Source organism: Providencia sp. PROV003 (assembly GCF_045040775.1).
Lineage (GTDB): Bacteria > Pseudomonadota > Gammaproteobacteria > Enterobacterales > Enterobacteriaceae > Providencia > Providencia huashanensis.
Genome location: NZ_CP096369.1, coordinates 1326443 through 1384113, shown reverse-complemented (window position 1 = coordinate 1384113; position 57671 = coordinate 1326443). Strand labels below are relative to the sequence as shown.

Annotated in this window: 49 protein-coding genes (1 of these 49 cut by a window edge); 31 read left to right on the top strand and 18 right to left on the bottom strand. The window is 40.7% G+C overall.

Annotation, left to right across the window (positions count from 1 at the left end; translation table 11 throughout):
• Positions 1–701 carry the end of a fumarate hydratase gene (locus tag M1F14_RS06315; protein WP_042845480.1) on the top strand. 946 nt of this gene lie to the left of the window's left edge, so 701 of the gene's 1647 nt are visible here — the last part of the coding sequence; its start codon lies off the left edge, out of view; it ends in the stop codon at positions 699–701.
• A gap of 108 nt (positions 702–809) precedes the next feature.
• On the opposite strand, the gene M1F14_RS06310 is transcribed toward M1F14_RS06315, so the two are convergent.
• The 6 genes from M1F14_RS06310 to M1F14_RS06285 all read right to left on the bottom strand — a co-directional run bounded on the left by M1F14_RS06310 (position 810) and on the right by M1F14_RS06285 (position 6705).
• Complete coding sequence (locus M1F14_RS06310; protein WP_042845481.1) at positions 810–1775, bottom strand: fimbrial protein; 966 nt, start codon at positions 1773–1775, stop codon at positions 810–812.
• A 12-nt stretch (positions 1776–1787) separates the two neighbouring features.
• On the bottom strand, positions 1788–2264 hold the full coding sequence (locus M1F14_RS06305) for a fimbrial protein (protein ID WP_225833076.1): 477 nt from the start codon (positions 2262–2264) through the stop codon (positions 1788–1790).
• A gap of 85 nt (positions 2265–2349) precedes the next feature.
• Positions 2350–3078 (bottom strand): molecular chaperone, encoded by a 729-nt coding sequence (locus tag M1F14_RS06300; protein ID WP_042845483.1) that lies wholly within the window; start codon positions 3076–3078, stop codon positions 2350–2352.
• Between the two features lie 11 nt (positions 3079–3089).
• Entirely contained in the window at positions 3090–5585 is a 2496-nt protein-coding gene (locus tag M1F14_RS06295; protein WP_042845485.1) for a fimbria/pilus outer membrane usher protein, read from the bottom strand.
• Between the two features lie 82 nt (positions 5586–5667).
• On the bottom strand, positions 5668–6225 hold the full coding sequence (locus M1F14_RS06290) for a fimbrial protein (protein WP_042845487.1): 558 nt from the start codon (positions 6223–6225) through the stop codon (positions 5668–5670).
• 237 nt (positions 6226–6462) lie between these two features.
• Positions 6463–6705, bottom strand: coding sequence for a helix-turn-helix domain-containing protein (locus M1F14_RS06285; RefSeq protein ID WP_042845488.1), 243 nt, complete (start codon positions 6703–6705; stop codon positions 6463–6465).
• Between the two features lie 1275 nt (positions 6706–7980).
• On the opposite strand from M1F14_RS06285, the gene M1F14_RS06280 reads away from it, so the two are divergent.
• The 9 genes from M1F14_RS06280 (at position 7981) to M1F14_RS06240 (ending at position 16946) form a co-directional block, all read left to right on the top strand.
• Positions 7981–8991 carry a nitrilase family protein gene (locus M1F14_RS06280; protein WP_181468779.1) on the top strand — a complete coding sequence of 337 codons (1011 nt, stop codon included), beginning with the start codon at positions 7981–7983 and terminating at the stop codon, positions 8989–8991.
• 85 nt (positions 8992–9076) lie between these two features.
• Complete coding sequence (locus M1F14_RS06275) at positions 9077–9994, top strand: LysR family transcriptional regulator (RefSeq protein ID WP_042845491.1); 918 nt, start codon at positions 9077–9079, stop codon at positions 9992–9994.
• Positions 9995–10050: 56 nt separating this feature from the next.
• A complete protein-coding gene (locus M1F14_RS06270) occupies positions 10051–11049 on the top strand; it encodes a 3-oxoacyl-[acyl-carrier-protein] synthase III C-terminal domain-containing protein (RefSeq protein ID WP_042845492.1) in 999 nt (332 codons plus the stop codon).
• Positions 11046–12053 carry an NAD(P)-dependent oxidoreductase gene (locus tag M1F14_RS06265; RefSeq protein ID WP_129466669.1) on the top strand — a complete coding sequence of 336 codons (1008 nt, stop codon included), beginning with the start codon at positions 11046–11048 and terminating at the stop codon, positions 12051–12053. The genes M1F14_RS06270 and M1F14_RS06265 overlap by 4 nt, the downstream gene beginning before the upstream one ends.
• Positions 12047–12850: an MBL fold metallo-hydrolase gene (locus tag M1F14_RS06260; protein ID WP_042845493.1), complete on the top strand. Its 804-nt coding sequence runs from the start codon at positions 12047–12049 to the stop codon at positions 12848–12850. Before M1F14_RS06265 ends, M1F14_RS06260 begins: the two co-directional genes overlap by 7 nt.
• Before the next feature lie 8 nt (positions 12851–12858).
• Positions 12859–14124 (top strand): F390 synthetase-related protein, encoded by a 1266-nt coding sequence (locus M1F14_RS06255; RefSeq protein WP_129466670.1) that lies wholly within the window; start codon positions 12859–12861, stop codon positions 14122–14124.
• Positions 14121–14732, top strand: a complete 612-nt coding sequence (locus M1F14_RS06250; protein ID WP_131680118.1) for a phosphatase PAP2 family protein — start codon at positions 14121–14123, stop codon at positions 14730–14732. The genes M1F14_RS06255 and M1F14_RS06250 overlap by 4 nt, the downstream gene beginning before the upstream one ends.
• Positions 14729–15850, top strand: a complete 1122-nt coding sequence (locus tag M1F14_RS06245; protein WP_129466467.1) for a sterol desaturase family protein — start codon at positions 14729–14731, stop codon at positions 15848–15850. Before M1F14_RS06250 ends, M1F14_RS06245 begins: the two co-directional genes overlap by 4 nt.
• The gene (locus M1F14_RS06240; protein WP_048606001.1) at positions 15843–16946 is read left to right on the top strand and encodes an acyl-CoA desaturase; all 1104 of its coding nucleotides are present in this window, start codon (positions 15843–15845) and stop codon (positions 16944–16946) included. Before M1F14_RS06245 ends, M1F14_RS06240 begins: the two co-directional genes overlap by 8 nt.
• A gap of 38 nt (positions 16947–16984) precedes the next feature.
• On the opposite strand, the gene M1F14_RS06235 is transcribed toward M1F14_RS06240, so the two are convergent.
• On the bottom strand, positions 16985–18304 hold the full coding sequence (locus M1F14_RS06235; protein ID WP_042845498.1) for a polysaccharide deacetylase family protein: 1320 nt from the start codon (positions 18302–18304) through the stop codon (positions 16985–16987).
• 365 nt (positions 18305–18669) lie between these two features.
• Between M1F14_RS06235 and M1F14_RS06230 the strand changes: the two genes are divergently transcribed.
• The 3 genes from M1F14_RS06230 to M1F14_RS06220 all read left to right on the top strand — a co-directional run bounded on the left by M1F14_RS06230 (position 18670) and on the right by M1F14_RS06220 (position 22188).
• The gene (locus tag M1F14_RS06230) at positions 18670–19782 is read left to right on the top strand and encodes a mandelate racemase/muconate lactonizing enzyme family protein (protein ID WP_048605999.1); all 1113 of its coding nucleotides are present in this window, start codon (positions 18670–18672) and stop codon (positions 19780–19782) included.
• Positions 19783–19970: 188 nt separating this feature from the next.
• A complete protein-coding gene (locus M1F14_RS06225; RefSeq protein ID WP_042845500.1) occupies positions 19971–21281 on the top strand; it encodes an MFS transporter in 1311 nt (436 codons plus the stop codon).
• Between the two features lie 172 nt (positions 21282–21453).
• Positions 21454–22188: a Crp/Fnr family transcriptional regulator gene (locus M1F14_RS06220; RefSeq protein ID WP_048605997.1), complete on the top strand. Its 735-nt coding sequence runs from the start codon at positions 21454–21456 to the stop codon at positions 22186–22188.
• On the opposite strand, the gene exuR is transcribed toward M1F14_RS06220, so the two are convergent.
• A complete protein-coding gene (gene exuR, locus M1F14_RS06215) occupies positions 22189–22950 on the bottom strand; it encodes a transcriptional regulator ExuR (RefSeq protein WP_042845504.1) in 762 nt (253 codons plus the stop codon).
• 249 nt (positions 22951–23199) lie between these two features.
• Between exuR and M1F14_RS06210 the strand changes: the two genes are divergently transcribed.
• Positions 23200–24693, top strand: coding sequence for a UxaA family hydrolase (locus M1F14_RS06210; RefSeq protein WP_042845506.1), 1494 nt, complete (start codon positions 23200–23202; stop codon positions 24691–24693).
• A gap of 335 nt (positions 24694–25028) precedes the next feature.
• Here M1F14_RS06210 and araD read toward each other — a convergent pair whose 3' ends face one another.
• Positions 25029–25727 (bottom strand): L-ribulose-5-phosphate 4-epimerase, encoded by a 699-nt coding sequence (gene araD, locus M1F14_RS06205; RefSeq protein ID WP_042845508.1) that lies wholly within the window; start codon positions 25725–25727, stop codon positions 25029–25031.
• Positions 25728–26181: 454 nt separating this feature from the next.
• Here araD and M1F14_RS06200 point away from each other — a divergent pair, with 454 nt between their 5' ends.
• From M1F14_RS06200 to M1F14_RS06170, 7 genes are all read left to right on the top strand, one after another.
• Positions 26182–26994: a DeoR/GlpR family DNA-binding transcription regulator gene (locus M1F14_RS06200; RefSeq protein ID WP_042845509.1), complete on the top strand. Its 813-nt coding sequence runs from the start codon at positions 26182–26184 to the stop codon at positions 26992–26994.
• Between the two features lie 212 nt (positions 26995–27206).
• Positions 27207–28199 (top strand): substrate-binding domain-containing protein, encoded by a 993-nt coding sequence (locus M1F14_RS06195; RefSeq protein WP_042845921.1) that lies wholly within the window; start codon positions 27207–27209, stop codon positions 28197–28199.
• Positions 28200–28356: 157 nt separating this feature from the next.
• Entirely contained in the window at positions 28357–29874 is a 1518-nt protein-coding gene (locus M1F14_RS06190; RefSeq protein WP_042845511.1) for a sugar ABC transporter ATP-binding protein, read from the top strand.
• Positions 29867–30856: an ABC transporter permease gene (locus M1F14_RS06185; protein WP_048605995.1), complete on the top strand. Its 990-nt coding sequence runs from the start codon at positions 29867–29869 to the stop codon at positions 30854–30856. Before M1F14_RS06190 ends, M1F14_RS06185 begins: the two co-directional genes overlap by 8 nt.
• A 13-nt stretch (positions 30857–30869) precedes the next feature.
• Complete coding sequence (locus M1F14_RS06180) at positions 30870–31904, top strand: ABC transporter permease (protein WP_042845514.1); 1035 nt, start codon at positions 30870–30872, stop codon at positions 31902–31904.
• Between the two features lie 19 nt (positions 31905–31923).
• A complete protein-coding gene (locus M1F14_RS06175) occupies positions 31924–32787 on the top strand; it encodes an L-ribulose-5-phosphate 3-epimerase (RefSeq protein WP_042845516.1) in 864 nt (287 codons plus the stop codon).
• Positions 32788–32798: 11 nt separating this feature from the next.
• Complete coding sequence (locus M1F14_RS06170; protein ID WP_042845518.1) at positions 32799–34271, top strand: FGGY-family carbohydrate kinase; 1473 nt, start codon at positions 32799–32801, stop codon at positions 34269–34271.
• Positions 34272–34331: 60 nt separating this feature from the next.
• Here M1F14_RS06170 and M1F14_RS06165 read toward each other — a convergent pair whose 3' ends face one another.
• Positions 34332–35675: a phosphoethanolamine transferase gene (locus tag M1F14_RS06165; protein WP_048605993.1), complete on the bottom strand. Its 1344-nt coding sequence runs from the start codon at positions 35673–35675 to the stop codon at positions 34332–34334.
• 479 nt (positions 35676–36154) lie between these two features.
• Here M1F14_RS06165 and M1F14_RS06160 point away from each other — a divergent pair, with 479 nt between their 5' ends.
• Genes M1F14_RS06160 through M1F14_RS06145 form a run of 4 tightly spaced genes read left to right on the top strand, consistent with a single transcriptional unit; the run spans position 36155 to position 40172 of the window.
• A complete protein-coding gene (locus M1F14_RS06160) occupies positions 36155–36904 on the top strand; it encodes a sugar phosphate isomerase/epimerase (RefSeq protein ID WP_071548636.1) in 750 nt (249 codons plus the stop codon).
• 4 nt (positions 36905–36908) lie between these two features.
• On the top strand, positions 36909–37889 hold the full coding sequence (locus tag M1F14_RS06155) for a sugar kinase (protein ID WP_071548637.1): 981 nt from the start codon (positions 36909–36911) through the stop codon (positions 37887–37889).
• A gap of 13 nt (positions 37890–37902) precedes the next feature.
• Entirely contained in the window at positions 37903–39183 is a 1281-nt protein-coding gene (locus M1F14_RS06150) for an MFS transporter (RefSeq protein ID WP_042845524.1), read from the top strand.
• A gap of 11 nt (positions 39184–39194) precedes the next feature.
• Complete coding sequence (locus tag M1F14_RS06145) at positions 39195–40172, top strand: NAD(P)-dependent oxidoreductase (RefSeq protein ID WP_042845525.1); 978 nt, start codon at positions 39195–39197, stop codon at positions 40170–40172.
• Positions 40173–40179: 7 nt separating this feature from the next.
• On the opposite strand, the gene M1F14_RS06140 is transcribed toward M1F14_RS06145, so the two are convergent.
• Positions 40180–41202, bottom strand: a complete 1023-nt coding sequence (locus tag M1F14_RS06140) for a LacI family DNA-binding transcriptional regulator (RefSeq protein WP_042845923.1) — start codon at positions 41200–41202, stop codon at positions 40180–40182.
• A gap of 78 nt (positions 41203–41280) precedes the next feature.
• A complete protein-coding gene (dsdC, locus tag M1F14_RS06135) occupies positions 41281–42234 on the bottom strand; it encodes a DNA-binding transcriptional regulator DsdC (protein ID WP_181468780.1) in 954 nt (317 codons plus the stop codon).
• A 228-nt stretch (positions 42235–42462) separates the two neighbouring features.
• Here dsdC and dsdX point away from each other — a divergent pair, with 228 nt between their 5' ends.
• Positions 42463–43800, top strand: coding sequence for a D-serine transporter DsdX (dsdX, locus tag M1F14_RS06130; RefSeq protein WP_042845526.1), 1338 nt, complete (start codon positions 42463–42465; stop codon positions 43798–43800).
• Between the two features lie 12 nt (positions 43801–43812).
• The gene (locus M1F14_RS06125) at positions 43813–45147 is read left to right on the top strand and encodes a D-serine ammonia-lyase (protein WP_181468781.1); all 1335 of its coding nucleotides are present in this window, start codon (positions 43813–43815) and stop codon (positions 45145–45147) included.
• 53 nt (positions 45148–45200) lie between these two features.
• On the opposite strand, the gene M1F14_RS06120 is transcribed toward M1F14_RS06125, so the two are convergent.
• The 6 genes from M1F14_RS06120 to M1F14_RS06095 are packed head-to-tail and all read right to left on the bottom strand — an operon-like array spanning position 45201 to position 52199.
• On the bottom strand, positions 45201–46250 hold the full coding sequence (locus M1F14_RS06120) for an osmoprotectant NAGGN system M42 family peptidase (protein ID WP_048605980.1): 1050 nt from the start codon (positions 46248–46250) through the stop codon (positions 45201–45203).
• Positions 46251–46254: 4 nt separating this feature from the next.
• The gene (locus M1F14_RS06115) at positions 46255–47025 is read right to left on the bottom strand and encodes a FadR/GntR family transcriptional regulator (protein ID WP_042845532.1); all 771 of its coding nucleotides are present in this window, start codon (positions 47023–47025) and stop codon (positions 46255–46257) included.
• A gap of 31 nt (positions 47026–47056) precedes the next feature.
• On the bottom strand, positions 47057–47854 hold the full coding sequence (locus tag M1F14_RS06110; RefSeq protein ID WP_042845534.1) for an ABC transporter ATP-binding protein: 798 nt from the start codon (positions 47852–47854) through the stop codon (positions 47057–47059).
• Positions 47854–49647, bottom strand: coding sequence for a dipeptide/oligopeptide/nickel ABC transporter permease/ATP-binding protein (locus M1F14_RS06105; protein WP_042845535.1), 1794 nt, complete (start codon positions 49645–49647; stop codon positions 47854–47856). The genes M1F14_RS06110 and M1F14_RS06105 overlap by 1 nt, the downstream gene beginning before the upstream one ends.
• On the bottom strand, positions 49644–50591 hold the full coding sequence (locus M1F14_RS06100) for an ABC transporter permease (RefSeq protein ID WP_042845538.1): 948 nt from the start codon (positions 50589–50591) through the stop codon (positions 49644–49646). The genes M1F14_RS06105 and M1F14_RS06100 overlap by 4 nt, the downstream gene beginning before the upstream one ends.
• A 48-nt stretch (positions 50592–50639) precedes the next feature.
• Positions 50640–52199 carry an ABC transporter substrate-binding protein gene (locus M1F14_RS06095; protein ID WP_042845539.1) on the bottom strand — a complete coding sequence of 520 codons (1560 nt, stop codon included), beginning with the start codon at positions 52197–52199 and terminating at the stop codon, positions 50640–50642.
• 163 nt (positions 52200–52362) lie between these two features.
• Between M1F14_RS06095 and M1F14_RS06090 the strand changes: the two genes are divergently transcribed.
• The 4 genes from M1F14_RS06090 (at position 52363) to M1F14_RS06075 (ending at position 57618) form a co-directional block, all read left to right on the top strand.
• Complete coding sequence (locus tag M1F14_RS06090; RefSeq protein WP_048605979.1) at positions 52363–53025, top strand: DUF1028 domain-containing protein; 663 nt, start codon at positions 52363–52365, stop codon at positions 53023–53025.
• 864 nt (positions 53026–53889) lie between these two features.
• Positions 53890–55308 (top strand): FAD-binding oxidoreductase, encoded by a 1419-nt coding sequence (locus M1F14_RS06085; RefSeq protein WP_042845542.1) that lies wholly within the window; start codon positions 53890–53892, stop codon positions 55306–55308.
• Between the two features lie 121 nt (positions 55309–55429).
• Positions 55430–55933 carry a RidA family protein gene (locus M1F14_RS06080; RefSeq protein WP_042845544.1) on the top strand — a complete coding sequence of 168 codons (504 nt, stop codon included), beginning with the start codon at positions 55430–55432 and terminating at the stop codon, positions 55931–55933.
• Positions 55934–56151: 218 nt separating this feature from the next.
• Positions 56152–57618, top strand: a complete 1467-nt coding sequence (locus M1F14_RS06075; protein ID WP_181468782.1) for a hypothetical protein — start codon at positions 56152–56154, stop codon at positions 57616–57618.
• Positions 57619–57671: the final 53 nt, after the last annotated feature.

Here is a 57671-nt window from a genome sequence, read left to right as displayed (position 1 = left end):
TTTCATGCTCTGCTGACCGTAATATCAAGGCTAAGATCACTAAAGACGGTTTGTGGCTTGAAAAAATGGAACATAATCCAGCCCAATATATCCCTGAATCGATGCGTAACCAAACAGAAGGGAAAGTGGTTCATATCGACCTTAACCGTCCAATGAAAGATATTTTGGCCGAGCTAAGTAAACACCCTGTATCGACTCGAGTTTCCCTCAGTGGTCCACTCATTATTGCTCGTGATATTGCTCATACCAAGCTTAAAGAACGTTTAGATAACGGCGAAGAGTTACCGCAATACTTTAAAGACCATATGGTGTACTACGCAGGACCAGCGAAAAAACCAGAAGACATGGTCTCCGGTTCTTTAGGCCCAACAACAGGCAACCGCATGGACCCTTATGTAGATTTGTTTCAGTCCCATGGTGGTAGCATGTTGATGCTTGCAAAAGGTAATCGGACTCAATTAGTGACTGATGCGTGTAAAAAACATGGCGGTTTCTATTTAGGCAGTATCGGGGGCTCAGCTGCGATCCTCGCTCAAGAATATGTGAAAAGTTTAAATTGCCTTGAGTATCCAGAATTAGGAATGGAAGCGATTTGGAAAATGGAAGTTGAAGGGTTGCCAGCCTTTATTCTTGTGGATGACAAAGGAAATAATTTCTTTGAGCAAGTTCAAGATAAAAGCTGCCGTAAATGTGTTAAATAAGACTCTCTATACTAAGTAATGAATTACATTCACTTTCGTTAGTTTGTCTCTTTGTGCACCATAGAAAAAGAGCAGGTTCAAAGCCTGCTCTTTTCACATATATGCAAATTAATAGTAGTTAATACGAACAATAGTTGAGGCGTTAAATGCCCCTGTTTTCACTGAGCTAACTTTTTTAATCGACGCACTGTAGTCACGAGTTACAGATGTACTTCCTTGAGGCAAGCTCCCAAAAAATTGAAAGTAGTTAAATTTTATACGGTTACTTTTATCATCCATAATCGTTAGATTGGTTCCGTTTTTTAAATCAATCGCATATTCACCATTTAACGGATCGGTGGTTTCAAAATTAATATTCATGGAAAAATTATCGAGGCAGCCTCTTTTCACAGCTTGAACTTGAAAACTTTTTTTAAACTCTTTACCTTGGTTCAGCTCAGTGATCATCATCTGGCCAAAATCAATCTGCTGTGATTCAGGGTACACTTTTATATCAGCCCCACACTTGAGGAAGCGAATACCACGTAACCCAATAATAGAATACTTCAAGTTTTTTGCACCATTGGTATGATTTATCCCACCACTTCCATCAAACTGGAAAACCGTAAATTGGTTATCCCCTGTGTAGTTACCTGAAGGAGGAATAATACCCGTCACTTTGATATATAGTGTAAAAGTCACTGTTACCGTGACACTCTCTCCACGGCGAATAGGACGAGTCCCTAAGTTGACACGCTGCTCATTTTGTTCTAATTGTTGGCCTTGGTAATTCGCGCCTAGTAATAACCCCGCCCCAAGTTTTTGAGATTTCGGATTAAAATACATATGTACAACGTCAACAGCATTACCAAGTACATTGTCACAATAAACGGTCACAGTTAAAGGGTCGGACTGCCAAATAATAGAGCCTGCAATTGTATCAGCAGGAATAGCCAATTGACCTACAGGGACTGCCGGTTTTTCGACATCTCCTGTCCCCTTTTCCACACAATCTAATGCGAAGGTTTTTGGGCTAATAAAAACAAATAGAAATAAAATATAAAAACCATATTTTTGAATAAACTTGTGTATCATGATTTATACACCTTATATGTAAGTAATATTTAAGGTAATTTGCGTTTTAATATTACCCACTGTTAATTCATTTCTTGGTAGATAACTCTCTAGCATGGAATAAATCGTAATTTGCTGGTTATCATCAAAATAAATTGGATAACTGCGGTATTTACCATTGGGGACAATATTGCCATCTTTATCCATTAATCGAATCCCATAACCATTTAGAATAGTTTTGCCACCAAATAAATTACGGTCTGTACTGCTAGTTGGCTCTGAAATAAACATAAGCTGAACAACAGGGTCTCTATCATCACGGTCGCGTTTGGGAAAAATACAATCATCAAATTTTAATTTGATCTCATGCTTAGGGCTTCGATCCCCGATCTCATTAAAATAGTTCAGAGAAATTGGGCCAAGTTCAATATTTTGATCAATAGAGGAAAATGAGATTTTGCAAGGTAATGAAATAACATTCCCTGTAAAATTAAGATCTCCTCTCATCATGCTACTGTCTGCGTAAGAATGATTTCCAACCAAAGACAACATGAACAAACATATTGAAAAGTAACAATTTCTCATTTCTAAAATCCTATTGGCTCTCTTTTGACAATTGGCATGTCGAAGCAACACATCGGTAAGTCAACATCTTCATACCGCCGTAATCATCCATGTACCCTGTGTACAATTGAGTAAACCCTTCGCTCGGTACGACAACACGTTCTTTCGAAAGAGGTGCCACCATAACACTTTCAAAACCGGGGAAATTATTTCTATTGTTGTTACTTAAATAACCTAATGTCACATAATATTTTGTTGGGTTTTCAATGAGTAATTGATTACCTTTATGAGTATATTTCAATTCTTTTGCCCAAACCTTATCGCTATTATTTTCAATCTGAGGTGGACGATAAAACATTTTCAAACGGCTTTGAATCGCAATTTGCACGACATTTTCTTTATCAGCGACAGGCGGAATTTCACGTACATTTAAATAAAATAGCGACTCTCTATCTTGGGGAAGTAAATCAACACCTTCTGTTTTGATGATTTTAATTTGGTTTTTCGCATTTGGTTCAACCCGTTGCATAGGAGGGAGTACCGTAAAAGGCTCTGAAACCTTATTCCCTTTTTCATCTTCCATCCAAGACTGAGCTAAATATGGCATTGTTTTACTTTGATTATTAATAACCAAACTAATCGACTTATCTTTGCCCGGAAAAATAATTCGGGTACGGTCAATATTGATTGCTGCGGACGCAAATTGCATACCGACAAAAACGAGTGAAAGCCCTAAAGCTACTACATACTTTTTACTCATACATCATTCCTTTATTGGCAAGGGATCAGGACTTTCCCCTGATTTTTTTCGGCAATATTAGGTAAATTTAAACGACACTGATTCGCGCCACTGGCCCATTTAACAAAGTAGTTTTCTTCTGGGTTAACACCGGTCAAATAAGTCACCCCACTATCTGCGATGATGCCTACTTCCCTACCGGTATTCACTTCAATAACACTCGTCCCTAATGGTGGATAATTACCATTACTCAAGCGAATAACCGCTAAAATACGTTTCCCTTGATTTGCTTTTATTTTTTGATAACCAATCGAACCTTCGGTTAATGTTTTACCAATGATATTGTCATTAACATCAACATCATCTGGTAATGTATTCATATCAATATATACATCTGAATTGGAGAAACTGTTCAAACTTGTCGCCACTCCAATCCCGAAACGGTTTGTCACTGACTCGCCATTATTAATAGAAATACCAGCAACATTGTCACTATCAATCATGACTCGTGGCTCATTATTGGTTCCATTGCGGTGCATTGCTGCACCGTATTTCGTGGCTGTCATCGAACCATACCAACTACCACCAAATGCACGATAAGAATTAATATTTTCCGTCGCGTTGACGTTTAATACGCCGTAAGGAGATGAATGCTGATAGCTACCGCTAATATTTGGCTCTGCGCGTCCAAGTTCATGTTGAGAACCGCCAACACGCATACTCCAATAGTTGTTATTCACATTCTCGCTATAGTACGCAACAGACTGCCCAAAACTGTGGTCATTATCAGCATATTGCGCGTCATAACTGATGGAGCTACCGCCTTCTAATGGGATAGAAAATGATAAATAAATTTGGTTATCATCTGTCGTTTCATATTTAATTTTATTAAGTGACAATGTCCCAGAAATATTTTTAATCTGCCCAACACTAAACAATTTACTGAAACTCATCCCAAAGTTAGTTGTAGATTCACTATTCCAAAATTGATGATGTGATGCATTAAAATAAATAGTTAAATCTAATGGGCTGATATATTGATTAAAAGATGCCGTATACACGTTTTTATCGCGTCTAAAGTCCAGCGCTCCATTAGCTGCATCAATATATTGCGGCATGGTTAAAAATTCTTTTTCAGAGAACTTATAGCCAGCGAATGTCACTTGGGAATTCGTAGACTCAAAGCGCTTAGAATAATTTAAACGGTAGCTATTACCTGAATAAGAACCAAAATTATCTAAGTTTGCGTGTGTGCGAGTAATATCCAGTGAGATCGCACCAAACATATTCATATTTTGCCCAATACCAAGGTTTACAGCTTGGTAATTAGTATTATCAATAGTCGCTATTAAGCCCCCAAAAAGAGAGGTATTTCCAAATAACCCATAGGATATCTCACCCGCAATAAACCGCGGGTCGACTTTCTGCGAGCGGCCAAATGAATCGGACTGACCCACCGTAAATTTATACAGAAATTGCCCTTGGCGAGTTAAAAACGGCAATGATGCCGCAGTCACTTGATACGTCGTTTTTGACCCATCCTCTTCCTCGATAGTCACATCTAAGGTGCCTTGTACAGCTTCTGTAATATCTTGGATATTAAATGGCCCTGGAGCTACCCTTGCTTGCTTAATCACTCGCCCATTTTGTGAAACAATCACCATTGCATTTGTTTTTGCAATCCCTGTTACCTGTGGCGCATACCCACGCAAAGAAGGCGGTAACATGCGATTATCACTGAAAACAGAAGCACCAATAAAACGGAAACTATCAAATAGGTTTGTTTTTAAATAAGACTCCCCTAACAATACTTTCGCACCCATTTCTGGTAATGCACGAAAAGCATAAAGTTGGGTCCAATCGAAACGTTCGTTTGTTTTCCCTTGAGAACGATTATATTGATATTGATAGTCTGCACGAAAACGCCAAGCACCTAAATTGATACCAGTGGTACCATTACTACTGGCACTAAATGTTTCACTATTATTTTTAGGAGAGGAATAATTCGCAAATAGGTTATAGTCAAGAAAAGCCCCTGTAATGCCATTCTCCCATTGAGATGGTGGAACCCAATAAGGGTCGTCATACTCTAACCAAGCTTGAGGAATAGAAAATAAGATATTTTGATTCGCCTTGTCGAAGCGATATGTAATATCTAAATTTTTAGATAGTTCAACACACTGGCCATTATTATTTTGCAGAAGTTCTTCCTTAACCTTCTTTTTTAGTGCAAAAATATCTACCATTTCTGGTGTAATGCAGAGTGTTGAATTATCTTTACTCGTTTCAATAAACTTAATTAAGTGTTGACCAGATAACTTTCGGCCATTCAACGTAATATCTGTCAGATATTCACCGGCTGGAATAAAATCAGGGTTTGAGAACTGACTCAAGTCAATATTATCTCTGTCCTTTGCATCAATAATATTCATATTAAATTCCACAGCATTGGATATTTCTGAAATAGAAAATGCCAATACAATAGAAAATAATATTTTATTCATTTTAAAATGAGGCAATAAAGACATGGAGTTCCCTGCCAAAAAAATAAAAAGCAAATAACAAAGGAAAAATAACAGGCAAATACATGCCTGTTATTAAAAATATAAATTACAGGTAGTTTAAAGCGTAAGTTGCTTGAGAAATGATACTACCTGTTTCAACTTTGTCACCATTTGCTTCAACACGAGCACTGAATGCCAGTTTGTTTGGACCATCAGCTAATGGCATCTCAACACTTGTATCACCTACTTTCATTGTCGCACCATCAGCGTTGATTAAACGAACACCAACACCTTTAGAAGTACCTGTATTTGCTAATAATTCTTTAGCCGTAGTGTCTGGAGTACCTGTGAAAGTGACTTTAACTTTGCTAACCGCAGGGAAAACAACTTGGTCGTTAGAATCTTTAACTTCACCTAAGTCACAGTTTTCTAAAGCAATATTGTACTGAACGCTTTGGCTAAATTTATTACCGGTTTCTAATACTTTATTTGCAACTTGGCCGAGGTCTACATTGATTGTGCCATCACCAGGAAGTGAGCAAGGTGCATTGATAACTTTACCCGTAAAGTTAATAATACCGCTACCTTGGTCTACTGGTGCTGCATTTGCAATGCCAAATGAAGATGCGATAATTGTAGCTAATGCAATTTTGGTTAATTTCATTTATATTTTCCTATAAAAAGACGACAGATGTACCAATCACCTAATAATCAAGATAATTATTAAGTTGATATTTTTTTGCTAAGAGTGTAATAAAAAAGCAGGCATTTACTATATACAATAAATATAGTAATACACCGTTATTAAAAATAATTATTTTTATGAAATGTGAATTTATCTTAATACATCCATACTAATGGATGATTATTTTAGCATTTATAATTAGACTAATTTTAATATTTATATATGATTATTTTCTTTATTTATAAATACATCATCAATGAAAAAACAAATCATCTCCGTTTCCAGCGCATTAGCGAGAACATGTAAATTTTCGATATTAATGTTACACTCCCCCCTTTCATAGCGTGAAATTTGTTGCTGGCTAACACCAACAAGATTTGCCAATTCAAAACCAGAAAGCCCCAAGTGCTTTCTTCTTTTTCTAATTTCTTTTCCTACTATTCTATTAACGTTTGTCATCAACGATAGCCCAAGATAACCTAAAATATTAAACGGCTAAACTATATAACAGATCAAAAACCTTTAGTATAATAAAATTTGTACTTACAAATGCAAATTAAAATAGAACAAATTAATTAAAACTCGTAATTTGAGTTAATTATAAATTTCAATATATAAAAGTAAAACTGTTTCTAACGATCAATTTAATCAATTCAAGTCAGTAAAACCTATCAATATTTGTTCATTTAAATTTAGCTTTATCACTAAAAAGAAAATCACCTAAATAATACAACTTCACCTTATTATTCATATGATATTTATAATCCTAACACGTTGATTTAAGTAAAATTAGACTATATTACAACCCATGATGGTAATATATAAAAATGAGACTCAAGTAACCTTACTTGATAGTTTCAGATGATTTTTAGGTATTTAATAATATAGCCATTGATTAATAAGTATTTTTATATAAAAAAATTATAAATTAATTTATTTTTTACATTGTTTTAGTTTATTTTAAAAAAACCATTGTCAGTGGTATTTTTATTTTTATCATTTTTTATAATGGAATTGATAGTCAATTTTCCATACTCCCATTAAGAGTGCGAAAGATAAAAAATCAGAGAATAGGTTAAAACATCTATTTTTGACTCATAAAAACCGTGTAATTCTCATTTAGCGAGTAATACTATTATCAAATAGTTAAATACCCCATTTTTTAGATTTAATAAATTAATATTGAAAAAATAACCTTTAAATAACAATCGGTTATATTTATTTCCAAATGTAACAAAATAAGAAATATTATTGCCAAAAGAGCTATAAAAAAACAATTTAACAAAAATAAAACATAATAATTATCACCTTAGCTGGTAAAAAGTGCATAAAATCGATGTTTATTCTTGTAAGATATCTCTTAAACAGTAAAAACCATTCATAAAACACAGAATATGGCTGCTCCTCAATGCATTTTAGGGGAAATTCAGTGAGTCAATACTTAGAATAGCTATCACTTTCATCGTTTATTTATAAAATTCATAGCTTGGCAGAAAATATATTAGTCAATGGGTTAAACTAAGATCAATAACGCTATAAAGATATCAACACCAAGAAAAGTCTTTTTTTGAATACTATACGAAATAATATATTTAAAAATATTTATTTATCGATATATATATTTGATAACAACTAAGGACACCCTTCCGATAACAAATAGTAATTGAACAAGAAAATAACTCATTATTTTTTGTGCGAATAACCTGCTTTGATCTCCTTAACCAAGGAGATTCTATGCAAACACAATCATTACTTCGCGTTGCAACAGTGCAATTCCAACATAAACCTGGCGACAAAGCTTATAACCTAGAGCGTATTCACCATTTCATTACCCAAGCCGCAAAACAAAAAGTAAAAATACTTGTTTTGCCTGAAATGTGCATAACTGGTTACTGGCATGTTCCTAAACTAGCTGCTCCTGCCGTTTATGCGCTCAGTGAAACACTACACGATAGCCCATCATTGTCCCTAATCCGCCAGCGGGCTAAAGAATTAGATATGCTCATCGGTGTCGGGTTAATTGAAAGAGGCTTAGATGGGCAATGCTACAATACTTGGGTTGCCTGCATGCCGGATGGGCAATACCATGCTCATCGAAAATTACATGCCTTTGAACACCCCGTTATCCATAGTGGAGATAGCTATACGGTATTCGATACCCCATGGGGGGTTAAAGCGGGGATCTTAATTTGCTGGGATAATAATTTGATAGAAAACCCGCGGATCAACGCACTGCTAGGTGCTGATATTATTCTTGCTCCCCATCAAACAGGAGGAACTCATTCAAGTAGCCCATATGGAATGAAACCACTCGACCTGAACCTTTGGGAAAATAGGCAAAATAACCCACAAGCATTATTTGATGCATTTCAAGGGGAACATGGGCGTGGATGGCTGATGCGCTGGCTACCAGCTAGAGCCCATGATAACGGTGTGTTTTACCTATTCAGTAATGGCGTAGGTTTAGATGATGATGAAATTCGTACTGGAAATGCGATGATAATTGACCCTTATGGGCGGATTATCAACGAAAGCTTAGCCATTGACGATGATATGGTCATTGCGGATCTTGACCTCAACTTACTGCCAACATCAAGTGGTCGACGTTGGCTAACGGGAAGACGGCCAGAACTTTACCGAATGATCAATGAAACAATAGGCAATGAAACGGATATTCGTCGTGTTCGTTTTGCTTGCCAGACACCACCTTCAGTGCCTAACCCAAGTAAAAGCACTAAACCATAAGACCGGAAACTCTATAGTATCTTATTAATAAGGTGGATATTATAGAGTTAATACATTTCAACTAAGAGGTGTGCAGCAAACCATAATGGATACTCGGCTTCTTCGTGCATTTATTACCCTCGCTGATACGGCAAACTATCGTGAAGCCGCGTCACGCCTCTGTATTAGCCAACCGGCTTTAACAAAGCAAATAAAATTATTAGAAAACCAATTAGGTATAATATTATTTCAGCGTGGTCGCCACGGTGCTGTACTCACCGAATCGGGCCAAGCATTATTACCTTATGCAAAACAAGCTATTAGCCAAATAATGGAGTTGCTTAACCAAGCTATCGCTCTTGGAGAAAAACCACCATTGTCCTTAAATGTCGGCTTTGGGATTTCAACTTTTCAGGAAGCTTCTTTTTTTGTTGCACGGCTTCGTGAAAAATTACCTAATATTGCGATTCAACTAGATGATATGCCCTCCCATGAAATGGAAAAACAGCTTCAAGAACATCAACTGCATATTGCCTTTACTCGCCACCTTGATACAGCCGCTACAAAAACACTTACAAGCCAGAAATTAAAACAGGAAGTACTCGCTCTTGCTATAGCCCAAGGTCATCAGAAGAAAAGCACAATAAATGACTACTTAGCGCAATATCCATTACTCACATTGCGGGCTCAACGCGGTTTAGGTCTATATCAGCAAATTCAGCGCTACCTGCAATCTGAGGGGGTTAAAATTACCCCATTGCAGGAAGCTAATGATATTCAGACTCTTATTGCATTGGTTGCCGCTAAAGTAGGCGTAAGCCTTGTTCCATACAGTGCGAGGCATATTAGCCGGGAAGATATCTGCTTTATTCCTATTCAACATCACAAGCAAGCCCAATGGCAAATTGACGTTGTTTGGCAATCGTCATTACCTAAAGCATGGCAAACAGTTATTTACGCGCTAATTGACGAGGTTCATAAAGAGTTTACCGATAACAATAACTCCGTAATTCCTATATATTAAATGGTAGAACTCTGATATTTATTACCCCCATCTTTGTTAGATAGGCACTACTTTATATGTCTGGTAATAGCTTAATCACCCCACTTAAAATCATAGCTTCTGGTGTAGCACTGCCTAAGAATAAAATTTTTTCTTCAATGCTTGATGAAAAACTCAATAAATCGATAGGGTTTGTTGAAAAACATTCAGGCATTGAATACCGCTATCATGCCAGTAATACTGATTCGCAAGCCGAGCTGGCAGCTCAGGCGATCCAAAACACACTGGACGCTAGTCATATCAATCCTCAAAGTATTGATATGCTAATAAATGCCTCTGCTATCCCTGTTCAGGCGTTACCCTGCTCTGCAGCGCATATCCTGGAGCAATCAAACTTAAGGGAAGGCATTGCATGCTTTGATGTCAATGCCAGTTGTATTAGTTTTATTACCGCATTACAAGTTGCCGCGGGCTTACTCGCAACCAGTGCTTATCAGCGAATTGCTATCGTCTCTGCAGATATTGCTTCACGGGGAATTGATTGGCAGGACAAGGAATCATCATTGATTTTTGGGGATGGTGCAGCTTGTGTGATCGTTGAAAAAGGCGATGGAACTAGCGGTATTATTTCTTATACCCATACAACTTATACTGCTGGCATTGATTTTTGTGAAATCCGAGCTGGCGGTACAAGGCGTAATCCGCGTTCAGGTATGACTGAGGATGATTTCCTTTTCCATATGCAAGGTAAAAAACTATTCCGCTTAGCCTCCTCTTTAATTGAAGACTTTATGCAACAGGTTTTTCATGAATCAGGCTTACAACTCAAGCAAATAGAGACAGTTATTCCACACCAAGCTAGTCATTTATCGTTAGAGCATATGCGCCAACGTGTCGGGGTAACAACAGACCAATTGATTGATATCTATCGATATCGTGGTAACCAAGTCGCAGCATCTATCCCCTCAGCATTACATGAGGCGATTATTAGCGGTCGGTTTTATGAAAAGCAAAGTGCAATGTTAATCGGAACAGCAGCAGGATTAGCACTATGTGCAATGGTACTTATCCCGTGAAAATATTAGTCACCGGCGCAACCAGTGGGCTAGGACGCAATGCTAGCGAATATTTACTGCAAAGGGGTATTGAAGTCATTGCTTGTGGTCGTAATCAACAAGCAGGTCAACAACTGAGCCAAATGGGTGCTAAATTTATTTCAGTAGAATTGGCCGATTTAACCCAGCAAGATGCCAAAAAACTAATGGCCGGCTGTGATGCAATATGGCACTGTGCCGCACTTTCTTCGCCTTGGGGAAAGCGCCAAGACTTTGAAAAAACAAATATACATGCGACTCAAACCTTAGCAACTGCCGCTGGTGAAGCTAACGTTTCGCGCTTTATTCATATTTCTACCCCTGCAATTTATTTCAATTTCACACACCAGCAAGATATTAGTGAATCGACGGTTAATACCCATTTTGCCAATCAATATGCAAGAACAAAATATTTAGCAGAAACCGTTATCGAACAGTGTGTGAGCCAGTTTCCAACAACACGCTACACTATTTTACGTCCAAGGGGGTTATTTGGACCTCATGACCGTGTACTTTTACCGAGGTTATTAGCACAAATAAAATCACGCCAAGGTAAATTGATATTACCTAATGGGGGAAATAACCATTTCGACCTCACTTATGTGGGAAATGTTGTTCACAGTATGCAATTAGCGACTGTTAAAAATGGACTTAAAAGTGGAGCTGCCTACAATATCACCAATCAACAGCCTCAAGCGCTAAAGCAAACGCTTCAACAATTGTTTAGTGAATTGAATTTAAAGTGTGAAATTCGTTCTGCGCCTTACCCGTTACTGTATGGTCTGGCAACTCTTTTAGAAGCGATTGGCTATATAACAGGAAAAGAACCCTTACTGACGCGTTATAGCCTTGGAGCCGCCTATTTCACCATGACGCTTGATAACCAAAAAGCACAACAAGAACTCGGTTATTACCCTTTATATACGATGCAACAAGGGGTCAAATTAACGGCGAAATGGTTAAAACAGCAGGAGAATTTATGTTAACCATCCACCAGTATGAAGTGGGGTATTGCACACACCCAGGTTGCGTCGCCCTTAAAGGTGCGAGCTTTAAATCCTGTAAATTTCCTGCCAGAGCATGGTTAATTAACGATGAAAACCAACGTTGGTTATTTGATACTGGTTATGCGACGCATTTTTATGATCATACTCGCCACGGAATTATGCGGTTATATCGAGCCATTACCCCAGTTTACTTCGACAGTAAACAGGCATTAGTTAATCAACTGGCTGATGATGGAATAAAACCCGCAGATATTAATGCCGTTATTTTGTCTCACTTTCATGGTGACCATATCGCAGGGCTACGTGACTTCCCTGAGATCCCCATTATTTGCTCTGGTGATGGGTGGGCAAAAACACGTCACTTAACCGGTTTTGCCGCCTTAAAAAATGCCTTTGTCAGCGGGTTATTACCCGATGATTTTGAACAACGCACTGTGTTTTATGAAGGGTTTGAGCGTGTTTCTTTGCCTCATGAATTGCAAATATTAGGCGAAGGTTACGCCGTAAATAAGCAAAAGACCTTATTAATTGTACCGCTTCCTGGTCATGCAGCAGGTCACATTGGTTTATGCGTTTTAACGAATACAGGTTGGGTGCTCCTTGCGGGGGATGCCGCGTGGTCACCAACCAACTATAAACAATTACGTGGGCCAATGGCGATTGCTAATATCATCATGGATGATAAGCAAGCGTATTATGAAACGCTGAATAAATTACATGAAATTGATAAGCAAAATATTGTCATCCAACTTTGTCACGAGGGTGAATTGCAGTGATCTTTTCCATGCTTTGGCACTATTGGCGAGCACGCCATCTAAAATTTGAAAACCGTGAACAACTTGAAGCCTATCAGCAAAAGCGCTTAACACAATTCAAGCAAAAAACATTGGCTAATAGCCGCTATTTTTCCCCGTATATTCATCAACCACTCCATGATTTTCCCATCATGAATAAACACATCATGATGAGTCATTTTGATACGATGAATACCGCAGGGCTTTCTCGCCAAACATTACTCGATTGTGCACAAAAAAGTGAGCAATCTCGCGATTTTGCCCCTAAAGTAGGGAAATATAGTGTTGGGTTATCCTCTGGGACATCAGGTCGCCGCGGCCTTTTTGTTGTTAGCCCTGAGGAGCAAAATATCTGGTCTGGCAGTATGTTAGCCAAAATGTTACCGAGTGGGCTGTTCAACGGTGAGCGTATTGCGTTATTTCTTAGAGCCAATAATAACCTGTATGAAAGCGTCAATAACCGCTGGATATCCCTGCGTTTTTATGACCTTTTCGCGGATTTTCAACAACAATTAATCGAACTAGAAAGATATCAACCTTCTATTATTGTTGCCCCAGCTCAAGTGCTGTGCGCTATTGCCCAAGCGATTAGCCGCCAACAAATTCAATTAAAAGTACAAAAAGTCATTTCAGTGGCGGAAGTGCTTGAACAACATGATAAACAAAAATTACAGAACTGCTTCCCGAGTGTTGGTGAGGTCTACCAAGCCACTGAAGGTTTTTTAGGCTGTACTTGTTCGCATGGAACTCTACATTTAAATGAAGCCTTTATTCATATTGAACCTAACTGGATCGATGATGAACGATTCTCTCCGATTATCACTGATTTCACGCGGAAAACTCAGCCGATTGTCCGTTATCAACTCGATGATGTTTTAGTTGTGAAAAAAACACCTTGCCCCTGCGGTTCCCCTGAATTAGCGATTGAACGTATCGAAGGCCGTTGTGATGACTTACTCCAACTCCCCGACCAAAAAGGGAATACGGTGACTATCTTTGCAGACCCCTGCGCCCGAGTCATTGCCAATAGCATTCCCCTTACCGCTGACTTTCGGTTGACCCAGCAAGGCCAGTTATTAATTTTACAAGCGGAATGTACACAGCTTGAATTAAATGATTGCCAACAGCAACTCGAAAACTATTTCACTCGTCAGCAAGTCGATATCACTCAGTTACGTTGGCAATTATCATCTGAGCCAATTCAACAAGCTCTCTCTATTAAAAAACGCCGGATTATTCGAAAGGAAGAGCAATGAATATTAAAACGTTATTCATTAGGGCGTTATATTGTTTAATCGGCTGGGGAACAGTCGGCATTGTGTATAGTTATACTGGTCAAAATACAGATAATGTCCATCTACTGGCTCCAAGTGCGGTTGATAGCGCGGTGCCGTTCTCCCCTAGTGCGGTTTGGTTTTATCTATCCTTCTTTTTGTTTATCCCATTAGGCTATTTTTGCAGCCCAATAGAACGAACTCGGTCATTAATGTTTGCTATGCAATTATGTGCCTTAGTCTCTGGCGCTGTTTATTTACTGTATCCAACCACAATGCAATATTACGATTATGATTTAACCTCATTTTCGGCTCACGCTTTATCCGCTTTAATCAAGATTGATAGCCCTCAAAATTTATTACCTTCTCTACATGTCTCATTGACTCTTGTCGTACTGAATGCATTATGGTCGGTAAAATATAAATTTCGAACACTGTTGTACTTTTTATGGGCCGCAGCCATTTGTGTGTCTGTGTTGGTACTAAAACGCCACTTATTTATTGATGTTATCACTGGAGCAGTAACCGCTTGTGGAGCGCTGTTGGTTGTCCACATGGCAAAATACGGCTTAGAGAGAAAACGCTCATGAATGAATTAACCTTTCCGATTATTTTTATGTTAGCGGTCGTCATTGCTGAAGGCTTAGTGATCGCCAAAACACAAAAGGGGTCGGTAAGTTGGCAGGAATTGGTTTTTAACCTGAACTCTGGTCATATTATGTTGTGGCTATTTAGAGGGTTAGAGCTTTTTTGTTATGGCTTTGTCGTTACACACTACTCATTCAACCTTGTTGAAAACTGGCCAACAGCTTTAATTTGGATATTTGCTATTTTAGCGTGGGACTTTGGCTTTTACTGGCTGCATCGCTTACACCATACTTACCGCCTATTATGGGCAGTACATGTAGTACATCACCAAGGAGAACACTACAACCTATCATTAGGTGTACGTAATTCATGGTATTCATCTCTAACCTCAATCCCATTTTTTATGTTATTGGCTCTTATCGGGGTGCCTTTAGAAGTCTTTATTACTGTTTCCATTTTGCACTATACCATCCAATTTTTTAACCATAGCGCGTTGATCCCACGCCTTGGTTGGTTAGAAAAGTTTATGGTGACACCACAGCATCACCGAGTTCATCATGTAAAGGAAGGGCACTACTCAAACCGTAATTTTGCAGGTAGTTTTATTTTTTGGGATAAGCTATTTGGCACTTTTTCCAAGCTACCAGAAACAGAGCACCATTTTGGTATCAAGGGTGCACCAGCATCCGAGAACCCATTTATTGATAGCAATTTACCTTTTTGGAAAATTATTAATCGCCGCCGGCAGACAACCCAAAAACCATCACCGTTATTTCGCACCAACCAATTTGCTCTTGTGATAGGAACACTTCTGCTATTTATATTAGTAATTGGTTATGTCTACCTATACGGCTACGGTTATCAAGGTACAACACAGCAACAAGTCATTTTATTTGTTTTATTAGCACTGGGAACTATTGCCCTATCAGGGATATCAGATGGCCGTAAAAGTGGCTTAATAAGCTGGTTTTTTATAGCCTGCTTATTACTTATTTGTATTCTATTTATTTGGCAATGGACAAGCCCATTTTGGATAATTTCGACCAGTGCGCTGTGGTTACATAGTTTGCTGATGCTCATTGGCATTGGTCGTAAACCAGTGCAGGTGCTCAATGTCTAATGAGCCACTAAGACCATTAGGTTATCAACATCGCCATGATCAGGCTTTTCAAAAAGCATTAAACAATGCTGCTATGCAGTATTTAAAAGACCGTTCAGATCACCGTTTTGCAGATCTACGCTTCTATTTAAAAAGCCTAGTTTTAGTATTGTGCTGTTTCGGCAGTTACATCGTAGCCTTGTGCGCGAATGCGCAATGGGCTTTTTTCACTTTTTATCCGCTCTTTATCTGTTTTGCCCTGTTGTTGGCGATTAATTTGGTCCACGATGCCTCCCATAATGCGATTTTTAAACATGGGAAAGCCAACTATTGGCTTAATTTCTGGGTCACTATCCCACTTGGCCTAGACCCTGAGTGTTGGCGTGTTAGACACATTATTTTTCATCACGCCCACACGAATATTCGTCACTATGACCTAGATATTGAAGAAAATTTTGTGCTACGGCAGACCCCATACCAACGCTGGTACCCTTTTATGCGGGCGCAACATCTGTACTGGCCCTTGGTTGCAGCCATGACATTTCCGGCGTTGATCTGGTTTTTTGATTGGTTAGATAGGTTTCACTTCACGAGAGTCGCCCCACATATGCGCCATCAAGGGCAGAAAGGGCTTAGTACCTTTTTATTGGCAAAATTTCTCCATCTGTTTATCGCTATTATTATCCCTATCTTAGTTGTTAGTGATATCAGCTTAGGTACATTGCTGCTCACTTATTTGCTTAGCCAAATGTTTGCATCACTCATATTTGTTGTTTTGATACTCGGCACACACTGGGCAAAGGCAACCTTCTACACCCCACCCCAAGAAGGTAATATGCCCCACGGGTTTTATACACATACATTTTCAACCACTTATGATTGGCATACCACGCCTCGTTGGCTCACCTATTGGCTAGGTGGTTTAAACTTGCACTTAACTCATCATTTGTTTCCCAACTGGAATCACCGCCACTACCCTGCCCTTGCAAAGATCATCGAACAAACGGCAAAGCAGTTCTCAATGGAATATCACTGTATCAATGCCAAGGAACTGTTTATCTACCAGCAGCGGTTCTTAAAGGAAATGGGAACTGGCAAACAAGCCGATATGCACTGAATACCGATAAAAAGGAATTCAGTGCATTAAACGGGATATCACCTGTCGATAATAATATTTTGATTAACCACATTCTGTTCGCTATTCCCAACCATCTGAGAAAATTTGTCGAGGGGATCGGTACGAAATGCATACAAGCGTTTTAAGGCATATGGGTTATCCCCTAGCTTCACTTTCCCTTGAATTGTCGTCAAAGCTAGGTGTAAGCCCGCTTCTTTTGCGGCATCCATTGCAGATTGGTTATAGCCACCAAAGGGGTAGGCTAAATAGCGCTGCTCTGGCTCAAAATGGCTAAGTAGCCTCATTGAGCGTTTAAAATCCAACATGGCCGTGTGTTGTTTACGGCTAAAAATAATCGGTGAGTTATGGTTATCCAAACGATGTAAAAAGTGCGTGTGTGATTGAATATTAAATACATCTTGGCTATCTTTTATTTCTTGTTTGCTCATAAACTGTAACGAATCTGCAGACCACTTTTCTGGATGAGTTTTGACCCTTGAAGAAATAACAAACAAAGTTGCTTGCTGATGATTTTGCCTTAAAATCGGTAACGCATAACGGTATACGGATTTCAAACCATCATCGAAAGTCAATACCACGGCTTTGCCGGGCAAGTTAGCTGATTTATTCAAATAATCTTCCACATCCTGCAAAGAAAGGGTTTGATAACCCGCTTGCTTGAGGTAATTCATTTGTTCACTGAATGCTTCCACTGAAGTGGCTGTCGATGTTTCACGAAACAGTTTATTTTCACTATCTTGTAAAATATGGTGATAAGTTAAGATTGGAATACCTTTATCCAACGCAACATCATCCAGATGAACATACCCTAGTCTGTCACCTAAGCGAATTGTCAGCCAAGCTGTCTTTGTACCTATTTTATCGGTTTTTATCATTCTAGCGACGACCGGATAACGTAAGTTTGCCCATAAAGAGGCAATTTGCCGGCCACTGCTATCAGCTGATTGATAAACAGGCGTTTTTTGCCGTGTGATTAGATAATCATAAACGGGTTTTTGTAAGTCATTTAACCTATCAATATCTGGAATATAACGAGGGGGTTTATTCGCAAGTGCTGTTGCCTTTACAAACGCATAATCATTACCAAATTGCATCGCGCTATAATCCCCTGAAGAGTTATAAGCATAGAACCCATGATTATGGTTAAGTTCAGCCACCGCACGCATTTCACCCGCGACCCTTGAAAAAATAATTTCTGTTTTTTGGGTTTGGATTAGTTTAGGGGGAATATCGGCTAACCGCCAATCCTGCGTATTATGCTCAACAACTGTGGCTAAAGATGGGGAAATAGAATTTATGAATAAGACTAAAAATAAAACAAGTAATTGTTTACACATTTTTTATCCATTACCAACAAAGTTTGCATTAATTATTCTAAACCTACTGAAGAATTAACCCTATACCCCATGAAAAATTTTTATTGAGAGGTCGCCCCCCTGTTACCTCTCTTTCTTTATCAAGCAGCTAACCCCCCCTTACAGCTTAGCCCCAATACTCATTTTAATCAGTGTTTATTTCTTACAAAAGTTATTATACCAATTAGGTGGTTTAACCTTGATGTATCATACAAAATAAAGAGATCTAGCTCATGTTTATCAGTAAAAAACGTTTTCAAGGTACGATCTGTAAATCATTTGACAGTTAATTCCATTTCCCACTGTTAGATTGGCAATCAACCACCTTTCAACACCTGGGAATAACAATGAAAATAAAAGAAATTAGTACCTTTATCATGCACGTTCCGGTCACTAATGATCTAATTGGTGATTCGACGCATAGCATTACCCATTGGGGAATGCCGGGTGTCATGATCAAAACTGAATGTGGGTTAGTCGGTTATGGTCATACAGGAACACATGCGGATATCACTACAGATCGTTTAATTACCACCATCATTGAAGATGTTTTTGGCCCCATGCTGCTGGGTGAAGACCCAACTGAAGTACGTTATTTACATCGTAAGCTCACTCGTAGTTCGACCAATATTTGGGTAGGCCGTGGTGGCTTGATGCAAATGGCTATCTCTGCCATTGATATTGCCTTGTGGGATCTCAAAGCGAAAGCTGCCGATCAGCCACTATGGCAACTGTTTGGCGGTTCAAAACACAATAAAGTGAACGCTTATAATACTGACTGCGGTTGGCTGGTTCGTAGCCAAGACGATCTCGTTGATGATTGTAAAAAAATGATCTTCGAAGAAGGTTTTAAAGCGATCAAAATGAAAATTGGCAAGCCAGATCCACGTGAAGATTTACAAAGAATCGAAGCCGTTCGCCATGCAATTGGCGATGATATTGACCTAATGGTCGATGCTAACGGTAAATGGGATATCAGCATCGCCAAACAATATGGCCACCGTTTAAATGATTTCAACATTAAATGGTTTGAAGAGCCACTGTGGCACGATGACGTGGCAAGTCACAAGCAGCTAGCAGCTTATATGGATACACCAATCGCGTTAGGTGAATTACTGTATCACAATGATTCATTTAAAGAATTTGTCCTTGCTGGCGCGGTTGATTACCTACAACCAGATGCAACCCGTTGTGGTGGTTTAACTGCAGTATGGGAAATTGCGGATTTAGGTATGGCATTTAACTTACCAGTAACACCGCACCATGGCGATATGATGCAAGCACAATTGCACTTAGTCATGGCACATCCAGCCTGTTCATTACTGGAATTTATTCCATGGACATTGGATTGCTTTGTTGACCCAGTTGAAGTCATTGATGGTGTTTATACCACCCCAACGGCTCCGGGAGCCGGTACGACGTTAAAACCGGAAGCATTGGCTAAATTTAACGTGAAATAATAATAATTCCCTTTTTCGCTATTTCATCACTAACACCACGAGAAAGGGAAATAAATAACAAGAATTATTCATTTTAAGTTACTTATTCATTAGCTCTATACTCTACCCTGCTGATAACTCAGCGGTGGGCTAAACACGTAATAAAAATGAATAGATAACATCATTACCTTACAAAACTGGGGTGAACCATGTCCACCAATACTGATCATTTATCATCGGCTACCAGCAAAGCAATACGAAAAATAATACCCATGGTGGTATTAATGTTCATATTAGCGTATTTAGACCGTTCAAATATCGGTTTTGCAAAGCAAGAATTTCAATTAACAACAGGGTTAAGTGACGCCGCCTATGCATTCGGTGCAGGGATCTTTTTTATTGGTTATGCACTATTTGAAGTACCAAGCAATATCTTACTGTACCGTATAGGTGCACGTGTATGGCTATCACGCATTATGGTCACATGGGGGTTAGTTTCAGCGGCAATGATGTTCGCTCACGATGAAACTACCTTTATTGTCTTGCGTTTCTTATTAGGCGTGAGTGAAGCGGGCTTCTTTCCAGGGGTTATTCTGTATTTAACTTTCTGGTTCCCACAAAATATTCGTGCCCGTGTCACTGGCTATTTTTTATTTGGTGCACCATTAGCCTTTATTATTGGAGGACCATTATCCGGTTCATTACTCGCACTAGAAGGCTCATCATTCGCATTCGGTTTATATGGCTGGCAGTTAATGTTTGTTGTCGAGGGGTTACTCGCCTCTCTCGTCGGGATTTGGGTATTTTTCTACCTTGATGACCGTCCAGAAAAAGCAAAATGGCTGACAGCAGAAGAAAAAAGTGCGCTTTCCGCTAAATTAGCCACAGAAGAAAATGCCAAAGCAGGGCATAGTCCAAAAGGCGCTTTAAGTGCGCTATTAGATATGCGAGTTCTCTATTTATGCTTAATTTGGTTCACTGTTCAAGTATGTGGTTACGGTATTTATTTCTTCCTGCCAACCCAAATCGGGACGCTATTAGGCAGTAAAGTTGGAATATTAGTCGGCTTCGTGACGGCAATTCCACCTCTGTGTGCGGCTATCGCAGTTTACTATGTCCCGCGCATTTCTGAACGCCTAAAAGAGCGTCGTAAAGTGGCTGCGATTACCTTTATGTTAGGGGCTGCGGGGATTGCTGTATCCGGCTTGTTCGATAGCATTCCAGTCATTGCCATTATTGCACTGTGTGTGGCAGCAGCAGGTCACTTAGCGATGCAACCTCTGTACTGGAGCTTCCCATCGGCTTACTTAGGTGGAACCGCTGCCGCATCCGGTATTGCCTTAATTAACTCCGTGGGCAACTTAGGCGGTTTTGTGGCACCAAACTTAAGAGTCTGGGCAGAAACGACGTTTGAATCTGCGCGAGCTGGGTTGTACTTTATCGCGCTCGTTGCCTTTATTGGCGGCCTTTTAATACTGACATTAAAACGATTAGGTATTGAAAAACGATTCGAAGATTAAATCTTTGTTCCCGGGCCACCATCGGTGGCTCGTTTTTACTTAATTAATGGCAACATTAGCTTTCATTTATTACACAAAGAGGTTTAATCAAATATTGCGGTGGTTCAGGATTGAACATACCCCTACCAAATGTCATGATAAAGTCAGCTTATTTCATGCAGGGAGCATTCAGATGAACATTGCAGTACAAAATAGCCAGTTAGTTTTGCCCCATGCAAACATTATTGAAATTTTACAAACCAATAGCTGGTTTAATAACTTACCTGACTATTTGATTAGTATATTAATGGAATGCGCAACGCTACGTTTTTATAACGATGGCGAAATGGTTCACTACCAAGGCGACCCAGCTAGAGGGCTATACGCCGTCATTCAAGGCTCCGTTAAAGTGAGTTCCATCTCTACCGATGGGCGTGAATGTGTATTCCGCTATCTTTCCCCCGGGAACTGGTTTGGCGAAATTGCCATGTTAGATAAATCCGCCCGTACTCACGATGCAAAAGCGATTAGCCCAACAATTTTGTTGACGATTTCACCAAAAGACTTAGCTACAATCTTAGAGAAATACCCTGTTTTTTATCAATCATTGAATATCTTACTGTGTAAGGTCATTCGCAACGCTTTTACCATTATCAATGACAGCGCTTTATTGTCAGTTTCTGCTCGGTTAGCTAAACGGCTGCTTAGCTTAGCCGAAGGGTACGGAGAACCCCATGAGAAAGGCATCCAACTTAGCCTATACCTAACACAAGATGACCTAGCAACGATCATTAATACCACTCGACAAACCATCAATAAGCGCTTGGTTGCTTGGGAAAAATTAGGTTGGATCGATGCAAAATACGGGAAAATTATCTTAGTGAATCTTCCCGCATTAAAGCAAATCTCTGAAGATGATGAGGAATAACTAATCGTTATGATCGACGGTTGGGCTATCCGCAAAAAAGTAACGATCCATGGTAAATTCGAAGTCATCACTAGTGGCATTAAACAACATTTTTTTAGTGTTTTCCAAGTGTTGCCACATTGCTTGCCTTGCCCCCTTTGCATCACGGCGTGCAAGTGCCTGTAAAATTTGGTCATGTTCATCACACCAACTTTCAATCGACCTATTATCAATGTGCTCATGAAGTTTTAACCAGTATGGGTTACGCAAGCGCTGGCTCCACATCTGCTCAACAATAATTACCATGGCGCTGTTATGAGTCGATGCTGCAATTTGCATATGGAATGCTAAATCCCACGTTGAATCACGAAAGCGGTCTTCTTTCCGTGCATTTTTTTGTATATCAACCAGTTTTAAAATATCTTCTTTAGTTGCTTGAGTCGCGGCAAACTCTGCAATATGGCTTTCAATCAATTGCCTTGCTTGTAGTAATTCAAATGGGCCACAACGACTAAACTCGAGCCCGCTGTCCGTATTAACCGAGTTGTTAGACCGATTACTAATAACATGTATACCTGAGCCTTTGCGAACATCCACATAACCTTCGACTTCTAACATAATAATGGCTTCACGGATCACCGTACGGCTGACATTCATTTCGTCTGCAAGTAAGCGTTCTGCGGGGAGTTTTGTCCCTATTGGGTACGCATCATTTTCAATTCTATCTTTAACTAAAGCGGCAACTTGCTGATATAAGCGTGGTTCACTCTCTTGTGAGCTCATCATTTTCTCCTTTCGCAATACAACCCTGTGTAACCAGCATCTAAACGCTCTAAGTATAACGAAATTTACCATGTCTGGGTGAAATAGAAAATGTTAAGAAAAGAAATTACAGTTAAATTGGTATAACACCTTTAAAAGATATAAACCAAATAGTATAATGCCTGAAATTTAGTCAATAAAATGATTGATCACACCTTGATATGATTGGTTGATCCCATTACATCCGATTTCCAGCCCAGAGAACTAAACATGATAAAAGATATAATTAAAATACATGCCAATGACAATGTCGCTGTTACGCTAACTGATAGGCAAGTAGGAGAAACTATCACTATTGATAACCACTCCGTCACCCTAAAACAGGATGTCGCCCGCGGTCATAAAATCGCATTAGTGCCGATTGAAAAAGATCACAATATCTTAAAATACGGTTCCCCAATTGGTCATGCAACCACTGCAATTAGTGCTGGTGAGCATGTGCATACTCATAATATTGCAACAAATTTAAGTGCATTAAATGACTATGAATATGACCCAGAATGTAACCTAATTGCGGCAACTCTCCCTGACCCTGAAGTACAAATTTATCGCCGCAATAACGGTGACATTGCTGTCCGTAATGAAATTTGGGTGATCCCAACGGTTGGATGCGTCAATGCCCTTGCAAGAAAAATGATCGAACGCTTCAATAAACAGCACAATGAAGCGACTGATATTGACGGGGTCTATCTTTACAACCATACCTTAGGCTGCTCTCAATTAGGCGATGACCACTTAACCACCCGTACTATTTTGCAAGATATGGTAAAACACCCTAATGCAGGGGGCGTTCTGGTGATTGGGTTGGGATGTGAAAATAACCAAGTGGCTGAGTTTAAAGCAACATTAGGTGATTTCGATACTGATCGCGTTAAATTTATGGTATGTCAACAATTGGAAGATGAAATTGAAGCGGGCGTTGAACACCTTAATGAACTTTATCAATTAGTTAGACAAGATAAACGTGTGTCAGGCAAGCTTAGTGAAGTGAAATTTGGCCTTGAGTGTGGTGGCTCTGATGGGTTATCAGGGATCACCGCCAACCCACTATTAGGCTGTTTTTCTGATTTCCTTGTCAGCCATAATGGAACGACTGTTTTAACCGAAGTGCCAGAAATGTTTGGTGCTGAGCAGATTTTAATGAACCATTGTCATGACCAACAAACCTTCGAAAAAACAGTAAATATGATCAATGACTTCAAACAATATTTTATTGCTCATGATCAACCTATCTATGAGAACCCCTCTCCGGGTAATAAAGCAGGCGGTATCTCTACGCTAGAAGAAAAATCCCTTGGTTGTACTCAAAAAGCGGGAACCAGCCAAGTAATGGATGTATTAAAATACGGTGAGCGCCTAACAAAACCGGGCTTTAACTTATTAAGTGCTCCAGGTAACGATGCGATTGCAACCAGTGCATTAGGTGCCGCAGGCTGCCATATAGTGCTATTTACTACGGGTCGTGGAACTCCTTATGGTGGGTTTGTACCAACATTAAAAATTGCCACTAATAATGAACTGGCCGCCAAAAAACCCCATTGGATTGATTTTAATGCAGGTGCCTTATTAACCGGTAAATCCATGGATCAGTTATTGGCTGACTTTATTCAACATGTGGTTAAGGTCGTAAATGGAGAGCAAACCAAAAATGAAGTGAATGACTTCCGCGAATTAGCCATTTTTAAAATGGGCGTCACACTTTAGAATAAACTGCCCCTATTGTTTTCGCTATTAGGAAACAATAAGGGCGCTTCTAACCTATTCTATTATCTTAATTTCATTTCCTTATAGATAATAATTAATTACCGCCTACTTTCTATTTTAGGATATGGGTATATAAACATTATGTTTAAACTTTAATGAACAGTTTTATGATGGTATCTCTTTAAGGGGTATTATTTTAATAACAGTAATAGCCACACTGAATTTCTTTGTGGTTATTTGTATAATAACTCCTTCCTTGACTATAATAAAAATCAAGAAATAGTATTTGTTATTTTTAATCAATTTATTATGTCAATTACACTACATTTAATTCTTTACTTTTGCCCATAATAGGCATTTTTACCATGCTTACGTAAATAATGTTTATCTAACAGTTCTTGCTGCATTGCCCCTACAGCAGGCTGTAATTGACGAGTAAATAAATTCATATAAGCGATTTCTTCTAAGACAACCGCATTATGCACCGCATTATCAGGGTTTGTCCCCCATGCAAATGGGCCGTGACTGTTAACTAATACTGCGGGAACATCTTTGGCTGTGATACCTTTTTCTTTAAATGTTTCAATGATGACATTACCCGTTTCCCTTTCGTAATCCCCAGCAATTTCATTTTCTGTCATTAAACGCGTGCACGGAATTTCACCATAGAAATAATCTGCATGTGTGGTGCCTAATGCACTTAATGGCTGCCCCGCTTGTGCCCAAATAGTGGCATGACGCGAATGAGTATGCACGATACCGCCAATTTCAGGGAATGCCTTGTAAAGTGCCAGATGGGTATCTGTATCAGAAGATGGTCGAAAATTACCTTCAACAACTTTTCCCGTTTCCAGTGAGACAACCACCATATCTTCTGCTTTCATGGTTTCATAATCCACACCGGATGGCTTAATTACCATTAACCCTGCTTGGCGATCAATGCCACTGACATTTCCCCAAGTAAAGGTCACTAGGTTATGTTTTGGTAATGCGAGGTTTGCTTCAAAGACTTGTTGCTTCAATTGTTCTAACATAATAATCCCCTAGCTATAAAATTTGCTTTAATATCAACAACAAAAATTTATTCTCTGGGTATATTTTGTGTGTTGATAACCTGTCTCTACCTATTAAGGTAAACAGATTTTGCTGATTTAAAAAGCGGTCACATTTACAAACTCGCAACAAACCACAGTCAATCGGTCATAATCGGTCACAATCGGTCACATTAAGTCAATATCGAGGCGTGGAAATATGACCGAGTTAGCCCATTTTTTTTTGTTTCTTATGAGTAACACAGAAAGATACTGCAAATAATGCGCCATGCATCACAACTAAAATGTAACGATTACATATTGCTTTCAAATATAGCTATACAAGATCACTTTAAACGGCTTTGTTTTTTTCAAGAATGGAATACTTGAATCTAATCACGACAAAAAAAAAGCAACACAGGCAGAATAAATATCGTGGAAAAAATAGGAGTTAAACATGTTACAAGCCGAACGCCATAAATTAATTTGTTCTCATGTTTCACAAAATGGTTCGGCGTTAGTGCGTGAATTAGCTCAGTTATGTCTTGTTTCCCAAGAAACAATCCGGCGTGATTTAACAGTACTAGAGCGAGAAAACCGAATTATTCGTAGCTTCGGCGGTGCCGTTGCCATTGACCAAGAAGAAATGCCAATGGTCAATGTAATACCTTCTTCGGTCAAACTCAGTCAAATGGTCGATGGTGCAGAATCCTTTCGCAAAAGAACCGAAGAACACCCTGATGCGAAAATGAAAATTTCTAAGGCTGCACTGAAGTTTATCCAACCCGGCGACTGTATTATGCTAGATAACAGCAGTACTTGCTGGTTTTTAGCACGACAAATACCTGATATCGATATTACTGTTGTCACTAATTCGGTCAAAATTATCCAAGCACTGGCTTGCCGTGATCGTGTACGAGTGATTGGGATTGGTGGTGAATACTCAGAACGTCATGATGATTTTCATGGCCCTATTGCAGAAAGTATTATTCGTAGCTTTCAGATAAAAACCTTATTTTTATCATGCCAAGGTTTTAATATTGAGAATGGTATTCGTGATGGTAGCGAAATAAATTCAAAGCTGAAAAATATTATGTTGCAAGTTTCAGAGAATAAAGTTTTACTCGCCGACAACAGTAAACTCGGAAAATATGCTTTTAGCCAAGTTTGTACCTTTGAGGATATTAACGTACTCATTACTAACAAGCTTAATGATACTAATTTTCAAAAACAATTCCCGAATTTAAATATTATCGAGTGTGATAAGTAATTTATTAAAATATAAAAAGTCCGTAACCGTGATGTAAGTAAAATAATAATCATTCATTTATTTTCTGTATTAAAAAGTGCAGGGATATTATGTACCCATAATTCCTTAGCGCTTAATTATAGGCATACCTAAATGAGATAATAACATTGACCCTATGTTGATGAGAGATCTCGATTTAGTATCCATCTACACTAAGGAATACAACTATGAACATGAAAAAATTAGTTTTACCTTGTTTAATGAGCGTTGCACTGTTTTCCAATGTCGCAATGGCCGAATCACAAAAAGCACAAAAGCCATTCACGATGGGCGTAGTCGTTAAAGTCGGTGGTATTCCTTGGTTTAACGTTATGGAACAAGGGATCACCGAAGAAGGTAAAAAACTGGGCGTTAACGCATTCCAAGTTGGCCCTACAACGGCTGATCCAGCAGAACAAGTTCGTGCCATCGAAGATTTAATCGCCAAAAAAGTGGATGTCATTGGTGTCGTTCCTAACGATGCAAAAGTACTTGAGCCTGTATTAAAACGCGCTCAAGAAGCTGGTATTAAAGTCATTACTCACGAATCTCCAAATCAAACCAACGCAGACTGGGACTTTGAATTACTTGATACCCAAAGCATGGGAGCTAACCATATGAAAGATATGGCAGCTTGTATGGGTGAAGAAGGTAAATACGCCATGTTCGTCGGCAGTTTAACGGTCCCTCTTGTTAATGAGTGGGCGGATGCTGCCATTGCTTATCAAAAAGCCAATTACCCAAAAATGCAAATGGTAGATGACCGTTTTGGCGTTGCAGAATCCGTTGATGATTCAATGCGTACCGCTAATGACCTGTTATCTAAGCACAAAGACTTAAAAGGCATTATGTCATTTGGCTCGCAAGGCCCTATCGGTGCAGGTCGTGCTATTGATAAGCGCCGCAAAAATGATACCACCTGTGTATTCGGCACCTTTACCCCAGGCCAAGGCATTAAGTTACTAGAAAAAGGCGCTATTGATGGTGGCTACATTTCTAATCCTAAAGTTGCAGGACAAGTCTTCGTTCAAGTTGCGACTGCAATGATGAACGGTGAAGAAATTAAAGATGGCGTTTCAATCGGTGATATGGGTGAAATTAAAGTCAGTGGCAATACCATTTTAAGTGATAACCCTGTCAATCTGAATATCGAAAACACCAAAAAATTGGTTGAAGTCGGCCTGTAATTCTTCACTAGCAAAATAACATTTAAAACAAAAATACAATATTAATTAGCATTTTGAATTTACTGTTTTGTATAGCGCGAGTTGTAGCCAACAACGCAACAGCTTGCGCTATGACAAACAAGCCAACACCAATTTATTTGCAGTAGGAATTATACCTATGACAACCACCTCAAAAGCTGACAAATCCGACCCACTCATCACCTTACGAGACCTTTCCAAAAGCTTTGGGGGGCATCGTGCATTACGCAATATTGATTTGACGCTAAACAAAGGTGAGGTGCACTGTTTAGCAGGCACCAATGGGTGTGGAAAAAGTACCCTGATCAAAACTATCAGCGGTGTGTACGCTCCTGATAATGGCAGTAAAATCGAGATTGATGGCAAAAGTTACCACCGGTTAACACCCGATAAAGCTCGTGAATTAGGCGTACAGGTTATCTATCAAGACTTATCGCTATTCCCTAACTTAACGGTGGCTGAAAATATCGCTTTTGAGCTGAACCTCAAAGGGTATTTTGGTTGGTTCCAAAAAAAGAAATTGCGCGAAAAAGCGTTAGAAATACTCAATGAACTCGCTTTTTCCATTAACCCAGATACGCCAGTTCAATTTTTACCCATTGCTCAGCGCCAACAAGTCGCTATCTGCCGTGCCTTAGTCGCGGATGCTCGCCTAGTAATTATGGATGAGCCAACGGCGTCCCTCACTCGAACCGAAGTAAATCAATTACTATCGACAGTGAACTACTTAAAAAACAAAGGGATCACCGTCGTTTTTGTCAGTCATCGACTTGAAGAAGTCAAGGAAATATCTGACCGCATTACGGTGATCCGTGATGGGCAAAAAATTGGCACATGGCCTGCTGAAGGCTTAACCACCCGCAAAATTACCGAACTCATGACCGGTTTAGACATCGTTCATGAACGCAAACCCCCAAACAATGCGGAAGATAGACGTACGGTTCTAGAAGTTAAAAACTTCAGCCGCTCAGGCCAATATCAAGATATTTCGTTGAGTTTAAAACGCGGTGAGGTATTAGGTTTATGTGGTTTGCTCGGTTCCGGCCGTACTGAACTAGCGCTCTCTTTATTTGGTATTACTCACCCCGATAATGGTGAGTTACGTATTGAAGGTAAACCCGTTAAGCTGAAGAACAATACCGAAGCGATTAAACACGGTATTGGCTATGTATCCGAAGACCGCCTAACGTTAGGTGCGATATTACAGCAATCTATCGCCGATAATATGGTCATTTCCATTCTTGATCGTTTAAAAACCCCATTGCATTTGATTGATGAAAAACAATGTCAAGACATTGTCCAAGAGTGGATTGCTGACTTAGATATTAAAGTAACTGACCCCAATAACCCCCTTTCCACGCTATCTGGCGGTAACCAACAAAAAGTGGTTCTTGCTAAATGGATTTTAACTCGCCCAAAAGTATTGATTTTAGACTCCCCAACTGTGGGTGTCGATATTGGTGCAAAAGACAGTATTTATAAATTAATTCACCGTTTATCTGGTGTGGGTATTTCAATTCTTCTAATTACCGATGAAGCCTCCGAAGCTTATTATAACTGCGACAGAATTTTACATATGAAACAAGGAACTATCGTCAAAGAAATCATGACAGATTCCATCAATGAGCAACAGTTGGAGGAAATCATCAATGGCTAATTGGCAAAAACTTCGACCACAATCAGTTGAAGGTTGGTTAATTTGGGTCATTATCATTATGGTGGTTTTCTTTACTGCTATGAGCCCACAATTTCTGACTATTCAAAACTTACTCGACCTAAGTGAAAGCTATGCAGTGACAGGTGTCTTTGCTTTAGGGTTATTTGTCGTCTTAGTCACTGGTGGGATAGATATTTCTTTTGCGGCCGTAGCTTCCGTCGTTCAATACGTCATAGCAACATGGTTATTACAAGGAATTATTGCTAGCCCAGCCCTGAGTATCACATTGGCGATTGTCATTGGTATCGCTTTTGGTTTAATCAATGCAATATTAATTTACTCCCTCAATGTGGTTTCCATCATTATCACCATCAGCATGCAATCATTGTTATTTGGCATGCTGATGTGGTTAACAAATGGCCATAGTATTTATGATTTACCCGATTGGTGGGTAGACCCTGTGACTATCTTGCCGTTCGAAGTCGATGGGGAATACTACCAAGTTGGCCTACCTCTTTTAGTGATGCTTGGTATTGCCTTCCTGACTTGGATTTTAATGAATAAAACCCATATTGGCCGCCAGTTATATGCGGTTGGGGGCAGCCAAGAGTCTGCGACTCGTATTGGTATTCGAGTTTCCGTCATTTATTTGTTCGCTTATGGCTATCTAGGTGCAATGGCAGCCATTGGTGGCATGCTGCAAACTTACCGAATGAGTGAAGTGGTACCCAGTGCCCTCGTAGGAGGAGAACTCGATGTACTTGCTGCGGCGGTGTTAGGAGGGGCAAGTTTGTCGGGGGGACGCGGTACGGTGATCGGTACGCTCATGGGGGTTTTCCTGATCGGTATCTTAAAGAATGGCCTCAACTTGATTGGCGTCTCTAACTATTTCGTCAATATCGTCATCGGCATGGTTATCCTCATTGCGATTTGTATTACTCACTACAAAAAACGCAAAGAGACGGACGTAGGTTTTGTTTAACAGGAATATCACCATGAAAAAACACGCTTTTTTTAAAATTGATGGCTCTGTTATCGGACTGCTTTCAATCTTCTTATTGGCGATTGCTGCATTCAGCATCGCTATGCCGGGGCATTTTTTTACGCAAAATACTTTTTTAAGTATTACCTTCCAATTACCTGAGCTAGGTTTACTCACTTTTGCCATGTTTGTCCCGATGTTAAGCGGTGGTTTAAACCTTGCGATTATCAGCACCGCTAACTTAACGGGCTTATTTATGGCGTGGGTCTTTATTAATTACCTACCCGTGGAGGCAGGAACTGGTACGCAATTAATGTGGTTATTATTGGCATTAGTCGGTGCAACGGTCATCGCGGTAATTATTGGCACACTCACAGGGCTAATGATTTCCCATATCGGTGCCCACCCAATTCTAGTCACACTTGGTACGATGACCATTATCAGTGGTATTGGGGTTTACCTTACTAAAGGTGCCGCACTCAGCGGTATGCCACCGATTGTACGTGCTATTGGTGCTGACACTGTATTTGGTGTCCCTATTGCTATGATTATCTTTATTGTCACCGCTATCTTGTTAGCCCTATTTTTAGGTTGTACACGCTTAGGGAAAAATATTTACATGAGTGGCAGTAATATCAATGCCACATGGTTCAGCGGTATTCGTACAGACCGCGTAATGATCGCCATCTATACCATTTCTAGCCTTCTGTGCGTACTTGCAGGCCTCATTATGATGGCACGCTTTAACTCTGCACGTATGGGCTATGGTGACTCTTATTTATTACTCACCATCCTTGCCATTGTATTAGGTGGGACTAACCCATTTGGCGGAGTTGGGAAAGTTAGCCGTGTATTCTGCGCTTTATTAGTTTTACAAGTCATCGCAACGGGTTTAAGCCTACTGGGAGTCAGCCTGCACTTTAACCTTGCGGTTTGGGGGATCACCCTAATTTTGGCACTGGCGTTCAAATTCTTCAAAGAAAGATGGAGTGCTAAACGAGCCATGACCCGCAACCAGCGCCTTAATAAAACATCACCACAAAGTTAAATTTTTCAGGGAGAACACCATGCGCAAGCATCCAATTGGAATTTATGAAAAAGCATTACCTAAAGATAGCAGTTGGTTAGAGAAATTAGCGTTAGCTAAAGCCGCTGGATTTGATTTTGTTGAAATGTCAGTGGATGAAACCGACGAACGCCTTGCACGCTTGGACTGGAACCAAGCTGAGCGCCTAGACATTGTCAAAGCCATCCAGCAAACTGGCGTGCGTATTCCAACAATGTGTTTATCTGGTCACCGCCGTTTCCCTTTCGGTAGCCACGATGAAGCAACTCGCATGATGGCTTATTCCTTGATGGAAAAAGCCATCAAATTAGCGCAAGACCTTGGGATCCGGACTATCCAACTTGCAGGTTACGATGTCTATTATGAAGAGCAAGATGCACAGACCATTGCCCATTTTGAAAAAGGGATGCAATGGGTCAGTGAAGTTGCCGCAGCGGCTCAGGTAATGTGTGCCGTAGAGATCATGGATACGCCATTTATGAATTCCATCACTAAGTGGCAAGCCCTATCTGACAAAATTCGCTCTCCATGGTTTTCTGTTTACCCTGACGTGGGTAACTTGACCGCATGGGGGAATAATGTCGAACAGGAATTCACACAAGGTATTGAGCACGTCACGGCTATTCACTTGAAAGATACCTACGCAGTAACAGAAACCTGCCAAGGCCAATTCCGTGATGTCCCTTTTGGGGAAGGTTGTGTCGATTTTGTGAATTTATTCAAACTATTAAAGCGTTTAAATTATCGCGGTACCTTTTTGATTGAAATGTGGACAGAAAAAGCAGAAGAACCATTGATTGAAATCATTAAGGCTCGCCATTGGATAGAAGATAAAATGCAACAAGCTGGTTGGTACAACGCTTAAAGGAGCCCACAATGAATGCATTTTTTATGGGTGTCGACCTTGGTGGTACTGTTATTAAAGCGGGAGTCTACACACCTGAAGGCCAAGAAATTGTTGTTGCAGAGCACCCTTTCCCCACTGAGAGCCCTGAAGCAGGGTTTAGTGAACGAAATATGGATGTGCTATGGGAAGCAGCCTGTAGCGTGATCCGCGAAGCGATTAAAAATAGCCGCTTGAATGCTTCACAAATTTCGGGCGTTAGCTTTTCTTCGCACGGTAAGGGCCTCTATTTACTCGATAAACACGGCAAACCCGTTAGAAATGGGATTGTATCTTCGGATTCCCGCGCTCAGGCCATTGTTGATGAATGGCATAAAAATGGCACGGCAGACAAAGCCTATCCGCTGAGTTTACAGCAGCTCTGGGCTTCTCACCCTGTCGCATTACTACGCTGGTTAAAAGAAAACGAACCCGATAACTACCGGAGTACAGGTCATGTTTTAATGGTACATGACTATATTCGCTATCGCCTTACTGACCAAATTGCCTGTGAAGAAACTAATATTTCAGGTAGCCAGTTATTTAACCAAACTAAATCAAGTTACGACCCTAGCTTATGCAAACTATTTGGTATTGACGAGGTCAATGACAAATTAGCACCAGTGATCAATTCAGCCCAACTTGCGGGGACTGTAACGCATAAAGCAGCAGCAGAATGTGGCCTGACAGAAGGGACGCCTGTCTTTGGTGGTTTCTTCGATGTTGTCGGTGCAGCCTTGGCTTCGGGCGTCAATCAAAAAGATAAACTGAGTGCAGTTGCTGGGACATGGACAATCTCCACCCGTGTTTTTGATGAAATTATCCCATCAGATTACCCGTATGTTTGGAGCAAATACTGTATTCCAGGTACTTATTTTGTCCATGAAGGAAGCCCAACGTCAGCCAGTAACCTCGCATGGTTTACGCGCCATTTCTTCAATCAACGCTTACAGGACTATGAGGTACTTAACCATTGCGTAGCCGAAGGGGCAACAAGGCAAAATGATATCCTATTTTTCCCTTGGCTATATGGCTCTAATTACCATAGTAACCTGCATGGCGGCCTATTAGGTTTAAGTTCTCACCATACAGATGCAGATATTGTTTACGCGATTTACCAAGGTATTGTGTTCTCTCACTTGCTGCATCAAGACCGCATTGTTGGGCTCGATAATACCACTGAGTCCATTCGCTTTACGGGTGGCCCAACCCACTCCCCATTGTGGATGCAAATGTTCTGTGATGCGAGTAATTTACCGTTAGATGTCGTCAACATACAACAGTCTGGCTGCCAAGCGGCAGCGCTGTGTGCTGCCGTTGGAACAGGTTATTATTCCGGCTTCGATGTCGCCATTTCAGCCAGTACAGCGAAAATGACAACTTACCAACCCAATGCCGTTGGGCATCAGCAATTACGCGATAAATTTGCTCGTTTTAAATCCGTGGCGGATGCTCTGAGCCGCTAATTAAGGTTTTATATCGATAAAAAGGCAGTGCTGACATTAGGCCCTGTCTTTTTTGTTTAGTTAATCCGCAATAATTTTTGTATTAACGGTTACAGGGGAAAGTACTGTGTCCTGCGGTAAGCTATCGTATTTTACAAATTCATCTCGTGGAAAAACAAATACATCAATATCTTTTTCTGGTGTGATGGTATCCGCTACAATGCTTTTATCTGGGGATGTCAGGTTAGTTTCAACCCCTAACCAAGACGCGAAGTAATCAAATAAATTCCATTCACTCAAGGTCTCATCACGGAACTCACGTTGAGTATCATCAGAGTTCATAACCACTAATGGAATTTGATACGCTCCTTTGACTAATTGGCCATGGCGCAAATACAAGTTCCCTTCTTTAATGAATCCGTTATATTCCGCCTCTAGAGCAGCCACGTGTTGCTTATTCGCTTTCACCAAACCTTGCCCATGGTCGGCAAAATAAAGAATGGAGAAAGGATGTTCGCCATTTTTATTATTTTCTTGCAAGGTTTTATAAATATCGCCAATAAAATCATCGCTCAGTTTGATGGCAGAAACATAACAATTCACCAAACTTCCCCAGCCTGTATCGAATTGTTCTGGATTAATGTTGTAGTTATTTTTAACTAGCTCGCAAGCTCCTTTTGGCCAGCCGTCATGGTGAGGTCCCCACATATGGACAAAAATGACTTTTTCTTTATCTGAAGGGTTATTTAATGCAGCTTTAAATGCAGGTAACATTTTAAAATCATTGGTCAGCTTATTTACGCTATCATCAACGACAAATTTTTCTTGAACAAATAGGTTATCAAACCCTGTTTTATTGTCTCTTACAGGTAAAAAATAGTCAGCTTTTAAGAAATAGTTAGTAAACCCTATCTCATCATCCCCAAAACTACCGTTGTTACCAATATAATAAGTTTCATAGCCCGCTTTATTGGCTAAATCGACAATCGAATTATTATTGTAGTAAGGCTTTTCATGATGCTCTGTAATGGTATTTAAATCATTCTTCGCTAAAGCGCGGGTTAATGTGGGCACCGTATTGGACGCTGCACTGATAAAGTTGTTAAAGAAACGTCCATTCACGGAAGATAAAAATGGCGTATTTTCCAATGGGTAGCCATACGTATTCATGTAATTTTTATTGGTACTTTCGCCAATAATCACCACTTTGATTTTATATTTAGGGTCATTTTTTTTGGTGATCTGAATATCGCTAGCCGTTTCCACCCCAAAACATAAGTCCGCATTGGTTTTTGCGCCTTGTATTAATTCTGGAGTACAGGCTTTCTTATACACACCTGTGTTTTCACTGTTATTCGCTTGAGCCAACGAAACGCTGGCTAACAAAAGTGCACTATAAAGTGCAGTCATTTTAATTACTTTCATGTTCAGAACCTCATCTTCATAACTTATTATTTTTTGAGTTGCTGTGGTGTAGTCAGGGCAGAGCTTGTGAAATCAGTTAATAATTGAACTGAAATTTCACTCAAATATTAATATATTGAAATAATATTTCATTGAAAGACTATAAATAAGAAATTGGGATACAGATAACAATAATAAAACACGAGAATTCACACAGTTATCTCATACTTCCCTATAATTTCTTATCCGTGAAAAATAAATGTATTTAAAAACAAAGTGTTATATCAATATATTTTCATCAGATACAGCTTAAAAAACGTTACATCCTTTACATAATGAACTGTGATAGGGATCAGTTATTAAGCATTCATCGGAGTTTGATTAGTGATGTGGCTCTTATTTTTATCTTTCATTGCTAGAAAACAAAATGGAACCGGTTCCATAATGATTTATTCTCAGAAAGACTAAAACCATTACCTAAAATAAGGCAGAGGAAAATCATGAGCAAAGATATTATTGTTGTCACTGCTGCCTATAGCACACAGGCAGTAAAACAGCTGGGTGGGCAGCAAGCTTTGCTGAATATTATTCAAGGGGCTAGCGCTGATGGCGTAGAGATCCGCCAAGAGCTTTTGCTGCCTAATGATAGGCTAGCTGACATTAGCAATCAGCTGAAATCAAGGCAATTAACCGCTGTCTATTCCGTTCCTGATACCCTATTTCAGCAACGTGAACCTATCATAATCAGCAAATTACAAGGTTATTTCGACGAAGCCAAACAACTTAATGCACGTTTCTTAAAACTGTCACTCGGTGAACCACCTGAAAATTATGACTTGTCTGAAGTCATTAACGTTATCAATCGATATACAACACAACTCGTGATTGAGAATGACCAGACGGAAGCAGGTGGTCATATTGCCCCATTAGAGCGCTTTTTTAGGGGTGTTGCAGCACAAAACATCCCCATTAAGATGGCTTTCGATATGGCCAACTGGTACTGGCAACACGAAGATCCTCTCAAAGCCGCCCACATATTTACTAAGCAAGTGGCCTATATTCACGTCAAGGCCTGTCAGTTACGTACTGATAAGCATGTGGCGGTCGCCCTTGATGACAGTGATGGTTCATGGGAAGAAGTGCTACAGATTTTGCCTAATAATGTACCACGTGGCATTGAGTTTCCACTAGAAGGTCACGATTTACGTGCCATTACTGAACACTATGTTTCGCTATTAAAAGGGGTTTAATATCATGAAAAATCAATTAGATGTGGTGACCCTTGGTGAAGCTATGATGATGTTTGTGGCAACACAAACAGGGACATTGCACGAGGTAGAAAGTTTTATTCGTCGTGCGGCAGGAGCAGAGCTAAACGTAGCCATCGGCCTCGCTCGTCTTGGTTTAAAAAGTGGTTGGATTAGCCGTCTTGGTAATGACTCCTTCGGTCGCTTTATTCAATCGACTTTACATAAAGAATTGGTGGATACTCAATGTGTTACTATTGATGCAAATTACCCAACTGGTTTTCAGTTAAAATCTAAAGCTCAAAATGGAACCGATCCCATCGTGGAATATTTCCGTAAGGGGTCAGCAGCAAGTCATTTAGACCTAACTGATTTTAATGAAGACTATTTTCTATCTGCTCGCCATTTACATTTAAGCGGAGTCGCTGCTGCGCTTTCTACCACCAGCTATCAACTGTCACTATACGCAGCAAAGTGGATGCGAAATGCAGGGAAAAGCCTATCATTTGATCCAAATTTACGCCCTTCACTCTGGCAAAATGAACAACAGATGGTCACCCAGCTAAACCAATTAGCATTCCAAGCAAACTGGGTATTACCCGGTTTAAAAGAAGGCAAGATTTTAACTGGTTTCGATAAACCTGAAGCCATTGCTGACTTTTATCTCGCCCATGGTGTCGATGCTGTGATCATTAAAACAGGTGAACAAGGGGCTTACTATAAAACAGCAACTAATCAACAAGGGGTTGTCGATGCAGTAGTTGTCAAAAATGTGGTTGATACCGTCGGCGCAGGTGATGGCTTCGCGGTCGGGGTGATCAGCGCATTATTAGAAGGGCAATCCCTCCCTCAAGCCATTAAACGAGGTAATTTTATTGGTGCTAGGGCTATCCAAGTCATTGGTGATAGCGAAGGCTTGCCTACTAAGGTGCAATTACAGCAAGAAATGGCTTTATTATCCTCACCTACCGTCAACGCGGCATGCTAAGAAGGAATATATTATGACAATCAATACTCCGGCAATGTCACGTTGGTGGCGCATTATGCCAATCGTGTTTATCACATACAGCCTTGCTTACTTAGATAGAGCCAACTATAGCTTTGCCGCTGCCGCAGGGATCAACGCAGATTTAGGTATTTCCAAAGGGATGTCATCCCTGTTGGGCTCGTTGTTTTTCTTAGGGTACTTTTTCTTCCAAATCCCTGGGGCTATCTATGCCGAAAAACGTAGCGTTCGCAAACTGGTTTTTGCCTGTATTTTCTTATGGGGAATATTCGCTAGCTTGACGGGAATGGTAAGCAATATTCCCATGTTAGTGATTATTCGTTTCAGCTTAGGAGTAGTTGAAGCCGCAGTCATGCCCGCAATGCTGATCTACATCAGTAACTGGTTCACTCAACCAGAGCGTTCACGTGCGAATACTTTCTTAATTTTAGGTAACCCGGTGACCGTCCTATGGATGTCTGTACTATCAGGCTACCTAATTCAAGCATTTGGTTGGCGCGAAATGTTTATCATTGAAGGCGTTCCCGCTGTGTTATGGGCTTTCTTCTGGTGGAAAACTGCACGTGATAAACCTAACCAAGTAAACTGGTTAAGCCAACAAGAAAAAGATACCCTTGATAAAATTCTTAGTGACGAACAGAAAAATATCAAACCTATACGTAATTATCGTGAAGCGTTTAAATCACGTAATGTAGTTTTACTGTGTGCACAGTATTTCTGCTGGAGTATCGGGGTATATGGCTTTGTGCTGTGGTTACCGTCAATTATTCGTGGTGCATCAAATCTCGGTATGGTTGAGACAGGTTGGCTTTCTGCAGTCCCTTACCTTGCTGCGACATTAGCGATGGTGTTGGTATCTTGGGCATCGGATAAAATGCATAATCGTAAACTGTTTGTTTGGCCAATGCTTCTGTTAGGTGCTATTTGTTTCCTTGGTTCATACCTGTTAGGTAGTACAAATTTCTGGTTATCCTATATGTTATTGGTGATAGCCGGCGCCGCGATGTATGCACCTTATGGGCCATTCTTCGCCATCATCCCTGAGATGCTCCCCAAAAACGTTGCGGGAGGTGCAATGGCATTAATCAACAGTATGGGTGCACTAGGTTCGTTCTTTGGGTCATGGTTTGTAGGCTATTTAAATGGTGTAACAGGTAGCCCGAGTGCATCCTATATGTTTATGGGGCTCGCATTGTTAGCTTCTGTTTTCTTTACCTTAATTGTCAAACCTAATCAAGAACAAGACGGCACTACTGCCCTCGCTAAACACGCATAATGGGGAACATAATGAAAAAAAATATTATTTTGTATAAAACGATCCCTGCGGATCAACTTGGGCGCTTACAACAGCAATTCAACGTCACTCAATTTGATAGCATTACAGCAGACAATATCGCCAGTTTTAGGCAAGCCCTTGCAACGGCCAACGGTATTATCGGAGCCAGCTACCCCATCACTGCGAGCGACCTTGCTCTCGCCCCTTATTTAACGGTAGCTTCCACCATTTCTGTGGGTATCGATCAATTTGATCTGGAGGCAATGAACGCAAGAAAAATTGCATTGATGCACACTCCGAATGTCTTAACCGAAACTACCGCAGATACCATTTTTACCTTAGTGCTATGCAGCGCTCGTCGCATTATTGAAATGGCTGAAATGGTTAAAAATGGCCAGTGGACGAAAAGTATTGGCGAAAATGTGTACGGTAGCAATGTGAGTGGTAAAACGATTGGTATTTTAGGTATGGGCCGAATTGGTTATGCCGTAGCAACACGAGCCTATGCTGGTTTTGGGATGTCTGTTCTCTATTACAGCAACCATTCGCATTCTAAAGCGGAAAACCTGCTCAAGGCTCGTCGCTGTGATTTAGATACCATACTTGCTGAGTCTGACTTTGTTTGTGTCGTGCTGCCCTTAGTGCCATCAACAGAAAAACTAATTGGCAAAAATGAACTCGAAAAAATGAAACCCAGTGCATTTTTGATTAATGGGTCCAGAGGAAAAATTATCGATGAGGCAGCGTTGATTGATGCACTAGAAAACCACGTGATCCGCGGTGCAGGTTTAGATGTCTTTGAAGTAGAGCCTTTACCCGTAGACTCTAAGTTACTTAAATTACCGAATGTGGTCGCCTTGCCGCATATCGGCTCTGCCACCCATGAGACTCGCTATGCTATGGTGGAATGCGCCGTCGATAATTTAATTGCAGGTCTTAATGGCGATTTTAGCCAAAACTGCGCTAATTTAAATGCCATACAGCCCTAATAGCTTTCTACAGTGTAGTTGAATTTCGAATAATCAACTCACCATGAAACAAATGCTGAGTTGGTTCTTTTTCTGGGTTTTCGAGTTTTTCAAGTAAACATGTAACTGCTTTATGCCCCATTTCGGCAGTGGGTTGTGAAACCGACGTCACCCCCTGCCCAGCAAATGCAGCCCATTCAAGGTTATCAAAACTTAAAAAACCGATATCTGCCCCCCAGCGCAACCCTTGCTGATTCATCGCATAAGCTAACTGTAAAGTTAAAACCCCATTAGCTGCCACAATGGCTTTACGCATTCCTCGGTGAGAAATACAAAACTCAGCAACAATCGATGCTAATTTTTCAGGGTTTGGTAACGTGACTTCATGGAACTCACTCTTGATTTGCGGGTTATCCTGTGACAGCGCTTGAAAGGTTTGTAAGCGTTCTTGGCGAGCGCTGTTATACACGATGGGTTCAGTGACAAAGCAAATCGCTTCAAAGCCTTGCTCAAGTAAATGATTGAAAGCCATTTGAGCCGAAGCAGGATTGTCTAACCCCACCATATCGCAGGGAAAGTTATCAATTTTTCTATCTAATAAAACAAAAGGCAACGTGGTTTGTTTAAGAACATCAATGAATTGTTCATTAACACCCGCTGAATTAATGATTAGCCCATCGACACGGTAACCTTTAAGTAACTGAATAAATTGGCATTCACGCTCAATGCTATTATCCGCATTACAGACAACTGTCATAAAGCCTTGCTTGATGGACTCAGCTTCAACCCCTTTCAATACTTCCACAGAAAACGGGTTGCCGATATCCGCAATAATCAAACCAATTAACCCCGTGCGACCATGTTTTAAGCTCCGCGCCATTTGATTAGGCCGATAATTTAATTCACGAATCGCCGTTTCAATACGTTGACGAAGGTTATCGGAAAGCAAATGAAATTCACCATTCAAATAACGTGAGATGCTGGTTTTCCCTGCCTGAGCTTTGGCAGCCACATCTTTGATCGTTGCAACTTTTGGTGTTTTCGGAACCATAACCCAGTGTTTACCCATCTCGAAGAAATAATTGTTGCTGTTATCTTACCGGAAAAAAGGCTATTTTACTTGCAATATTCAGCTAACCTGCTGTTTTAACCACTGAATAAAAATATCCGCTTTTGGGTGCCGCTTATCATTAAGCATCGCAAAGTAATACCGCTGTTGGCAGGTTAATGGCGTATCGCCAAAAGGCATCACGAGCTCACGGCTTTTAATCCGCTTTTCCACCAGCTGCTTGCGCCCCATTGCTACACCTGCGTGGTTCATTGCGGCTACAATAGCTAAGTCTGAACGGTCAAAACACAGGTTTCGGCGGTGGGGAAACAAGGGTAGCTGATAGTATTCGCTCCATGCTTTCCACTCATCATAGTCGGAATTGCTGCTCCATGCTTGCCGGTCATGCAGTAACGTACAGTTTTTTAGTTGATGAATATTATTCAGCAAATCATATTGCTGGGCATATTTCGGACTACACACTGGAACCATCGACTCTGACATCAGGTCTTCACAATAGAGATTAGACCTTATCATATCATCATAATAAATTGCCACATCAATACCATAGCCGCGAAAATTAACATCATCGTTCCCTGTTAATAAATTTAATTGAATCGATGGGTATTGATTAGCAAAATCTGCAATTTTCGGGATCAGCCAGCACTGGGCAATCGATGGGCGTGAGTAAACCGTTAATTCCCCAGAAATTTCTTGGTTTTTGATATCAATAATTTCTTGGTTAATATCATCCAGATTTTTACGTAACGCCCAATAAATACGCTCACCATCGGAAGTTAACTCAATACGCCGATGAAAACGCTCAAATAATTTAAAACCCAGTTCCCCCTCTAAGGTATTAATACGATGACTTACCGCACTGGGTGTGAGGGAAAGCTCCTGCGCCGCTAGGGCAAAAGAGCTATGTCGCGCCGCAGCTTCAAAGGTATGTAGGCGGGATAATTGATAGCTCGATAACCGCTTATTCCATTGAATAAAACCGGATTGTTCAAATTGATTCAAATTCGATGACACCAACCTCTTCCCCCCTTATTTGAGAAATGACCCAGCTCGTCGCTATCAACAATATAGCGCCTTTAAGGTGAATTTATATGATGCAAATCCTAATATTGGTATTTTATATGACCCATATCACGCACTTGAGTTAATTGAACTCATCTAAAGCTTAGGTTTCATCGTTTGTCACCCTTGCATATTTATTATCCAATAGAAGTACAACAACAAAATGATTAGGGGTAGGATATGGACTCTACAATGTGGATGCTCGGTACTCTGGTTATTAGTATCTTGCTGATCATAGTCTCAATTATTAAATTTAAGTTTCACCCTTTTTTAGCCCTGTTACTCGCCAGCTTTTTTGTCGGTATTGCAATGAAAATGAACCCGTTAGAGATGGTGAATGCTATCGAAAATGGGATTGGCGGTACACTCGGTTTTTTAGCCGCTATTATTGGACTAGGCACCATACTAGGGAAAATGATGGAGATTTCAGGTGCAGCAGAGCGCATCGGGATCACCCTACAGAAAAGCCGTTGGTTAACTCCAGACGTCACCATGGTACTAATTGGTTTAATCTGTGGTATCACTCTATTTGTTGAGGTGGGGGTTGTTTTGTTGATCCCACTGGCATTTTCCATCGCCAAAAAAACCAATACCTCTTTATTAAAACTGGCTATCCCGCTATGTACTGCGCTGATGGCCGTACACTGTATCGTTCCGCCACACCCTGCTGCACTATTTGTCACTAATGAACTTGGGGCAGATATTGGCACTGTGATTGTTGCGGGCTTAGCCGTTGGTTTAGTCGCCTCACTGGTCGGCGGGCCATTATTCCTAAAGTTCTTAGGTGAGCGCTTACCTTTTAAAACGGTACCAGAAGCCTTTTCTGACTTAGAAGTCCGTGAAGAAAAAGATTTACCCTCGCTAGGTGCCACTTTATTTACCGTTTTACTGCCAATTATTCTCATGTTGATCAAAACCGCAGCAGATTTGAACATGAGCAAAGACAATCAATTATTTACCCTTTTACAGTTTATTGGTAACCCAATCACTGCCATGTTTATTGCCGCATTTGTCGCTTATTACGTACTGGGCATTCGCCGTAATATGGGCATGAGCGTGCTACTCAGTAAAACGGAAGAAAGCTTTAGTTCCATCGCCAATATTTTATTAATCATTGGTGCGGGAGGGGCGTTTAATGGCATCTTAAAAGGAAGTGGGTTAAGCGATTCCCTTGCGCTGGTTCTTTCAGGCATTGATATGCACCCAATCCTATTGGCTTGGTTAGTGGCTATCATTCTACATGCTGCGGTAGGCTCTGCGACCGTTGCCATGATGGGCGCCACTGCAATTGTTGCCCCATTAATGCCAATGTACCCGCATATCAGCCCTGAGATCATGACATTAGCCATCGGCTCAGGCGCAATTGGCTGTACCATCGTGACGGACTCCTTGTTCTGGCTGGTCAAACAATATTGTAATGCCACCTTGGCTGAAACATTTCGTTTTTACAGTGTCGCCACACTTATCGCATCCCTCGTTGCGCTGGCAGGCACCTTTGCACTTTCATTTGTGATTTAAAAGAGAGTAATTATGACTCAGATAAATATTGATAAGTTAATTGCTGACACCCCTTTAGTTCAGGACTTAATCGATTTAAAGCAAGTTACTTGGTTTAACCCAAACTCAACCACCACACAAGCGGGTTTACCCTATGTGGGGTTGACCCTCGAGGATGTGCAAGACGCCGAGGCACGTTTAACACGTTTCGCCCCATATTTAATGAAAGCGTTTCCTGAAACGCAAACCACACAAGGGATCATAGAATCCGACGTGGTTGCTATTTCCAATATGCAAAGTGCTCTTGAAACACGTTATAAAACGCCAATTACTGGGGAAATGTTACTTAAAAAAGATAGCCACCTACCTATTTCGGGCTCAATAAAAGCGCGAGGCGGTATCTATGAAGTTTTGACCCATGCGGAAAAGCTCGCTTTAGAAGCCGGTTTATTATCAATTGATGATAATTATGAAATTCTATCCTCAGATAAGTTTCGACAATTCTTTAGCCAATATAGTATCGCCGTTGGCTCAACCGGCAATTTAGGCATGTCTATTGGCATTATGAGTGCAAAATTAGGCTTTAGTGTCAGTGTACATATGTCGGCGGATGCACGTCAGTGGAAAAAAGATAAGTTACGTTCTCACGGCGTAAATGTTGTTGAATATCAACAGGATTATAGCATTGCGGTCGAACAAGGCCGCAAAGAAGCTGAAAAAGACCCGCGCTGCTTCTTTATTGATGACGAAAACTCAACCACACTATTTTTAGGCTATGCGGTTGCAGGTTTACGTTTGAAAAAACAATTTTTAGAGCAAGGCATTATTGTTGATAACCAACACCCGCTGTTTGTTTATCTGCCTTGTGGTGTCGGCGGAGGCCCGGGTGGCGTTGCCTTTGGCTTGAAGTTAGCCTTTGGTGATGCGGTACATTGCTTATTTGCCGAACCCACACATTCACCTTGCATGTTGCTTGGCGTGCATACAGGGCTCCATGATGCCATTTCAGTACAAGAAATCGGCATTGATAACATCACGGCCGCTGATGGCCTTGCAGTGGGCCGCGCGTCAGGGTTTGTGGGGCGTGCAATGGAACGTTTAATTGATGGTTATTACACGATTGATGATACCGAGATGTACAACCTATTAAGCTTACTTAATCAAACGGAGTCGATTAAGCTCGAGCCTTCCGCACTAGCAGGTATGACCGGCAGTGTTCATGTCACCCAAAACACAGACTATTTACAGTCTAAGTCACTGACACCAGAAGTCATGGCCAATGCCACCCACCTTGTCTGGGCGACTGGTGGCGGTATGGTACCGCAAGATGAGATGGATAAATATTTATCGCAAGCCAAACTAAGCTAGTGATACATAGGATTAAAGCCATCTTCTTTTTTTATCAGAAGATGGCTTTAAAATTACTGCCCCGGTAATGGCACTAAATCACTTTCAATATAACGTCGTACCAATGTTGCTAACGCAACCAGTGAATCAATATGCGTTCTTTCCCAACCATGGGAGCTATCTAAGGCAAAACATGCTAATGCAGCCCGAATATCCCACCCAGCATCAATAGCTGCCGCACTATCAGAACGGTAATGTTTAAATGTATCGCGCACATGAGGGATGTTATATTGCTGGCATAATTGCAGTAAGTGGCGCGTAATCGCTAAATCAAATGGCCCCGTTCTATCACGAAATGCCAATGTTAATGCGTCATCACGTGTTGTTTGATCAGGCGCTGAAACAGAATTATCAATCGCTAATAATTCCTGAACTTGCTCACCAAAGCCATGAGTCCCTCCAATCCCGACCTCTTCAGAAATCGTGAACATCAATTGGCAAGAAACAGCTGGTAGCACACCATCGTCCACTAGCGATTTTAATGCCGCTAACATCACCGCACAGCCTGCTTTGTCATCTAAATGACGAGAAACAATAAACCCATTGTCAATAAATTCAGGTTGGGCATCAACTGCCACCATATCCCCCACATTCAGACCATGAGATTGTAGATCTTCCGCACTATAACATGGGGCATCAAGGCGAATTTCTAAGTTATCCCAATCAGCCACTTGAGTATCCACTTCGGTATTAAAGCGGTGACCTGATGCTTTTAACGGTAGAATGGTGCCGCGATACTGGTGATTATCACCATACACGGTGACTCGAGCGCCTTCAGCAAAGCGCGCAGCCCAAGTGCCCGTATTACGTAACGCTAACCGCCCGTTAGGTTTGAGCTGAGTAACCATTGCCCCTAAGGTATCCAAATGGGCTGCAAGTGCCCGTTTGGGTTCATCATTACCGAATGTAATATATAACACTCCACGGCGCGTATACTGCGGTGTAAAACCCAACTCAGTCAACCATTGGTGCGTTTGTGCGACCGCTTTCTCAGTCATACCCACCGGGCTAGGTGTACATAAAAGTGTCTTTAATACTGAGGTTAGATATGCTTTATCTATCATTATGTTACCTATCTTCACTTAAAAAACGTTCTTGCAGTGTGGCTTGTAGAGCCAACATTGCTTGCTCGGCATAATTCATGTGCTCTTCCATCACCGCCTGTACCTTAGCGGCATCTTTACGGCGTAATGCCTCTATTAATTGATACTGATATTCAATGCCTTGGCATCTATCTACTGGTTCGGGTTTCAGGTAAATGTCTTTACAAACCGCTAAATCTTTAAGTAAACGCTGTAAAAAATGGCAGATAAACACTAAGAGAACATTATCAGAGTAACTGGCAACGACGGCATGGAAATCCAACTCTGCCATTCGCTGTTGCCAGCGTTCCTCTTCATTAGCAGGCTCATGGTCGTAAATCGCAATGGTGTCATACAGTTTTTGAATTCCCGCATTATCGATATTATCAATGGCACTCACTGCAACAACTGGCTCTAATAATTTACGCAATGTATAGATATCTTTAATGGAAATATCTCGCGTGAATAAATAGTTTGATAACAAGCTCATCGCACGGGATTCGGTCATTGAATCAATAAACGCCCCCCCGCCTGGGCCCGTTTTGGTTTTAATTAACCCCTGCACTTCCAATGATTTTAAGGCTTCTCTTACCGTGCTTTTACTCGCGCTATAACGCTCAATTAGCTCTTTTTCTTGGGGTAAGCGGTCACCCGGTATCAGGTTATCCGCCATAATCGTTTCTTTTATCGCATTAACAATTTCATCAGTACGTTTAATGCGAACTGGCTCGATAGCCGCTGTCTTATCCGTGCTCATATTAGGACCCCAACTGATTTTAAATATATTTCTAAGCTTCAACGCGAATACGCGGCGCACTCGCCAGTAAGTTACGAGTGTAGTCGTGTTCTGGTGCCGCAAATAAGTCACAAGTATCACGACATTCTAGCAAATCCCCTAAATAGAGTACGGCCACCCTATCTGCTATAGACTCTACCACCGCCAGATCATGGCTAATAAATAAGTAAGACAGTGAAAACTGTTGCTTTAGTTCTTCGAGTAACAACAAAACTTGGGCTTGTACTGACACATCCAATGCGCTCACAGGCTCATCAAGAACTAAGATTCGCGCATCTGCGGCAAGCGCTCGCGCAATCGCTAAGCGCTGAGCTTGCCCCCCTGAAAACTCGTGAGGGTAACAGGCTAATGCATCCATTGGCATATGGACAGCCTCAAGCAATTCAGCCAACCGCCCGTGTCTTTGTGTTTGATTCATATGCTTTAAATATTTTAAAGGCACCGACAATGTTTCACCGATGGTTTTGCGTGGATTTAAAGAAGCAACAGGGTCTTGGAATACATATTGAATAGCTTGACCGAAAGCACGAGCCCCCTGTTTTTGCCACTGAGCACGAGTTTGCCCGAGTACCGTAATGTCGCCTGAGGTTTCTTTCTCTAACCCAACTAGAATACGGGCTAAAGTGCTTTTCCCTGAGCCGCTTTCCCCTACGACGGCTAACGTTTCCCCTTCGTACAATGACAATGAAATATTTTTCAGCGCCTGAACTTCTCTCCCTCGGGGATGAAATAAGCTGCGAGGGTGACCAAAGGTTTTCACCAGTTGATTAACGTCAATAACCTTGTTCATTAGGCCTCCTGTGCGGAATTATTTCCATAAAGCTGCTCAACCTGAGTCAAAAACGCTCTACCCTCCCCCAATTTTGGAACACTGGCTATCAGCCGCTGTGTATAAGGGTGCTGAGGTTGCTGTAACACGTCTTGTGTATTACCGGTTTCTACGATAACGCCCTGCTGCATAACGGCCACTCGGTCACAAATTTGGTTAATCACCGCAAAATCATGAGTAATAAATAACAATGCTACCCCTCGTTCACGACGTAGTTGATCGAGCAATTCTAAAATTCGCGCTTGTACGGTGACATCTAGTGCGGTTGTCGGTTCATCGGCAATAATCAAAACAGGGTCATTCGCTAATGCCATCGCAATACCAACTCGTTGGCGTTGCCCACCGGATAACTCATGAGGATAAGCATCAAAACGCTCCGCTGCATCCGGTATACCGACGCTATCAAGTAGTTCAATCGCTTTCATTTTGGCATCATAACTCGATAACGCTTGGTGAGCCGTGATCGCTTCACGAAGCTGTACACCCACGGTAAATTGGGGGTGTAACGTAGTCAGAGGATCTTGGAAAATATATGACACCTTAGCACCACGGCGTCTTTGCATAACGGATAAAGGTAAAGACAACATTTCTTCATGCTCAACATAGATGCCACCTGCGGTGATCACCGCGGGCGGCGAAGCCAAAAGCCCCATAACAGATAATGCAGTTACACTTTTCCCTGAACCACTTTCACCAATTAACCCCAAACATTCCCCCGCACCAACATTAAAGCTAATACCTTTAACGGTAGGCCGTAATTGCCCCCCCTGACGAAAGGCGACAGAAAGGTCTTTAACTTCCAATATCGCCTGTTTTCCCTCGGTTTTGGCAGGAATATTTATACGGTCTGTTTGTGTCATCGGTTGTGAACGATGTAAGGCACCTGATTTTAGGCGAGGGTCAAGGATGTCACGTACCCCATCCCCCAGTAAGTTAAAGCTAATCACAATCAGGAAAATCATAATTCCAGGAACCAGAGCAACATGTGGTGCAACAAACATCTGAGCACGCCCTTGACCTAGCATCGACCCTAAATCAGCATTCGGCGGCTGGGTTCCTAATCCTAAAAATGACAAGCCAGCGGTTTCTAAAATCATCCACCCGATGGTCGTCGACATTGTGACAACAATGATTGGCAATACATTCGGTAAAACCTCAGTCAGTAAGACCTGTAAATGGTTTTTACCTGATAACCTTGCGGCCTGAATAAAGTCTCTATCTCGCAGCCCAACCGTTAACCCACGGATATTTCTCGCAAAAAAAGGAATATTCACTAATGCGATAGCATATAGCGCATTTAATAAACCGGGGCCAAGTACAGCTACAATCGCTAACGCTAATAGGATATATGGAAATGCCATCAACATATCAATACAGCGCATCAATAAGGTATCAGTTCGGTGGCCCACATAGCCGGCGATTAAACCAATTAGGGTTCCAAGTATTGCAGCGATTAACGTCGCTGAAATACCCACCATCAGCGAAACACGAGTTCCCCACAATAATCGAGACAAGATATCCCGCCCTAAATGGTCAGTGCCTAATATATGCCCCGGTGAAAAAGCTGGGAGCAAGCGGTTCACTAAGTCCGTTTCATCTGGATTAGCCAAAGGCAACCAAGGCGCAAGCAAGGCAAGTAGCATAATAACGGTTAAAATAAACAGCCCTAGTGTCGCAAGGCGATTAGCGAGCAATAAAGAACCTATTGATTGACGATGACGATGTTGAATAACTGGGGCGGTATTATGACTCATGATTTCAACCTCGGATCTAACATTGCTTGCACCACATCAGCCAGCAAATTGATAAACACATAGGACGCAGCAGCAATTAACACGCCCCCTTGCACTAAAAATAAATCACGGGTAGCTACCGCTTTGACCAACATTGCCCCTAAGCCCGGCCATTGAAAAACCGTTTCAATATAAACCGCACCACCAAACACAAACCCTGCCTGAATACCAATAACAGGGATCACCGATACCAATGCCATACGAAATGCATGGCGGAAAATGACTTTGCGTTCACTCAACCCTTTTGCGCGTGCAGTACGAATAAAATCAAGGCGTAGAACCTCTAACATTGCTGTTCGCGTCAAACGCGCTATCACGCCTGTCGCAACTAGCGAAAGGGTTATTGCGGGTAAAACAAGGTGATGCAATAAGTCGCGAAAGCCGCCACCCTGCCAAATATCATACATTCCTGATGCGGGGAACCATTGTAGCTGTACCGAAAAAAGCATGATCATCAACAACCCAATCCAAAAGGATGGCATTGAAATACCGAGTAAAACTGCCAATGTGATCGTCCTATCACTCCAACTAAATTGACGGATCGCAGAAATAATCCCAGCTAATAGCCCCAGCACTGAGCTGAGCAATAACGCACTTCCCCCCAAAATTAAGGTGGCAGAAAAACGCTCAAGGACCTCATCAACCACAGGACGATTCAGCACAAAAGAACGCCCTAAGTCCCCTGAAATCAAATTATTCATCCAAATAAAATACTGCTGATATAACGGTTTATCTAAACCAAGCTCAGTTTTCACTCGAGCCACGTTCTCTGGTGTTGCCCAAGGCCCAAGCAATGCTTGAGCTGGCTCCCCAGGGATCATTGCCATGATAAAAAAGACAATTAATGTTAGACCAATCAGTATGGGTATCGTCGCTAACAGGCGTTTAAAGCAGTATAACCACATAGTTTTTCCCCATAAAATCTATTAACCAACTGAAAATATTCACGTTAATTAATCTTTGCGAACATCTTTAAGTAATAAATTAAAATTCGGCTGCAATTTAAAATGTTTAACATGCTCATTCGCGACTGCATTTTGCTTCCAATTAGCAACAAACAGCCAAGGCGCATCTCGGTGAACAATTTTTTGTACTTGTTTATACAGTTGAGCGCGTTCTTCAAGGTCATTCGTGACTCTCGCTTTATCTAACAACCTATCAAGTTGTTGATTACTGTAATAACCGGAATTAAAGCCGCCTTTATCGGGCCAAGATGCAGAATGTAAGGTTAGGAACGGCAAGGTATCAGGGTCATTCGTCATCCATGCCATTTCAGCCATGTGGGCTTGCTGTAAGCCTGAATTAACTTTAGATAAATAGGTATTCCACTCAAAGGTTTGAATTTCAACAGATAACCCAACAGCTTTGAGGTCTGCTTGGATTGCGGTTGCCATCGGGATAGGGTCTAACATACCTGAGCCCCCTTCCGTAACATAAAAAACAATTTTTTGCCCTTGTGCTCCCGCTTCTGCAATTAATTGCCGCGCTTTTTCAGGGTCATAAGGGTAAGCCTCTGTTTCTTGGTCAAACGCCCAGTCAAAAGCAGATGGAATAGGCCCTTCAGCCACACCAGCTGAGTCTTGGAGAATATACTTAACGATATTTTGCTTATTAACCGCATAATTTACCGCTTGCCTTACACGCACATCATCAAAAGGAGGTTGTGATGCATTTAGCATCACGTACCACACATGTGGCCCTACGGCTTCATAAACCTTAAAACGCTCATCCTTGATAAATAAAGGGACGTTATCCGCGGGCACTTCAACCATCGCGTCAATCCCACCTGATAGCATTTCTGCTACCCGTGTATTGGCGTCAGTTATTGGTCGGAAAACCACATTTTTTAAGTGTGGTTTTCCATCCCAATACTGCTCATTTGCCGAGACCACAACACGCTGGTTTGCCGTCCATTCGTCAAATTTAAACGGCCCTGTCCCGCTTGGATGACGACTAAAGTCCTTGTCATATTGCTTGACGGCTGCCGGTGACACAATCAGCCCTGCGGGGGTAGCTAAATTTGATAAGAACGGTGCAAATGGCTCTTTTAAGGTAAATACCACCGTTAAATTATCTGGGGTGGTAATTTTATCTATCGCAGAGAAAAAAAATGATAAAGGAAATGGACCAGTATGATAGTAAGGATGTTGGCTATCTAGCATGCGGTCAAACGTAAATTTAACTGCCTGCGCATCAAACGCACTACCATCATGGAACTTGATGTTTTCACGTAAATGAAATGTGTAAGTCAAACCGTCATCGCTGACTGACCATGACTTTGCCAATGCAGGTTCAAGTGTCAATGTACCATCGGCATTGCGAACTAACCCTTCGTATATATTCACGAGTATCCGAGAATCATTGGCCGCAGTCGCCACTTGCGGGTCGAGTGATTGCGGCTCCGCAACCTGCCCAAGCAATAGTACATCACTATGGTTTGCCGCCAATGTCGGTGTAGAAATAAAGCAGAAAAACCAAAAACTGGCTATCCACCTGCATAAACGCATCCTCATACGGCCCTCCCCGAGCGTTGACATTGCTATGTGATTTTTAAATGTGATTTGTGTCAATTTTGTTAATTATTTTATCTTTTATCCTATTTATGATGATAAATTATGTTTCACGCAACAATTTATAATGATAAATTTGATCGATGTCTAATTTATGAGGTGTGAAATGACATTTTCAATTGTGGCTCACTGTCCGCAAACAGGGAAAATTGGCGCAGCAACAGCAACAGGCGGGCCCGCTGTCGGTGCCCTTGTTTTGCATGGTGCAAGCCAAGTGGGAGCTATCGCAACCCAAGCCATGACCAACCCGATAGCAGGTTTAAAAGGTATTGAACATTTACGGCTTAGTGACCACGCCAAACAGAGCTTAGATTTCCTTCTGATGGAAGATACCAACAGTGAATTACGGCAACTGATCATTATTAATAAATATGGGGAAAGTGCAGACTGGACAGGAAGTAAATGCTTACCTTGGTGTGGTAGTTTGTCTGAAAAAAACTTCGCTACAGCAGGGAATATGCTAACCGGTGAGCAGGTTCTTCAAGCAATACACCAAAGTTATCAGCAAAACTCACATCTTGAGCTTGCAGACAGGCTATTACTCGCCATGCAAGCAGGGGCAAATGAAGGTGGTGATTACCGTGGGATACGCTCTGCTGCATTAAAAATATGGAATAACCGGCAGTATGCAGATATTGATATTCGCTGTGACTGGTCAGAAACCCCGTTAACTGAGCTTTATTTGGTCCTTCAACAGGTTCGTTCCGAGGATTATGCTAATTTCTTTGCTCAAATCCCAACTGGGAATGAATATAAAACTGAAAATTAACATCACGATGGTGTATATTAACTAATAATGTAAATATTCTTAATAATATACACCCAGTAATTAAATGTATATTTAATATTCTAATTACATCTGCATCGTAATATAAATCCCCCAACGACATCAAAATTATCGCCAATTATTATTTAGTACAATTATATGTTTATTTTTATCAACCAGTTAAAATAAATTATTGTCTACATTTAGAATTATATTTTATTAACTAGCCTATCTGACTTATACGACAAGGTAATGTCTAATCTATAAAATAATTTTATCTTATTAAAATGAAATATTATTCTCCATTTAGAAAAACCAACAATAAATTAAATTAGACTCACCACGCCCATCATAAAATAAAATCATAAATATCAATTAATTAACTAAAACTTAAAAACAAAACAGTCCCACAAAGCTATATATTGATTGAAAGGTAACCATAAAGACTAATTAATAATCAACTGAACAAAAAATAGCTCATTCTTTTTAACTAAGCCTTTTTTTACATCATATTTGATTATTAGGACTTAAATGATATTTAGCATTTTCATCTACGATTAATAATTAACCTCTCGCTGATAATTAATTACTAATTATTCAACTTAAGCAAAATACCAATATTTACACCTGTACACTTTTAATGACATTTACATTTTTAAAATAAGAATTGATGTATAGATAAAATAGAGCTACTCGCGACAAACCCTTTACAGCACTGACTATATCAATTTACTTCACTTTTCATTTAATCGACAATTATTAACAAATGCTAACCCTACTTAACAATTTCAAAATATATGATAAGATCATTATCTCAATTTGAAATTATTTACTATATAAAAAACAAGATTGTTATTGAGGTTATAGATGAAAATCTCGAGAAGAAAGCTATTATTAGGGGTTGGTGCTGCTGGGGTTCTAGCAGGGGGTGCTGCGGTTGTTCCTATGATCAATCGTGAAGGTCGTTTCGAATCGACTAAATCACGAGTACCTGCGGTTGCAGGTACCGAAGGCAAACTACCGGAATCTGCTGATGCAGTTATTATCGGTGCTGGTCTTCAAGGGATCATGACGGCAATAAACCTTGCGGAAAAAGGTCTTAATGTTGTTATCTGTGAAAAAGGTGTTGTCGGTGGTGAGCAATCAGGCCGCGCATACAGCCAAATTATCAGTTACAAAACCTCTCCAGCAATTTTCCCTTTACACCACTATGGGAAAATTCAATGGCTCGGTATGAACGAAAAAATTGGTGCTGATACCAGCTACCGTGTTCAAGGCCGTGTTGAAGTTCCTTCAAGCGAAGAAGATTTAGAAATTTCAAGAGCATGGATTAAATCTGCTTCTGAAAACCCAGGTTTTGATACGCCATTACGTACCCGAATGATCGAAGGTACTGAGTTAGCTAATCGTCTAGTCGACGCTCAAACACCATGGAAAATTGGTGGGTTTGAAGAAGACTCAGGTAGTCTAGACCCTGAGGTTGTCACCCCAACCATGGCTAACTACGCTAAATCAATTGGTATTCGCATCTATACCAACTGCGCAGTACGCGGTATTGAAACCGCAGGCGGCAAAATTTCTGATGTTGTCACTGAAAAAGGCGCAATCAAAACCTCTCGTGTAGTTCTAACTGGTGGTATTTGGTCTCGTCTATTTATGGGCAACTTAGGTATCGACGTTCCAACGCTGAACGTTTACCTGTCACAACAACGCATTACCGGCGTTCCGGGCGCACCGAAAGGCAACGTCCACTTACCTAATGGTATTCACTTCCGTGAACAAGCTGATGGCACCTATGCCGTTGCACCACGTATCTTTACCAGCTCTATCGTTAAAGACAGCTTCCTGTTAGGTCCTAAATTTATGCACCTGTTGCAAGGTGGTGAATTACCATTAGAATTCTCTATCGGTAAAGACTTATTTAACTCGTTCATGATGGCAACGTCTTGGAATTTAGATGAGAAAACACCATTTGAAGAATTCCGTACCGCGACCAATACACCAAACAATGATCACTTAGATGGCGTCCTAGAAAGACTGAGAAAAGAATTCCCAGTATTTAAAGAATCTAAAGTGGTTGAACGTTGGGGTGGTACGGTGGCACCAACGGATGATGAAATTCCAATTATTTCAACAATCGAACAGTACCCAGGTCTGGTCATCAACACCGCAACAGGTTGGGGTATGACTGAAAGCCCAGCATCTGGTCGATTAACGGCAGAACTATTAATGGGCGAAACACCATTTATCGACCCAACGCCGTATAAACTTTCTCGTTTTAATTAATAACCGAGAATACGCTTTTTTTTACTGGGATCTGCGAGTCAATGGAATTAAGCTAAACTTAAATTTAGTTTTAAATAACACTAACAGATCCTTTTTACTTTGATAATGTTAAGGAGTTTACATGCGCTATAAAACTTTATTGCTTTCTCTACCGTTAATTTTAGGGGTAGCGAGTGCAAATGCAGCTGAAGATGTTAAACGCGTTCCAGTGAAAGGATTTCCTATCTCTGAATCAGTAGAAATCAGCGCGGGCAATAGCCTTATTTTCCTAAGCGGAAAAGTCCCTTCAAAAATCTCTGCAGATGCTAAAGAAGGCGTTTTAGAGTCTTATGGTAATACCGAAGCACAGACAATCAACGTGCTAAAACAAATTCAAGCAAACCTAGCTGACATGGGTTTGACAATGAATGATGTTGTTAAAATGCAAGTATTCTTAGTTGGTGGTGAAGAAACTCAAGGCACTATGGACTTCGCTGGTTTCATGGCGGGTTATAACAAGTTCTATGAGTCTGAGAAAATTACTAATCTGCCAGCTCGTTCTACTTTCCAAGTCGCTAAGCTAGCAAACCCAGCTTGGAGAGTTGAAATTGAAGTTACCGCAGTTCGTCCAGCTGCAAAAAAATAAGTTATTCTAACGAGTAACAACACGATAATGGGGCATAACTTATTTATGCCTCGTTATATTTTCTTGTTCCTTCCCCTTTCCTTTCATCATACTTTTTCACTATCTTTCACAGATTGTCATCGTAATTTCCGCTATTTTAGGGTTTTGACAAACCATGTTATGCTTCACTGATTGATAGAAAAATAAAAAATATAAAAAGTTACTTATAAAGGCGCAATATGATCAGAGAGTCTCTTAAGATCCACGGGAAAAAGCAATTTGAAATAAAACAAAAAGTTTTATTTCCACGCAAATCTAAAGAGATCCGCTACCAAGTTGAAACATTTTTCTTTCTGCCTTCTTCATTGCAAGTTAACCCTGACTTATACACACCGTCAAACCTTCAACGTAGCCTCAAAAATTATATTCGCCTCAGCCCTCCTGCGATTAAACTGTCTGCCTCACCAGATGAAAACGGGGAGCTAAACGATTTAAAGCACTGGTTAGAACAATGTGACCCGCTGAATCCCCCATCGCTAGATGAGTATGAAAATAAACTAAAACGCTATGCGCTCACCATCAAGAAAACCGTGCGTCTCAATATCAAAATGGTCAGCAAAAACCCGCAGCGACAAACTCCCGAATATCTAACCGAGCTAGTTGCTGATATTGGGAAATGCCTAAACGCTTACCGTGCCTTGTTACCGCTTGCAGCTCATATAGAAGAAGCCATTCACTCCAATGCATTTTCCTATTGCGATGAGTTTATGACTTATTACACCATCAATTACTTACGTGGTTTATTGGCTGATAAACAAATACCGATACGTGAAGAAATACACCATTTTTGGTATCAAGAAATGCGTTACTTGAAGAAGCACTACCCTGATTGCTTTCCCAGTGACGAAACAGATGCTGAATTGGTTACCTACCGACGCAACCTATTAAAAAAATATATTAATCGCTATCTCTACTTAGAAATCCGCCATAAGCGCGGTTTACCGCTACTGTTGCATTCTATTTATGGTATTGCTGCGGCTATTTCGATGATTTTTGCCACGCTAATTGCCTTTCTTTGGCAGGGCAAATACGGTGCATTAAGTGCAAACTTATTTTTGGCTATGGTCATCGGTTATATTTTTAAAGATAGGCTAAAAGAAATCGGTAGGGAGCAATTGTACCGGCTCTTCCAAAAATGGATACCTGACAGGCAATTACGTATTTATCGCGAAGGCGTTAAAGCCCCTGTTGGGGTATGTAAGGAATCCTTTCGGTTTATCAGCGAAAACATGCTATCGCCAGATATTCGTGAAATGCGCCAGCAATCTCACTGGGTGAATTTGGTCAATGTACAGCGTATGGAAGATATTCTATATTATCGAAAGGACGTATTACTCCATAACCGCCATTCTGTTTTTGAGAAAAACCAGTCTTCTATTGCTGATATCACCCGCTTTAATATTTCTGACTTTTTGAAATACATTGATATTAGCTATGAAGAATTAACCGTTAATGAAGATGAACCCGCTATTATTGGTGAAAAGGTTTACCATATTTATCTCTGCCGCCGCGTCACCATTAACAAGAAAACTTACAATGAGCTGGCGCGTTTGGTAGTAAATGCTGATGGGATTAAACGCTTGGAAGTATTACAGTCTTTGGATTTATTAGCGACTGATGAAGATATTGAAATCACACCACAGTAATTTTCACTGCGAATATTGTAACCAATTGAGCTTGTAGCAAGGCGGATAGCGAC

Bases quoted from the DNA above. Each gene is read 5' to 3' on its own strand.
- M1F14_RS06080 (WP_042845544.1), top strand. From the start codon at position 55,430: ATGCGCTATAAAACTTTATTGCTTTCTCTACCGTTAATTTTAGGGGTA.
- exuR (WP_042845504.1), bottom strand. From the start codon at position 22,950: ATGAGCTCACAAGAGAGTGAACCACGCTTATATCAGCAAGTTGCCGCT.
- M1F14_RS06200 (WP_042845509.1), top strand. From the start codon at position 26,182: ATGTTACAAGCCGAACGCCATAAATTAATTTGTTCTCATGTTTCACAA.
- M1F14_RS06260 (WP_042845493.1), top strand. From the start codon at position 12,047: ATGTTAACCATCCACCAGTATGAAGTGGGGTATTGCACACACCCAGGT.
- M1F14_RS06285 (WP_042845488.1), bottom strand. From the start codon at position 6,705: ATGACAAACGTTAATAGAATAGTAGGAAAAGAAATTAGAAAAAGAAGA.
- M1F14_RS06220 (WP_048605997.1), top strand. From the start codon at position 21,454: ATGAACATTGCAGTACAAAATAGCCAGTTAGTTTTGCCCCATGCAAAC.
- M1F14_RS06305 (WP_225833076.1), bottom strand. From the start codon at position 2,264: ATGATGAGAGGAGATCTTAATTTTACAGGGAATGTTATTTCATTACCT.
- M1F14_RS06295 (WP_042845485.1), bottom strand. From the start codon at position 5,585: ATGTCTTTATTGCCTCATTTTAAAATGAATAAAATATTATTTTCTATT.
- M1F14_RS06165 (WP_048605993.1), bottom strand. From the start codon at position 35,675: ATGAAAGTAATTAAAATGACTGCACTTTATAGTGCACTTTTGTTAGCC.
- M1F14_RS06075 (WP_181468782.1), top strand. From the start codon at position 56,152: ATGATCAGAGAGTCTCTTAAGATCCACGGGAAAAAGCAATTTGAAATA.
- M1F14_RS06245 (WP_129466467.1), top strand. From the start codon at position 14,729: ATGAATGAATTAACCTTTCCGATTATTTTTATGTTAGCGGTCGTCATT.
- M1F14_RS06160 (WP_071548636.1), top strand. From the start codon at position 36,155: ATGAGCAAAGATATTATTGTTGTCACTGCTGCCTATAGCACACAGGCA.
- araD (WP_042845508.1), bottom strand. From the start codon at position 25,727: ATGTTAGAACAATTGAAGCAACAAGTCTTTGAAGCAAACCTCGCATTA.
- M1F14_RS06100 (WP_042845538.1), bottom strand. From the start codon at position 50,591: ATGTGGTTATACTGCTTTAAACGCCTGTTAGCGACGATACCCATACTG.
- M1F14_RS06225 (WP_042845500.1), top strand. From the start codon at position 19,971: ATGTCCACCAATACTGATCATTTATCATCGGCTACCAGCAAAGCAATA.
- M1F14_RS06310 (WP_042845481.1), bottom strand. From the start codon at position 1,775: ATGATACACAAGTTTATTCAAAAATATGGTTTTTATATTTTATTTCTA.
- M1F14_RS06275 (WP_042845491.1), top strand. From the start codon at position 9,077: ATGGATACTCGGCTTCTTCGTGCATTTATTACCCTCGCTGATACGGCA.
- M1F14_RS06230 (WP_048605999.1), top strand. From the start codon at position 18,670: ATGAAAATAAAAGAAATTAGTACCTTTATCATGCACGTTCCGGTCACT.
- M1F14_RS06210 (WP_042845506.1), top strand. From the start codon at position 23,200: ATGATAAAAGATATAATTAAAATACATGCCAATGACAATGTCGCTGTT.
- M1F14_RS06180 (WP_042845514.1), top strand. From the start codon at position 30,870: ATGAAAAAACACGCTTTTTTTAAAATTGATGGCTCTGTTATCGGACTG.
- M1F14_RS06175 (WP_042845516.1), top strand. From the start codon at position 31,924: ATGCGCAAGCATCCAATTGGAATTTATGAAAAAGCATTACCTAAAGAT.
- dsdX (WP_042845526.1), top strand. From the start codon at position 42,463: ATGGACTCTACAATGTGGATGCTCGGTACTCTGGTTATTAGTATCTTG.
- M1F14_RS06115 (WP_042845532.1), bottom strand. From the start codon at position 47,025: ATGAGCACGGATAAGACAGCGGCTATCGAGCCAGTTCGCATTAAACGT.
- M1F14_RS06140 (WP_042845923.1), bottom strand. From the start codon at position 41,202: ATGGTTCCGAAAACACCAAAAGTTGCAACGATCAAAGATGTGGCTGCC.
- M1F14_RS06255 (WP_129466670.1), top strand. From the start codon at position 12,859: ATGCTTTGGCACTATTGGCGAGCACGCCATCTAAAATTTGAAAACCGT.
- M1F14_RS06280 (WP_181468779.1), top strand. From the start codon at position 7,981: ATGCAAACACAATCATTACTTCGCGTTGCAACAGTGCAATTCCAACAT.
- M1F14_RS06190 (WP_042845511.1), top strand. From the start codon at position 28,357: ATGACAACCACCTCAAAAGCTGACAAATCCGACCCACTCATCACCTTA.
- M1F14_RS06105 (WP_042845535.1), bottom strand. From the start codon at position 49,647: ATGAGTCATAATACCGCCCCAGTTATTCAACATCGTCATCGTCAATCA.
- M1F14_RS06300 (WP_042845483.1), bottom strand. From the start codon at position 3,078: ATGAGTAAAAAGTATGTAGTAGCTTTAGGGCTTTCACTCGTTTTTGTC.
- M1F14_RS06170 (WP_042845518.1), top strand. From the start codon at position 32,799: ATGAATGCATTTTTTATGGGTGTCGACCTTGGTGGTACTGTTATTAAA.
- M1F14_RS06240 (WP_048606001.1), top strand. From the start codon at position 15,843: ATGTCTAATGAGCCACTAAGACCATTAGGTTATCAACATCGCCATGAT.
- M1F14_RS06120 (WP_048605980.1), bottom strand. From the start codon at position 46,250: ATGATAGATAAAGCATATCTAACCTCAGTATTAAAGACACTTTTATGT.
- M1F14_RS06110 (WP_042845534.1), bottom strand. From the start codon at position 47,854: ATGAACAAGGTTATTGACGTTAATCAACTGGTGAAAACCTTTGGTCAC.
- M1F14_RS06290 (WP_042845487.1), bottom strand. From the start codon at position 6,225: ATGAAATTAACCAAAATTGCATTAGCTACAATTATCGCATCTTCATTT.
- M1F14_RS06090 (WP_048605979.1), top strand. From the start codon at position 52,363: ATGACATTTTCAATTGTGGCTCACTGTCCGCAAACAGGGAAAATTGGC.
- M1F14_RS06095 (WP_042845539.1), bottom strand. From the start codon at position 52,199: ATGAGGATGCGTTTATGCAGGTGGATAGCCAGTTTTTGGTTTTTCTGC.
- M1F14_RS06155 (WP_071548637.1), top strand. From the start codon at position 36,909: ATGAAAAATCAATTAGATGTGGTGACCCTTGGTGAAGCTATGATGATG.
- M1F14_RS06125 (WP_181468781.1), top strand. From the start codon at position 43,813: ATGACTCAGATAAATATTGATAAGTTAATTGCTGACACCCCTTTAGTT.
- M1F14_RS06270 (WP_042845492.1), top strand. From the start codon at position 10,051: ATGTCTGGTAATAGCTTAATCACCCCACTTAAAATCATAGCTTCTGGT.
- M1F14_RS06235 (WP_042845498.1), bottom strand. From the start codon at position 18,304: ATGTGTAAACAATTACTTGTTTTATTTTTAGTCTTATTCATAAATTCT.
- M1F14_RS06195 (WP_042845921.1), top strand. From the start codon at position 27,207: ATGAAAAAATTAGTTTTACCTTGTTTAATGAGCGTTGCACTGTTTTCC.
- M1F14_RS06185 (WP_048605995.1), top strand. From the start codon at position 29,867: ATGGCTAATTGGCAAAAACTTCGACCACAATCAGTTGAAGGTTGGTTA.
- M1F14_RS06250 (WP_131680118.1), top strand. From the start codon at position 14,121: ATGAATATTAAAACGTTATTCATTAGGGCGTTATATTGTTTAATCGGC.
- M1F14_RS06085 (WP_042845542.1), top strand. From the start codon at position 53,890: ATGAAAATCTCGAGAAGAAAGCTATTATTAGGGGTTGGTGCTGCTGGG.
- M1F14_RS06150 (WP_042845524.1), top strand. From the start codon at position 37,903: ATGACAATCAATACTCCGGCAATGTCACGTTGGTGGCGCATTATGCCA.
- M1F14_RS06145 (WP_042845525.1), top strand. From the start codon at position 39,195: ATGAAAAAAAATATTATTTTGTATAAAACGATCCCTGCGGATCAACTT.